The following is a 56,738-nucleotide window of genomic DNA, read 5'->3' on the forward strand; positions in this document are numbered from 1 at the left end:
TGTTGATCACCTTCCACGGCTTGGCGTTCCTGCGGGGTGGAATAACGGCGTGAGCGCCGCGTTCAGCGATGGCATCGTGGCACTTGCGGGTGTCGTAGGCACCGTCTGCCGTGACACTGCCGATCTCCTGGCCCTCCGGGATCTGGCTGAGAAGGTCGGGCAAGACCGGCGCATCGCCGATGTGGCTCCCGGTGATCTCAACGGCTCGAACCTCCAGCGTTTCCTCGTCGATCCCGAGGTGGATCTTGCGCCAGACGCGACGTTTCGGGGCACCATGCTTGCGGGCGTGCCATTCGCCTTCGCCCTCGACCTTGATGCCGGTGCTGTCCGCTGCCCGGCAGGGCATTGCGCAGCAATGTCCCAAGAGGGATCAGCAGGTGCAGCGGGCCTTTCGATCCACGGTAGGGAATGTTGACCGCCAGGGTCTTCTGGCGGCGCGACAGCGTGCTGAAGTCGGGCACGGCAGGAGGCCCCTCGCATGGTTCCGTGTGCAACACGGGTGACCTTGCTCTCCCTTTAAGTGCTCGCTTCTCAGCCATCGGGACTCGGGATTGTCTTCGTTGAAGTGAGACAATCGCGGATCAAGCCCCGGATAGAGATATTCAGCACTTCGAGGCCACATGGGAGCACCACCTTTCCATGAGTTCACGTCGTTTCTGGAGAAGGTCCGAGCGGGCGTATGCCCGCTCGACTTCGTTCCCGACCTTGTGGCCGAGGCTCATTTCTGCCACCTCACGAGGCACATTTGCCTCTTCAGAAGCCCAGTCCCTGAACGTCGAGCGAAAACCGTGGACGGTGATGTTGTCCGTCTGCATGCGCCGCAGCAGCATGAGCATCGACATGTTGGATAGCGGTTTGTGCCGCATCTGCCCTTCGAAGACGCAATCCGACCGCAGCGCCTTCAGTGGCTCCACAACCGCAATCATCTGCTCAGTCAGGGGAACCCGGTGCTCTGCCCCGGTCTTGGTCCGATCCTCCGGAATCGTCCAAACGAGCTGTTCGAAATCAAACTCCTCCCAAGTTGCCTGGAGAACCTCACTTGTCCGGCAGCCGGTCAAGCAGGTCATTGCCAAAGCCTTGGCGGCAGTACCTGGCTGTTGAGTGACCGCGGCAAAGAAGGGCGGTACGTCACGCCAGTGCATGGCACTGTGATGCTTCACTTTGGCTTTGACGCGAGGCAGCACACGGCCATCAATGACGACCGTCACAGGGTTCTCACCTTCCCGGTGGCCCCGTGAGCGGGCGACATCAAGAACAGCTTTCATCCGTTGCGCCACGCGCCGGGCGGTCTCATGCTTGGCGGTCCAGATAGGGGACAGCACCTGCAGGACTTCGGGTTGCCCGATGTCCGAAACCGGCATCCTCCCTATCTTCGGCAAAGCATACTCAGCCAGCGTATTGATCCACTGCTGGGCATGCTTGGAGTTCTTCCAAGTGGGGAGCCGCTCGACGTGAACGGTGCGAGCGACTTCTTCGAAGCACGGTACCACGACATCTTGGTTGAACTTGGGGTTCAGCCCTTGCCGTGCAAGCCTGCGATATTCGAGAGCTCGATCTCTGGCGACGTTCAGCGTGACGACATCCGCGCCGCCTAGTCCGAAGTCAGTGCGCATGGGCTTGCCCATGCGATTGCGTTGTCCCTTGACGGTTACGCGCACGATCCAACGTCGTGCGCCGGAAGGGTCAACGATTAGGTAGAGTCCATTGCCGTCACCATGACGGCCCGGACCAAGCGAGCGGACGAGATTCCTCGTCAGCCGGCCGGTGCTGTAGGCCATGCCTATACCTCGTTTTATACCACGGAATGAACAGCACCGAGCAAAAGCGAATTGAGGCGATCAGTATCGAAGCGAGGCGGGGTGGTGCGTAAGTTCAATACCTTAGAGGGTAGAACAGCACTGTATGCCAATCAACCAAAATGGTAGGTGGCGGAGACGAAGGGATTCGAACCCTCGAGACGGTTTCCCGCCTGCACCCTTAGCAGGGGTGTGCCTTCGACCACTCGGCCACGTCTCCGTCGACCCGTCTAACGGGGTTGCGAAGGGGTGACAAGACGAAATTTCCGCGGCTGGAGTTGCGGCGCAGCGGCTGTTCGAACCGGCATTTCGTTTGCATCGAAATCGGCACTCCGTTTGGTGGCTCAGGCGCTACGCCCTAGCCGTTTGATCCCACGCTTTGATGGTGCGATCCATTCGCTGGAATGGAAGGAGGCCCTGTGGGACAGATACTTCACGGCTGCGCCGGGCATTGTCACCCGGCAGTGGTTTGCGTGGCAAACCATGAGAGAGCACGCACGCCATCCGGGCAGCAATAAAGCGATCCACCGCCCGGCAGGGTCATGCGAAGAATGAGCCCGAGAGGGGCAAGCTTCGGCCGTGGCGCTGAGCCGGGACCTCGGGGGCAACCCGAAGACCGTCGCGAAGTGGCGTAAGCGCGAGACGGTGGGAGATCGCAAGACAGGGCCGAAGACGCAGCACAATCGCCAGGGCAAGGCCAACTGAACGGACTGAGGAGCAGGCGGCGCTGACATCATCCCCCTCACCGTCGCTCGGCAGCGGGCACATGAGCTCCGGCCCCGCGCCAAGCAGAAGCTGAACCCCAAATACCATCGCGACAAGGAGGTGCTGGGCGTCGAGGAGGTCGCACGGCAGCACTGTGTCGCGGGTCTGCCGATCCGGAAGAACCGGACACATGGCCAGCAGTGGATCAACATGCTCGGAGACTACGCTTACCGGATCGCAGGCAAAGGCCGCGAGCGGGCAGCCCTGCACCGAGAAGATGAAAGCCTTGCATGTCCTGGCTCCTCTCCCCGTGGAACCGTGAGCGTGCGGAAGGGTCGGATGCCTGAAGCGCCGGGATCTCCGTCTCGCGACTTCCATCGAAGCGCATCCGGGCGCTGGCAGTTCTCCGCCCTTCCGGATCAGCACACGGAAGGCAGCTCCGGCACCGGTGCGCCGCCATGTTGGTGGGTGGTTTCCTTTCGTTGAACGGCGAATGCGTCTCGGTCGTCGGATGCCGCGTCAGAGGCCGAACGTCTGGCGAGCGATGTTCAGGACCGGGTCCGGCCCGCTTCTGCTCTTTCCGTGTTTCATGGAACGGCGAGCCCACGCAGATCGACGAAGATCCGCAAGCTCTCAAACTGCAGGTTTGGTGTGCGCGGAATCCGGGCGTACGGAGGGTTCGTGTCTCAGGAAAATTGCCAGATCAGACCTGGAACCGCAGGATTTCCGCGAGGGCGTAAGGAAAAGTCCGCCTCAGGGCGCTTACAGGATACACCGAATTCAAGCGTTCTCGTTTTCGAACGGAAATCTCGGCAAATCCGGGCGTCTCGCGGCGCGCCACGGATATAGCGCCACTCGCGCCCCACGCCGCAACCCGGCGAAAAGCCACCCACGCGCCGCTACCGCGCCCCAGCGAGGATCAGATCGGCGCCGCGTTCGGCCAGCATGAACACCGCCGCCTGCGAGTTGCCTGAGACCTGCGTCGGCATCACCGAGGCGTCCACCACCCTCAACCCGTCGAGCCCGCGCAGGCGCAGCTCTGGGTCCACCACCGAGGCCGCGTCGCCGCCCATCCGGCAGGTGCCGGCGGCGTGGTAGATGGTCTGGCCGTTCGCCCGCGCGAAGGCCAGCCAGTCGCTGCGGCTGTCGCAGGCGGGCCCGGGCGACATCTCGTGATCGCGCCAGTCGTCCATCGGCGCCGCGCCGACGATCCTCCGCCCCGCGATCATGCCATCGATCATCGCGCGTCGGTCCTCCTCGGTGGCGAGGAAGTTCGGGCGGATCGCGGGCTGGTCGTCGATCCGGGGGGTCAGCGCGTGGATGCTGCCGCGGCTCTCGGGGCGCAGTTGGGTCACGCCGAGCGTCATGCCCGGCTGCCGTTCGAGCTTGCGTTCGGCGGCGTTGGCGTAGCTCGCGTGCATGAAGAAAAACTGCACGTCCGGCCCCGCCAGCCCCTCGCGGCTCCGGATGAAGCCATGCACCAGCCCGGTGCCGTAGGTCAGAATGCCCCGCCGCGCGAGCGCGTAGCGCAGCACTTCGCGCACGAGGCGCGGGCCGCGGCTGAGCTCGTTCAGCGTCTCGGGACGGCGCACGCGCCAGTTCATCCTGGTGCAGAAATGGTCCGAGTAGTTCTCGCCCACCTGCGGCGCGTCCACGACCGTGTCGATGCCCAGCCCCCGCAGGCGTTGCGGGTCGCCGATGCCCGAAAGCTCGAGCAGCTGCGGGCTCTGCACCGCGCCGGCGCTGAGGATCACCTCGCGCGCCGCCTCGATGACCCGCTCGCCCGCCCCGTCGCGGACCCTGACGCCGGTCGCCCTGCCCTCGGCCGTCTCGATCCGGGTGACGCGCAGCCCGGTACGGATGCAGAGGTTCGGGCGGTTGCGCACCGGGGCGAGATAGGCGGCATAGGCGCTGGCGCGGCGGCCGTTGCGCTGGTTCACCTGGTACCAGCCGACACCGTCCTGCACCGCGCCGTTGTAATCGGGATTGCGCCGGTGGCCAGAGGCCTCGGCGGCGGCAAGGAAGGCCTCGCCGATGGCGGGCCGTTCCTGCACTTCGCAGAGGTCCAGCGGGCCTGCGTGGCCGCGCGCGCCATCCGGGTCGGGGCCCGCGTAGTTCTCGAGGCGGCGGAACACCGGCTCCACCGCGTCCCAGCCCCACCCGGTGCAGCCGCTCTGGGCCCAGCCGTCGTAATCCTGCGGCTGGCCGCGCACGTAGATCATGCCGTTGATCAGGGTCGAGCCGCCAAGGCCCTTGCCGCGCGGAATGGCAATCTCGCGGTTGCCGGTGGCCTCCTCGGGGGTCGAAGTGAAGCGCCAGTTGAACTTCGGGTTGGTCAGGAGCTTGTAGAACCCCGCCGGGATCGGGATCCACGGGCTGAGCGGGCGCGGCCCCGCCTCGATCAGCAGCACCCGGTGGCGCGGGTCCTCGGACAGGCGGTTGGCCAGCACGCACCCCGCGGTGCCGCCCCCAACGATGATGAAGTCAAAGCGTTCGGACATGGCTCAGGCCGCAGCCCCTGCCAACGACCGTGCAAGATGACGGCCGCTCATGCGATGGCCCCCATGTGCCGGGCCATGAGCTCGATCTGGCAGCGCAGCATCGGCAGACCGGGATGCACCGTCGCGCCCCGCGCCCGCGCTTCGGCCAGAAGCGGCGTCTCGGCGGGCTCCATGATGGCCTCGGCCACCACCTGCCCCGCGTGCAGCGCCTCGACCGGCAGCGGCAACGGATCGCCCGCGCGCAGCCCCGCCGAGGTGGCGTTGGCTATGAGGTCGTAGCCGCCGACATCGCCCGCCGTGCCGGTGCCGCTTGTGGCGCAGGAGGGATAGGCCGCAGCCACGCGCGCCGCCAGATCCTCGGCCCTGGCTGCCGTGCGGTTGAGGATGGTGAGCGCCTCTGCCCCCGCTTCGGCCAGGGCGAAGGCGATGGCCGAGGCCGCCCCGCCCGCGCCCGCCAGCAGGATGCGACGGCCCGATGGCTCGATGCCCGCCTGCCGCAGCCCGGTCACGAAGCCGATGCCGTCGAGCATCGCGCCCACCATGCGGCCGTCCTCTTCGCGCCGCACGCAGTTCACCGCGCCGATGCGGGCGCCGTCGCCCTCGATGACGTCGCAGAGCCCCAGCATCGCGGGCTTGTGCGGCATGGTGGCGATGAAGCCGCCAAAGTTCTTCATCCGGCGCAGCCCGTCCACCACCTGCCGCAGCCCGTCGGGCGCGACCTGCATGGGGACCAGCACGCCGTCGACGCCGTGGCGGGCAAAGACCTCGGCCATCACCTGCGGCGTCTTCACCTGCGCGACGGGGTCGGCGAGGATGCCGTAAAGGCGGGTGTGTCCGGTGATCTCGGTCATGGGGGCTCTCGCTTCGGTCGGGGCGATGAGTGTCTCGGTATCCATATCGCGGCGCTCAGGTCATGCACAGGCCGCCGGCGACGTCGATGGTCTGGCCGGTGACGAAACTGGATTCAGGCGAGGTGAGCCAGAGCGCAGTGTCCGCGACTTCGGCAGGCTCGCCGAGCCGCCCGAGCGGGGTGCGGCGGACCTCGGCCTCGTTGAGCTCGGGCGCGACGCCCGCGACCATGGGGGTTGCGATCCGCCCCGGCGCCAGCGCGTTGACCCGGATGCCATGCGGGCCAAGCTCGCCCGCGAGATGCTTGGTGAAGCCGATGATGGCGGACTTGGTCGCGGCGTAGTGGCAGGCGACGATGGGGAAGAAGGTCTTGCCCGCCACCGACGAGGTGTTGACGATCCAGCCCTCGCCCGCGGCGACCATGGCGGGGGTCAGCGCCCGGATGCAGTTGAAGGAGCCGGTCAGGTTCACGTCCACCACCCGGCGCCATTCCTCCGGGTCGAGCTCCCAGACCTTGTGGGCGACGCCCTGGTGCTTGGGCGAGATCCCGGCGTTGTTGATGAGCGTGTCGAAGGCCCCGCCCATCTCGGCCTCCGCCGCCGCAATGGCCGCGCCGAGACTGGCGTAGTCGCTCACGTCGCCGGTCATGGCGACCCCGCTGCCCGGCAGCCCGGCCACCGCCGCGGCGACCTCGGCCGCGTCGATGTCGAGCACGCCCACCGTGGCGCCGCGCCGGGCGAAGGCCTCGGCCATGGCGAGCCCGATGCCCTTGGCGCCGCCGGTGACCAGCACCCGGCGGCCCGCGTGGCTGTCCCGCGTCTCGTGATGCGCGGGCGTCTTCTCTCTTGTCGTCATCGTCATATTCCCAGGTAGGCCTGCCGCACGTGGTCGTTCTGCAAGAGCGCCTCGGCATCGTCGCTCAGCACCATGCGGCCGTTTTCCAGAACGTAGCCGCGGTCGGCGGCCTTGAGCGTGTGGAAGACGTTCTGCTCGACGATCAGGACGGTGGTTCCCGTCGCCGCCACCTGCGCGATGACCTCGAACACCTGCGCCACGATGATCGGCGCGAGCCCCAGCGAGGGCTCGTCGAACATCAGGAGCTTCGGCCGCGCCATCATGCCCCGCGCGATGGCCACCATCTGCTGCTCGCCGCCCGAGAGCGACGAGGCGTGCTGGTCGAGCCGTTCGCGCAGTCGCGGGAAGAGCTCGAGCACCTGGTGCAGCGTGTCGTCCTGGTAGTCGCGGGCATGGCGGCTGTAGGCGCCCATCAACAGGTTGTCGCGGACGGTCATGTCCGGGAACAGCTGCCGCCCCTCGGGGATCAGGGTCACGCCCCGGTCCACGGTCTCGTGGGCGGCAAGCCTGGTGATGTCTCGACCCTCGAAGGTGATGGACCCGGTGCGCGGTGTCACCAGCCCCGAGATGGTGCGCAGGAGCGTGGTCTTGCCGGCCCCGTTCGCCCCCACGATGGTGACCACCTCGCCGGGTTCGACATGCAGCGACACGTCCTGCAGGATCACCGTCGAGCCGTAGCCCGCGTCGACGTTCTTCACCTCAAGCATGGGTGAAATCCTTTCCGAGATAGGCCTCGATCACGTGCGCGTCGCGGACCACGTCATGCGGGTCGCCCTGGGCGATGATCTGGCCGGAGTTGATGACGATGACCCGGTCCGACAGCGACATGACCGCCTGCATCACGTGCTCGATGGCGATGATGCTGACGCCGGTGTCGCGGATCGAGAGCATCAGGTCGACGGCGCGCCGCACGTCGGTCTGGTTGATCCCCGCCATGACCTCGTCGAGCAGCAGGATGCGCGGCTCCATGGCCATCACCCGCGCCACCTCGAGCCGCTTCAGCCCGCCGATGGTGAGACTCGACGCCTCGGCGTTGAGGTAGGGCCCGAGCCCCATGCGGTGCGCCGTCTCTCGGGCGGCCTCGCGCGCGTCGCCGACATGCGGGTGGCGGTGGAAGGCGCCGACCATGATGTTCTCTTCCACGGTCATCGCCGCGAAGGGCTGCACGATCTGGAAGGTGCGCCCGACACCGATGCTGGCGAAATCGCCCGGGGTCACCGGCTGCTGCCATTCGCCCGAGGGCGACAGCACCGAGACCTTGCCCTCGTCCGGTTTCAGGAAGCCCGAGAGCATGTTGAAGACGGTGGTCTTGCCTGCGCCGTTGGGCCCGATGACGCCGAGAATCTCGCCCTCGCGCAGGGTGAAGCCCACGTCGTTGGTCACGTGCAGACCGCCGAAATGCTTCTGCAGCCCTTCGACCCGCATCACCTCGCGTCCCGCCTCGCGCGGCTCGGCCGAGCGCGGTGCGGCGGCGACGGGGGCTGCCTGCTCGCCCACGGTCTTGCCGGGGGCCGCGGTGAAGCGGTGGACCAGCCCCATGATGCCGTTGGGCAGGAACAGCACCACCAGCATCAGCACCACGCCGTAGACGAAGCCGTGCAGGCCGATGGCCTCGGAGCCGAGCGCGCCGCGGGCGAATTCGGTGATCGGCACCAGCAGCATGGCGCCCAGAAGCGGGCCCCAGACGGTGCCGATACCGCCGATGAGGGCGAACATGGCGATCTGGATCGAGAACTGCAACGAGAACATCGACTCGGGCTCGATGAAGGTCAGGTACATGGCGTGGAAGGTGCCGACCATGGCCGAGAGCGCCGCCGAGACGGCCACCGCCATCAGCCGCACCTTGACGGTGCCCACGCCCGCCGCCTTCGCGGCGCTTTCACGCTCGCGGGTGGCGACGAGGTAGAAGCCCAGCCGGTGCGAGCGGATCGCCCAGGCCACGGCGAGGCAGACGAGCAACATCCCGAAGGCGATGAGCAGCGCGGGCAGACGCTCGCGGAAGACCATCCACTCCCAGCCGATCTTGAGCGGGATCATCAGGCCGGTGGCGCCGCCGGTGAGCTCGCGGAAATGCAGTGCAAGCACGCGGAACACCTCTAGAAAGGCGATGGTGGCCAGCGCGAAGAACGGGCCGTGCAGCCTGAAGCAGGGCCACGAGACGACGATGGCCGCGACGACCGCCACGGCGGCGCCGGCGAACATGCCGATCCAGGGCGAGATGCCGAGGTTCACGAGGATCACCCCCGCGTAGCCGCCAATGCCGTAGAAGATCGCATGCCCGAGCGAGAGCTGCCCGGCGTAGCCGCCGACGATGTTCCACGCGGTCGAGAGCGCCGCGAAGATGCAGATGGTGATGAAGATGTGATAGACGAACTGGTCCCCCACCGCGACGGGCACGGCGACGAGGCCCGCCAGCAGAACGGCGACGGCGATCAGCCCCAGCCGGTGCGCCGTCATCGGGGTGTCGGAGGCGCGGGTCATGGTGGTCTCGGTCATGGCGATACGTGGCTCAGGTTCATGCGGGTGCCGAACAGGCCCGACGGTTTCAGGATGAGGATGAGCAGGAAGATCGTGAACACCACGGCCTCGCGCAGGTCCGAGCCGATGTAGAAGCCCGAGAGCGCGTCAACGAGACCAATCACCAGTGCGCCGAAGAAGGCGCCGGGGATCGAGCCGAGCCCGCCGAGCACGACGCAGACGAAGGCGATGAGCACGAAGTAGGTGCCGATGGTGGGCGAGGTCGGATAGAGCGGCGCGATCAGCGACGAGCCGAGGCCCACGCAGGCGGCGCCGATGCCGAAGGTCAGGATGTAGATGAACTTGTCGTTGATCCCCATGAGCCGGGCGGCGGCCCGGTTCTGCGCGGTGGCCCGGATGGCGCGGCCGGTGCGGGTCTTCTTCATGAAGAGCTGCAGCCCGATCACCAGCGCCACGGCGGCAGCAAGGACCCAGAGCTGGCCGGTGAGGATGCGCACCTCGCCCAGCATCACCTGGCTGCGCACGCCGTGCGCGGGCGTGTTGGCGATGTCGGCGCCGAAGATCAGCAGCGCGAGGTTCATCAGCGCGGTCGACAGGCCCACGGTGGCGAAGATCTGCACGTGCTCGTCACGCGCCGACATCAGCGGCTGGATCAGCAACCGCTGGGTGAGCGCCCCCAGCACGAAGAGCGCGGGCGCCACGGCGGCGGCGGTCAGGTAGGGGTGCACGTCCAGCCCGGTGCTCAGCAGGAAGCTGAGATACATGCCGACCATGAGGAATTCGCCATGGGCGAAGTTGATCACCTTGACGATGCCGAAGATCAGGGTGAGCCCGACCGCCACGATGGCGAAGAGCCCGCCGAGCATCAGCCCGTTGGCGACAATCTGAAGAAAGGTGTCCATGTCTCGCGCGTCTCCGGTAAGGGGTCGCGCCGGGCCGCCCGGCGAGGTGCGGACGGCCCGGCTCGCTGGCGTCAGTCGCCGATCTGGAACTCGGCCACGGCGGCGTCACGCGGGTAGACGGTGACGAGCTTGCCGTCCTGCCACTGCATGCCCATCATCATCGCGCGGTCGTTCTGGTTGTGCTCGCCGAAGTGCACGCCATAGCCCGCGGCGGTCGCGCCCGAGGGAATGTCGATGGCCTTCGCCGCGGCGACGATCTGGTCAGGCTCGAAGCCCTCGCCCGCGCCGATGCCCTCGAGCACCGCCATCGCGCCCACGTAGTTGTTGAGTGAGTGGCCCGAGCGCGGATCCTCGCCGTACTTGGCCTGATAGGCGGCAAGGAAGTCCTCGAGCCCCGGGGTGAACTCGGTGTTGACCGCGTATTGGGTGAAGTCCACGTCGAGCACGCCGTCCATCTTGTCGCCCACCGCCTCGGCGGTCGCGGTCAGCGAGTAGCCGCCGCCGCCGCCGATGATCGCGTCGGGCTCGAAACCGGCCTCGGCGGACTGGTTCAGGAACAGCACGGAGTCGTTCTGGTACGAGGTCTGCAGCACGATGTTGACGCCGCGGTCCTTGAGGTCGAGCACCAGCGAGGACATGTCGACGGTCGAGGTCGGGTAGCCCTGCACGGTGGCGATGTTGAGCCCCTTCTCGGCGCCGTAGCGTTCCTGGTGACCGGCGACCGAGGTGCCATAGGCGCTGTCCTCGTGGATCACCCCGATCACGAGGTCCTCGGGCGCGACGCCGAGGCCGGGCGCGATCTCGTCGACGATCATGTCGATGGTCATGATCCCCATGGTCTCGGCGGTGGGGTTGGTGCGGAAGAGGTACTGCAGGTCACGCCCCGTCACCTCGTCGGCCACCGCGCCGAGCTCGAAATAGGGAATGCCGGACAGCTCGGCCACCTGGCTCGCCGCGATGGAGCGGGACGAGGAATAGGTGCCGAGGATCGCCTTCACGCCCTCGCGGCTGATCAGGCGGCGGGCCTCGCCGATGGCCTGGTTGTTGTCGACCGCATCGCCGCGGACGAGCTCGATCTGCTCGCCCTTGATGCCGCCCGCGGCGTTGATCTCGTCGACCGCGATCTCGACCCCGCGGAAGCTCTCCTCGCCCAGCAGGGCAAGCCCGCCCGAGAACGGGTAGAGCGCGCCGAACTTGACGTCCGCATGGGCGGCCCCCGCGAGCAGCGCGGCGGCGGCGGTGGCCGTGAGCAATGATTTCAGTTTCATATGGTCTTCCTCCCTTTGGTCGGGCCCTCCAGCCCGGTCAATGCGCTCAGTAGTCGAGCGCCTCCTTGCCTTGAAAAACGGTGACCGGCGGGTGCGCCCGCTCGTCCGTCACCACGTCGATGACGGTCACCTCGGCCTTGCCCATCGCCTCCTCCAGCGCGGGCAGGAACTGGTCGGGTGTCTCCACCCGGACGCCGTTGCAGCCCACGGCGCGGGCGATGGCGGCATGGTCGACGGCGGTGAAATGCACCACGTCGGTGTGGTCGCCGAAGAGGCTCAGCTCGGCGTGCTTCTGGTAGCCGAGGATCTGGTTGTTGAGCACGATCACCACCACCGGCAGCTTCATGCGCCGGGCGGTCTCGAGCTCGCCCCAGACATGGCCGAAGCCGCCGTCGCCGGTGAGGCAGACCACCGGGGCGTCGGGGCTCGCGGCCTTGGCGCCAAGCGCGAAGGGCAGCCCCCAGCCAAGCCCGGCAAGGCCCCGTGGCGTCAGGAAGCGCTGGCCGGCGCGGCGCGCGGTCAGGCCATTGGCGATCCAGATCGAGGAATAGCTCGCATCGGCCACGGTGATCGCGGTCTCGGGCAGCACGCCGTCGAGGTCGCGCATCAGCCGCTCGGGCCGGATCGGCGCCGCGTCCCAGTCGATCAGCGTCTCCATGTCGCGCTCATGCGCGGCGCGGCCCTCGGCGATGCGGGTCTCCAGCGCGGGCCTGCGGGTATGGATGGCGGAAAGGTCTGCGGCCTCGAGCGCTTCGCGAAGCTGGGTCAGCACCAGCCGCGCGTCGCCCTTGAGCCGCAGCGCCTCGTAGTTGCGGCCGATCTCGCTGCCGTCGATGTCGATGTGGATGTAACGCGCGCCCTTGGGGTAGAGCGACCAGCTGTCGGTGCCGTTCTGGTTGGTGCGGTTGCCGACCAGCAACACCACGTCGGCGTCGGTGACCAGCTCGCGCTGGTGCGAGGCCCGCCCGCCCGGCGCCATGAAGTAGCCGACGACACCCAGCGATAGCGGATGGGTCTCGGCGACCGTGCCCTTGCCCATGACCGTGGTGGCCACCGGCAGCCCCAGCTCCTGCAACCGGCCGAGCGCCTCGACCGCCTGCGAGCCATGCACGCCGCCGCCAGCGATCACCAGCGGGCGCTTCGCCCCGGCGATGAGTTTCGCCGCCTCGGCGACGCACGCGGGGTCCGCGCCCATCCGGTCGAGCGGCCAGACCCCGAGGTCGGCCTGCCGGCGCGGCGCATCGGCCGCCAGCTCGGGGCGTTCGTCCAGCACGTCGAGCGGCACCAACAGCACCGCGGGGCCCGGACGGCCCGAGGCGGCGGCGGTGAAGGCCATGTCGATGTAGTCGTCGATGCGGTCCACGTCCGCCACCCGGCGCACCCATTTCGACACGCCCCCGAAGAGCGCGAAATGGTCCATCTCCTGGAAGGCGTTCTTGTCGGTGAACTTGCGGTGCACGTCCTGCACGATCGCCACCACCGGCACCGAGGCCTTGAGCGCTTCGGCCAGCCCCGGCACCAGCAGCGTCGCCGCCGGGCCGTTCTGGGCGGTGACCACGGGCACGCGCCCCGAGATCCGCGCATAGGCGTCGGCCATGGCCGCGCCGCCGTTCTCGGTGCGGTAGCCGACCTGCCGGATGCCGTAATGCGGGGCCGCGAGGATCAGAGCCGAGGGCAGCGACTGCCCGAAGATCTCGGTGACGCCGTGGCGGGCAAGCGCCGCGGCCATGACATGGGCGCCGGTGGTGTTCGCGGTGGGGTGGTCCATGACGGTCATGGCTCAGGTCTCCGGTTTCATGAGAAGGACGATCTTGCCCACGTGCGACCCGCCATCCATGCGGGCGTGCGCGCGGGCCACGTCTTCGAGGGCAAATGTCGAGTCGATGGGCGGGCGGACGGCACCGCTGGCGAGCAGCGGCACCACGTGTTCGGTGAGCGCGCGGGCGAGCTTGGCCTTCATCTCCACCGGCCGCGCCCGCAGGGTCGAGGCGGTGATGGTGCCGCGCTTCATCAGCAGCGGCAGGAAGTCGACCTCGGCCTTGCTGCCCTGCTGGAAGGCGATCTGCGAGATCCGCCCGTCGGCGGCCAGCAGCTCGATGTTGCGCTGGATGTAGGAGCCGCCGACCATGTCGAGGATCACGTCCGGACCCCTGCCCCCGGTCAGCTCGCGCGCCACCTCGACGAAATCCTGCGTCCGGTAGTTGATGGCGTGATCCGCCCCCAGATCGCGCGCCGCCTGGCACTTGCCGTCGCTGCCGGCGGTGACGATCACCGTGGAGCCGAGCGCCTTGGCAAGCTGGATCGCGGTGGTGCCGATGCCCGAGGTGCCGCCGTGGACCAGCAGCGTCTCGCCCGGCTTCAGCGCCGCGCGTTCGAAGACGTTGGACCAGACCGTGAAGAAGGTCTCGGGCACCGCCCCCGCCTCGGCCAAGCTGAGACTGCGCGGCACCGGAATGGCGATGGGCGCGTCAAGCAGCGCCCAGTCGGCATAGGCGCCGGAATGCACGAGGCCCATCACCCGGTCGCCGATGGCAAAGCCTGTGACGCCCTCGCCAAGCCTTGCCACGACGCCCGCAAGCTCGAGCCCGAAGACCTCGGAGGCGCCCGGCGGCGGCGGGTAATTGCCCTGCCTCTGCATCACGTCGGGACGGTTGATCCCCGCCGCGTGCACCTCGATCAGCAACTGGCCGGGGCCGGGCTCGGGGCGTGTCGTTTCGATCACCCGCAGCACCTCGGGCCCGCCGGCGCCCTCGGCGATCACGGCTCGCGTCGTTTCGGTCATGTGGTCTGTCCTTCCAGGTCGTCGGGGTGCAGCAGCACCTTCATCGCGCCGCCCGAGCGGGCGAGGTCGAAGGCCTCGACCCCGCGGCTCAGCGGCAGGCGGTGGGTGATCAGGTGGGAGAGCGCCTCGCCGCGCCGTCCGAGCAGCGCGATGGCCTCGGCAAAGGCGGCCTCGGTGGTGTCATGGGCGCCGCGCAGCTGCTTCTTCTCGCGCACCAGCCGCGACAGGTCGATCTCGAACGGCCGGGCATGGATGCCGGCGGCAACGAAGACGCCCTCGGGGCGCAGTACCTCGAGCCCCTGCGCCACCGAAGCGGCGGCGCCCGTGGCCTCGATCACCCGGTCGCACCGCGTCCCAAAGCGGGCGCGGACCGCGGCATCGAGCGTCGTCCCGGAAAGGTCGCAGGTTGCGGCGATGCCCATGCGCGTGGCGATGGCCAGCCGTTCGGCATCGTCGAGACCCACGAGCAGCACCTCGGCGCCGCGCTCCTGCGCCACGAAGGCGATCGCCGCGCCGATCGGCCCCGGCCCCAGCACCACCACCCGGTCACCGGACTGCGTGCCCGACACGTCCACCGCGTTCACCGCGATGGCGAGCGGCTCGGACAGCGCCGCGAGATCGTCTTCCAGTGTTTCGGGAATGCGGTGCAGCACGCGCTCGGGCACCCGCACCCGCTCGGCAAAACCACCGTCGCGGTGCAGGCCCACGATACGCCGCGCCTCGCAGGCCGAGGGGCGCCCGGCCCGGCAACCGTCGCAGGTGCCGCAGGGCAGCGTCGGCCAGCACACCACCCGGTCGCCCGGGACCAGGGCGGTGACGCCCGCGCCCACGGCCACCACGCGGCCGGCAAACTCGTGCCCGATGGTCAGCGGCAGGAAGGGCTCCATGAAGCCGTAGCTCGGGTCCCATGCCACCGCGTGCAGGTCGCTGCCGCAGATCCCCGCGGCACGGATCGCCACCTCAACCTCGCCCTCGGCGGGCAGCGGTTCGGCATATCCGGTGGTGACGAGGTCCACACCTCGCCCGGCACGTGTCTTGCGTAGTGCAAGCATCGTCGGGTCTCTCCTCCCTTTGCCCGCGCTCTCCATTCGCGGGGTGGCCGGAATGATTTTCTGGCCAACGACTCGTTTATGTTTTATTTGTTATAACAAGTAAAGAGGAGGATCGCGCAGCATGTCCGGCAGCAAGGCAAAGTCTGGAAAAGTCTCTGACATTTCAGGGGACTGGATCACGCCCATCGAGCGCGAGAACCTTGGCGACCGCGCTTACACCACGATTCGGAACGCGCTGATGCGCGGCCAGCTGAAGCCCGGAGAGCGGCTGCGCCTGCGCCCGCTCTCCGAGCGGTTCGGGATTTCGCTCACACCGATGCGCGAGGCGCTGATGCGGCTGGTGTTCGAACGCGCCATGGTCTTCGACGAGCGCGGCACCGCGGTGGTGCCCGACCTGACGCTCGCCCAGCTGCAGGAGATCCGCAGCATCCGCATGGATCTCGAGGGCAAGGCCGCGGCCTCGGCTGCCACCCATGTCACCGCCGAGGAACTGCAAGAGCTGCGCGACATCCAGACCGGCATCGCCGACTGTCACGCCCGCAAGTCCTTTGCCGACGCGGTGCACCTCAACACCGAGTTCCACCTGCTGCTGTGCCGGGCGGGACGGCTGCCGATCACCTACGATCTGGTCGAGAAGCTCTGGGTGCGCTGCGGCCCGATCCTGTCGCATCTCTACGACGCGGGCGTGCCCGCCGACTGGGTGCCGCACCCGCACGAGCGCATCATCGACGCGCTCGAGACCGGCGACGCCACCGCCGCCGAGGCAGGCATCCGCTTCGACATCGAGATGGGCGGACAGGGCCTGCTGATCCACGTGGCCGAGCACGAATGACACCGGCCCGCCGGGCGGCAAGCCCGGCCGCAGGTCAGGACAGCACGAGGTTCCAGACCGGCGGGTGGGTCACCGTGAGGAAGAAATCCGCGTTCGTGCGCTTGCCGGCGGGATCGGCGATCTCGATGATGAATCCTTCCGGCGTCGGCTCCACCACCCGCGCGTACCGCGGCGCGCCCGAGGCCAGCGCCAGCACGTTGTAGACCCCGCCCGGCAGACTCATTGGCGCGCCGTCACGGTCGACGAAGGCGATCTCGTAGAGCCCGGTCTCGCCGGACGTCGCGCGGATCGTCACCGGCCCGCTGTGCCGCGGCGCCACGGCGTATTTCGCGCTCGCGTCGACCTTGGCCACGATCTCGTAGAGGAACGGGTCACGCGGCGGCTCGTTGGCGTACTGGCTCGACCAGCTTCCCCACGCGCCCTCGTGCGGCTCGGGCGCCAGCAGGTCGTAGACGTAGCGCAGCACGATGTCGGGCTGGCCGTCGCGGTCATAGGTGGTGCCGGGGTTCTCCTGCGCGCCCGCGATGCAGAGCACGCCGTTCTCCTGCACCACCATCGAACCCACGCCCACCGCGCTGGTGTCGCTGTTGACGAAAGTGTCGGCGGCCCAGTTGTCGGAGCCGATGTAGTAGCTCTCGGCGCTGTCGAAGCCCCCGGCCTCGAAGGCCTCGAAGCTCTCCCAGACAAAAGCATAAAGCCCGACCGCCCCGGCGGGTGTGCCGTCGCGGCTGCCGCGGGTGCCGTTGACGACACCCACAAGCTTGCCGTTCCACGCGTCGCCCGACATCACGCATTTCGAGGCGAAGCTCTCGTCGGCAAAGTCGTGCAGCGTCACGCCGCCCTTGGCCGGGTTGTAGCTGTAGATCCGCAGCGGATAGGCGGTCTCGGATTGCGAGCGGATGGCGCCGAAAACCCTTCCGTCGTCGGCAACATGCCAGATCGTCGGCTCGACGCCCTGCTCGCCGATCTGAACCGCCTCGGAGATGGTCGCACCAGCAAAGAGGTTGTCGACGCGGATGATCCAGACACCCTTGGCATTGCCCTTGCCGCCGTGCAGCCCGAACCAGAAGCTGTCCGAGCCCGGCACCCGGCCGAAGCTGTGCATCTCGGTCACCGGCGTCGGCCAGGCGGAGCCGTCGAAATCGCGCAGCGCCTCCGAGAGGCTCTTGGGCCCGCCGCCGCCATCGACGAGGATCTCGGCGAAGCGGTCCTCGCGGAAGACCAGCCGTGTCGGCGCCAGCGTGGCGCTGTCGCTGCCGGTGATGTCGTCCGCCGTCACCACCACGCTGTGCGCATCGACCACGGATTTCACCACGTACTCGCCCGAGATCGCGGTGCCGCCCACCCGCTGCTTGGCCACGCCCGAGACGCCGAAGCGGTCGCCGGGTTTCAGCCCGTGGGTGTCGTTGCCCGCCTCCCCCACGAAGGTCAGCCGCACGGTGCCGTCACCGGGCTCGGCGCTCACCTCGAGCTGCTGGTCGAGCCGCGCCTCGTGCAGGCGCCGGCCCCAGAGATGGTGGTCGCGGATGGTGCCCTCGACGTCCTTCTCGCGCTCGATCATCAGCATCTGCCCGTCCACCTCGCCCGCCGACCAGGTCGAGCCGCCGGTGCCCGCGCCCTCGTCGATGCGCTGGAAAAGGTGCTCGATGTCCGGGCCCAGCCGCTTGGGCGTGCCGCGGATCAGCGAGGTCGACATGTCGCGGTTGCCGTGGCCCGAGCCCTTGACCCAGGGCAGGAACAGCACCTGCTCGGAATTGGCGTTGTAGGGGCCCTTGGGCTTGAACAGGAAGCATTTGTCCTGCGGCCAGCTCTCGTAAAGCTCGCTGCGGGTGACCAGCACGGTGTTGACCTTGATGGTGTCGCGGGCGGCGACGCGGGCGGTAAGCCCGCCCTCGAAATTCTCGACCTCCCAGAAGACGTTGCGGTAGCGGTTGCCCTCGGGGATGCGGGTGACGGGGATGGTCTGCCCCTGCCCGTCCACCAGCGTCGAGCGGAAGCGCTTCTCGAAGGCGTCGAGCCGCGCGTCGTTCGCGGCCGCGCGGTTGCCCGGCAGCACGCCCGCAGACGACAGCCGCACCGCGCCGATGTTGGCCTCGGCCGTCGCCGCCGCCTCGGCGCTCATCGAGGCGCGGATCTCGGAGGCCTCTGCCGCCGCCGCCGCGGCCTGCGCGCGCTCGGCGGCGGAAAGGTCCGGGTCCGGGGTGCCACTTCCGCCGAGGGTCGATTGCGACGCCGCCGCCGGCGAGGCCAGGAACCAGCCCAGCAATCCGCGTCTCTCGATCATGGTCCGTCGCTCCTTCGCATGTCCTGTCCCGATCAGACCGGCGAAGGCAGGGTGCAGGCAAGCGTTTTCGGACCTGCCCGCGTCGGCTGCCGCCGGAATGAGGGCGGGCCCGGGCGTCGCCGCGTCCCGGGATGAGGGAATGAACCGCTGCCCGGCCCCCGCCTCCGCACAGATAGCGGCGACGCGGTCCGGGGAAAGGGCGTCAGCGCGCCGCCGGGTGGCCCTGTTCTGCGGCGCGGAGACCGGCGGCGGTGCGCAAGAGTTCCGCCTCTTCGTCAGCGGGGCGCACGAGCATCTCGAGACCAGCCCCCTCGGCCCCGGGCAGGAAGGCCAGACGCGCCATCACCGCCGCGCGGATGTCGGCGGCGTTCTCGCCGATGCCGCCGCTGAACACCACCGCGTCGAGCCCGCCCATGACGCCCGCGGCGCGGCAGATCTCCTCGACCGTGCGCTCGATGAAATAGGCGATGGCCTCCTCGGCGGCGACGCTTCCCGACCGGGCGAGATCGCGCATGTCGTTCGACAGCCCCGAGAGCCCCAGCAGGCCCGACTTGCGGTAGAGCAGCGCCTCGAGCGCGGTCACATCCATGCCGCCCCGCATCAGGTGCAGCAGCACGCCCGGGTCGAGGCGCCCGCAGCGGGTGCCCATGGCCAGCCCCTCGAGCGCCGAGAACCCCATGCTGTTCGACACCGACCGCCCGTGCCGCACCGCGGTGACCGAGCAGCCGTTGCCGAGATGGGCGATGGCGATCCTGCGCTCGGCGAGCGGATAGCCATCGGCCCCGAGCGCCCGGCAGATCGAGGCGCAGGCGAGCCCGTGGAACCCGTAGCGGCGGATCCCCTCGTCGTAGAAGCGCCGCGGCAGGGCGTAGGCGTCGTGCACCCATGGCTTGCCCGCGTGGAAGGCCGTGTCGAAGCAGGCGACGTGGCCCGCGTCGGGGAAGAGCTCGAGCGCGGTGCGGATCCCGCGCAGCCCGTGCGGCTGGTGCAGAGGCGCCAGCGGCACCAGCGCCTCGAGCGCCTCGAGAAGCGCGGGCGTGACCGGTTCGGGCGCGGTGAAGGCGCTGCCGCCGTGCACGATGCGATGCGCGACGGCGGTGACCCGCAGCCCCGGGCAGCGCGTCTCGATGGCCTCGAGCAGCGCCGCCAGCGCCGCACCGTGGTCGGGCGCGGCAAGCGGCGTGGTGGCGGCCCCGCCCTGCCCCTTGAGCGACAGGACACCCTCTTCGGTGCCGAGCCGGTCGACCACGCCCCAGAGCAGTGGCGTCCCGGGCGCCCCCGCATTGGCCAGCGCGAACTTGAACGACGAGCTGCCGGCGTTCAGGGCAAGCACGGCGCCGGTCATGGCGCCAGCTCGATGAAGCGCAGCCCGGTCAGCGCCAGCGCCGCGAGGAACAGCGTCTCGGCCACGATCAGCGCGATGGCACCGCCGCCCACCTTGATGATGTTGCGCAGGTCGGTCTTCATGCCCACCGCCGCGATCGCCGCGAGCAGCGCCCAGGACGACAGCTTGGCAAGGAAGGCGCCCAGCACCGGCGGGATCAGATCAAAGCTGTTGAGCCCGGCGAGCACGAGGAAGCCCAGCACGAAGCCCGGGATGATCGGCGGCCGCTTGCCCTCGGTCACCGCGCCGCCGCTGCGCTGCGACAGCAGGGTGATGACAACCACCACGGGGGCGAGGAAGGACACGCGGATGAGCTTGACCAGCGTCGAGGTCTCGCCCGCGGTCTCGGAGATCGAGAAGCCCGCGCCCACCACCTGCGCCACGTCATGCACGGTGGCCCCGATGAAGGCCCCGGCGGTGACGTCGTCGAACCCCATGGCCCGCGTCAGGATCGGGTAGAGGATCATCGCCACGGTCGAGAGCACCGTCACCCCCAGCACCGTGAAGAGCAGGTCACGTTCCGAGCGCTCGTCGCGCGGCAGCACCGCGGCGATGGCCATGGCCGCCGAGGCGCCGCAGATCGCCACCGCGCCCGCGGTCAGCACGGCAAAGCGGGTGCGCTGGCCGATGAGCCTTGCCAGCGCGAGGCCGAAGAAGATGGTGCAGACGGTCCCGGCCACCAGCAGGCCGATCATGCCGAGCCCCAGCGACAGCAGCATCTCGACGCTGATCCGCGCGCCGAGGATGGCCACGCCGATGCGCAGCACCGTGCGGGCGCTGAGCGCGATGCCGGGCGCCGTGGGGCCCTCGGCACCGAGGAAGTTGAGCGCGATGCCGAACAGAAGCGCCATCAGCATCGCGGGGGCACCGTAGTGCTCGGCCACGAACTGCGCGGCAAGCGCCACGAGGATCGAGACCATGGCACCGGGAAAATACTCCCGGATGCGTCCGGCCAGCAGATGGCCGGACGTCAGGGTGGCAAGGCTCTCGCGCATGGATCAGCCGGGCTGGTCCATCATGTCCGCGGGGTCGATCCCCGCGACGCTCACCGGCTTCTTCATGGCGTCGCGCCGGAAGGGCTCGCCCAGTTCCTGGTTGATCATCGCCTCGATGAGCGTGGTCTTGCCGTGTTCCATCTGGTCCTTGATCGCGGTGTTGAGCGCCTCGGTCAGCTCTTCCATGGTGCGCGCCACGACGCCCTTCAGGCCGCAGGCCTGCGCGATGCCGGCGTAGCTCACCTGCGTGTCGAGCTCGGTGCCGACGAAATTGTCGTCGAACCACAGCGTCGAATTCCGCTTCTCGGCGCCCCACTGGTAGTTGCGGAAGACGATCTGGGTGATCGCCGGCCACTCGCCGCGGCCGATGGCGGTCAGTTCGTTCACCGCGATGCCGAAGGCGCCGTCCCCGGCAAAGCCCACGACCGGCACGTCCGGGCAGCCGATCTTGGCGCCGACGATGGCGGGCAGACCGTAGCCGCAGGGGCCGAAGAGCCCGGGGGCGAGATACTTCCGCCCCGCCTCGAAGGCCGGGTAGGCGTTGCCGATGGCACAGTTGTTGCCGATGTCGGACGAGATGATCGCGTCCTTGGGCAGCGCCGACTGGATCGCGCGCCACGCCATGCGCGGGCTCATCCAGTCTGGCTTGTCGGCGCGGGCGCGCTCGTTCCAGGACGTGCCCGGATCGTCGTCCTCGTGATCCATCGACGACAGCTGCTGCGCCCACTTCGACTTGGTCTCGGCGATCCTGGCCTTGCGCGCGTCGCGGCCCTCGTCACCGGCCGAGGGCGAGAGCTGCGACAGGATCCCCTTCGCAACCCTCGCCGCGTCGCCGACGATGCCGACCGAGACTTTCTTGGTCAGCCCGATGCGGTCGGGGTTGATGTCGATCTGGATGATCTTGGCGTCCTTGGGCCAGTAGTCGATGCCGTAGCCCGGCAGGGTCGAGAACGGGTTGAGCCGGGTGCCGAGACACAGGACGACATCCGCCGCGGCGATCAGTTCCATCCCCGCCTTGCTGCCGTTGTAGCCCAGCGGACCGGCAAAGAGCGGGTGCGAGCCCGGGAAGGCATCGTTGTGCTGGTAGCCCACGCAGACAGGCGCATCGAGCCGCTCGGCCAGTGCCATCGAGGCCGCGATGCCGCCCTCGGACAGCACCACGCCGGCGCCGTTCAGGATCACCGGGTTCTTCGCGCCCGACAGCAGCTCGGCGGCGCGCGTGACCGAGTTCTCACCGCCCGAGGAGCGCTCGAACTCGATGGGATCGGGGATCGCGATGTCGACGATCTGGGTCCACATGTCGCGCGGGATGTTGAGCTGCGCCGGCGCCGACAGAAGCTTGGCCTTGGCGATGACGCGCGTCAGCACCTCGGCCACGCGGCTGGGGTCGCGCACCTCTTCCTGATAGGCGACCATGTCCTCGAACAGCTTCATCTGCTCGACCTCCTGAAAACCACCCTGCCCGATGGTCTTGTTGGCGGCCTGCGGCGTCACCAGCAGCAGCGGCGTGTGGTTCCAGTAGGCGGTCTTCACCGCGGTGACAAAGTTGGTGATGCCGGGGCCGTTCTGGGCGATCATCATCGACATCTTGCCGGTGGCGCGGGTGTAGCCGTCGGCCATCATCCCCGCCGAGCCCTCGTGGGCGCAATCCCAGAAGGTGATGCCCGCCTTGGGGAAAAGATCCGAGATCGGCATCATGGCCGAGCCGATGATCCCGAAGGCATGGCGGATGCCGTGGCGCTGCAGCACCTTCACGAAGGCTTCCTCGGTTGTCATCTTCATGCTGGTCCCTCCCTTGCTGGCCGGACGGCTTTCCGTCATCTGCTTGTCTAGCATCGTTTCTTTCCTCCCGAAAATTGATGATTTCAGGCGCTGCGCTGCAATGCGCCCGCCTTGCGATCCTCGAGGATCATGTCCGAGGCCTTTTCCCCGATCATGATCGCCGGCGCGTTGGTGTTGCCCGAGACGATCTCGGGCATGATCGAGCAATCGGCCACCCGCAGCCCCTGCACGCCCTTCACCCGCAGGCGCGCATCGACCACGGCGCCGGGCTCGGGGCCCATGCGGCAGGTGCCGGTGGGGTGGTAGATCGAACTTGAATGGTTGCGCGCCCAGTCGAGCGTCCCGTCGTAATCGTCGAGGTCGAGCGTGCGGTCGGGCCGGTATTCCTCGGAGATCTTCGAGGTCAGCGGCGCGTGGCGCGCGATGCGGCGGGCGATCTTCACCCCCTCGACGATGGTGCGGCAGTCGAGCTCGGTCGACAGGTAGCGCGGGATGATCGCCGGGTAGGCGCCGGCATCGGCCGAGCGCAGCCGGATCTCGCCGCGGCTTTCCGGGCGCAGCTGGCAGACCGACATGGTGAAGGCCGAGAACGGGTGAACCCCCTCGCCGGGGCTGTCCGCCGACCACGGCTGGACGTGAAACTGGATGTCCGGCGTCTCGAGATGCGGCGCGGTGCGCATGAAACCGGTGGCGAGGCTTGCCGCCATGGTCATCGGCCCGGCCCGGAACAGCGCGTATTTCAGCGCGATGCGGGCCTGGTTCACGAGGCTGCGCACCTCGTCGTTGAGCGTGGGTTCGTTGCATTTGAAGACCAGCCGCGCCTGGAGGTGATCCTGCAGGTTCTTGCCCACCGCCGGCATGTCGCGCAGCACCTCGATGCCGTGCTCGCGCAGCTGCGACGCCTCGCCGATGCCCGACAGCATCAGGAGCTGCGGCGAGCCGATGGCGCCCGAGGACAGGATAACCTCGCCCTTGGCCCGCACCGTGTGCAGCGCGCCCGCCTCGTCGCGGTAGACCACGCCCGAAGCCCGGCCGCCCTCGACCAGCACCTTCTGGGTGTGTGCGCGGGTGATGATCTGCAGGTTGGGCCGGCTGCGCGCCGGGTTCAGGAAGGCCACCGCCGCCGAACAGCGCCGGCCGTTGCGGGTGGTGAGCTGGAAGTAGCTCACCCCCTCCTGCACGGCGCCGTTGTAGTCGGGGTTGTAGGGATAGCCCGCCGCCTGCGCCGCGGCGATCCAGGCATCGCAGATCGGGCGTTGGAGCCGCATGTTGCTGACCGAGAGCGGGCCGTCGGTGCCGTGGTACTCGTCGGCGCCGCGCTCCTGGCATTCCGAGCGCTTGAAGAGCGGCAGCACCTCGTCCCAGCCCCAGCCCGGATTGCCCATCTGGCGCCAGCGCATGTAGTCCTGCGGCTGGCCCCGCACGTAGAGCAGACCGTTGAGCGACGACGACCCGCCCAGCACCTTGCCGCGCGGCCAGTCGATGCTGCGCCCGTTCAGGCCGGGGTCGGGCTCGGTCTTGTAGCACCAGTCCACGGACGGGTTGTGCATGGTCTTGAAGTAACCCACCGGGATATGGATCCACGGGTTCCAGTCACGCCCCCCGGCCTCGAGCAGCACCACACGGATCGCGGGATCGGCAGAGAGCCGATTCGCCAGTACGCAGCCCGCAGAGCCCGCTCCAACGATCACGTAATCCGCCGTGATATCAGCCATTTCCGTCTCCTCCCATCGAAGCCTTGGGCGCTTCGTGAATTTCTTCTTGCCTGATCAGACATAAATCTTCAAATATTGATACTGCAAGTCTCATTTTTGACTGCAAGGGAGGAAAACATGAAAGTCTCAAAAGCCCTCAGCGCGATCTCGCGCCGGGATCTGTTCCGCTTGTCCGGGCAGTTCGGCCTGTCGTCGGTGGTGCTTGGCGCTGGTGCCTTCGCGGGTGCCGCCACGCTGCCCGAGGTCGTCCGCGCCGCGCAGACCACCTACGAGAAACGCTTCGCCAAGGAGCCCAAGCACACGCTCAAGATGGGCGCGTCGGGCTTCAATGCGCAGAACCTGCTGATCGAGCGCATGGGAGCGCTGGAATTCGCCCGGGACCTGGAGGAGAGGACCGAGGGCGAGATCCGCGTGGAATTCATCGGCGACAACCAGATCTGCGGTCAGCTCAACTGCGTCGAGAAGACCCAGATCGGCGTCGTGGACATGTATGCCGCCTCAACCCAGAACTCCGCCGGCGGCGCGCCCTACCTGAACGTGCTCGACTACGCCTACATGTTCCCGAGCCGCGCCGCGCAGTACCACTTCCTCTACAGCCCCGAGAGCCAGAAACTCCTGCGCGAGCCACTGGAAAAGCGCCACGGGCTGAAATTCCTGTTCTCGCATTGCGAACTGCGCGGGCTGCAGATGGGCAAGACCTTCGCCGACAAGCCGACGGTGTCGAAGCTCGAAGAGCTGTTCGGCACCAAGAACCGGGTGACCGGCACCCAGCTTGGCCGTATCGCCATGCAGCTTCTGAACCTCAACCCGGTGCCGGTGGCCTGGGAAGAGACCCTCGACGGCCTCAAGCAGGGCCTCATCGACGGCGCCGAGACCTGGGCCTCGGCCGTGGCCTACGCCAACATGTCGCCGGTGGTCAGCCAGTCGGTGGACCTGAAGTTCTTCTGCGGCACCGAGCACACCTCGATGTCGGCCAAGGTCTTCGACAGCATGGAAGGCCACCTGCAGGACGCCATCATGGAGTCGGCCTACCTCGCGCAGGTGCATGTGCAGGCGGCGAACGAGGCGGCGCTGGTCAAGACCGTGGGCTTCTCGGACCCGCAGCTTCCCGGCACGCTCTTCGTCGAGCACGGAGTGCGACCGGCCTTCCTGCCCGACGACCAGATCCAGATGGCCGAGGAGATGTGCTCGCCCGAGTACAACCCCGACCCCTGGGCGCAGTGGCGCGACCGTCTCGACAACTGGGCGGGCGGCATCGACACCTACAAGTCGATCTACGAGGTTGCGCGGCAGATCCCCAAGGACACCCTGCCCGAGAACGTCGAGCCGCGGCGCTGGTGGCGCTCGGCCTGACATCGGAAGACCTCGGGGTGCGCGCGGCTGGGAGGAGACGCGCGCACCCCGTCACGACGCGCCGCGTGAAAGACGGCGACGGGACATTGCGGCGAACCCAAGGGAGGACAGGGTATGACCGGCTGGTTTCAAGGGACTGGAGAGATCTTCAGCGCGATCGCGGCGGGCGATTCATGGATGCTTAGCGAGGCGCTGGGCCAACCCGCCGTCTGGCCGCTGGGCCTGATCGGCCTCATGGCCGGGGCGTCGCTGGTGCTGATGCTCTACAAGCTGATCCCGGTGCTCGACCGGCATTTCGAAGCGACGGTGATGGTGATCAGCTATCTCGCCATCGGCGGCATCATCTGCGTCGAGGTGTTCCGGCGCTTCGTGCTGCAGCAGCAGGCGCCGTGGTCGACAACCCTGCCCCCGTTCCTGTTCCTCATCATGACGTGGTTCGGCTGCAGCCATAACGTCAAGCTGCGGACCCACCTCGCCTTCGCCGAGCTGCGCAACGCCCTGCCGCGCGCCGGACAGATGGGCTGCCTGATCCTCGACGCCGCGCTCTGGTTCGGCTTCTGCTGGGTCGTCGTGGTGACCTCGACCCGGGTGGCGGTGAACTCAGCCTCGAACTTCCAGATCATGCTGGGCACCGACAACGTTATGCAATGGTGGTTCCTCGTCTCGGTGCCGCTCGCGTTCACGCTGCTGGCCGCCCGCGCGCTCGAGAACCTGCTCGAGGACTTCCACGCATACCGCTCCGAGGCGACGCTCATCGAGCCCGCCGTGATCGGAGGCGAATGACATGAGCGACGGAACCCTCATCACCCTCATCTCGCTGGGCGTGACCATGCTCTTCATGTTCGGCGTCCCCGTCTTCCTCGTGATCGGCTACTGGGTCATCGGCATGTCCTTCGTGCTGGAGCTTCCGCTCGACAACATCGGGGCGGCGCTGGCGGACGTGTTCACCGACGGCTTCGCGCTGCTCGCCATGCCGCTCTTCATCCTGACCGGCGACCTGATCAACCGCTCCGGCATCGCAAGGCGCCTGTCGGACTTCGCCTATTCCTGCCTTGGCTGGATCCGCGGCGGGCTCGGCATGGCCTCGCTCGGGGCCTGCGGGCTCTTCGCGGCGATCTCGGGCTCGAACTCGGCCACCACCGCCACCATCGGCTCAATGCTGCACCCCGAGATGGTCAAGGGCGGCTACGACGCTCGCTTCTCGGCGGCGACGGCCGCGGCGGGCGGCACCGTGGGCATCATCATCCCGCCGTCGATCATCTTCATTGTCTACGGCTTCATGATGAACCTGCCGATCTCCGACCTGTTCATGGCGGGCATCATCCCCGGCATTCTCATGGTGCTCGCGATGATGCTGGTCTGCTTCCTGATCTGCTGGCGCCACGGCTGGGGCTACCTCATCGCCCTGTCGCTCAGCCGCGTGGTCAAGACCGGCATCGGCGCCTGGCTCGGCTTCTTCGCCATCGGGCTGGTGCTCTGGGGCATCTATACCGGCAAGTTCTCTCCCACCGAGGCCGCGGGCGTCACCGTGGGCTTCTGCGTGGTGGTGGGCTTTCTCTGCCTGCCTCTTCACAGGCTCATCAACCGCGGCCGAGACGAGCGCCCGGACGTGTCCGAGCGCAGCTACGGCGAGATGCTGGTGGTGCGCGGCTTCGGCCCCATCGAGCTGCCCTCGATCACCATGCGCTCGGCGCAGATCACCGGCATCCTCGCGCCGCTGATCGCGGTGTCGGTGGTGATGCAGCAGATCCTCTCGGTGCTGGGCGCGCAGGAGAGCATCACCGCCTTCGTGACCGGCATGGGCGGCTACTACCCGACGCTGTTTACCGCCATGGCCATCGTCTTCGTGGCGGGCATGGTGCTCGAGAGCCTGCCGGTGACCATCATCCTCGCCCCGATCCTCGCGCCCATCGCGGCCTCGATCGGCGTGGATCCGATTCAGTTCGCGGTGGTCTTCCTCGTCGGCGCGTCGATCGGCTTCATCACCCCGCCCTACGGCCTGAACCTCTACGTGGCCTCGGGCGTGACCGGCGTTCCATACTTCCGCCTGCTCCGCTATACCGTTCCCTACCTCGCCGCACTGATTACGGTGTGGTTGCTGGTGGCGCTGGTGCCCGAGCTTTCGACGGCACTGCTGCCGTAGACGTGGAAAGTGAAGGAAGGAACGCGATGGACGCCGGCAAGAGCGACACGATACCCACCAACCTGCGGCTGCTGACGGTGCTCGAGGAAGTCGCGCGCGCCGGTGTCCCGGTGACCCCCACCGCCGTCAACGACGTGCTGGGGCTGCCCAAGCCCACCATCCACCGGCTGTTCGCGACCCTCGAGGACGAGGGCTTCCTGCAGCGCGACATGGACGGGCGGACCTATTCGCCCGGCCCGCGCCTGCGGCAGCTCGCGGGCGGCATCATCTCGTCCCGCCGCATCCGCACCGCACGGCAGGCGATTCTGCGCAAGCTCTCGGCGCAGGTGGGCGAGACCTGCAACATCGCCATGCCCGAGCGCAACGCGATGACCTACCTCGAACGGGTCGAGACCGAGTGGCCGCTGCGCATCCAGCTGCCCATCGGCACTTCGGTGCCGTTCTACTGCACCGCCTCGGGCAAGATGTACCTGAGCTCGCTGGCATCGAACCACCTCGAGCGCTACCTCGACGCCACCGACCTCGTGGCCCATACGCCGAACACGCTGACCACCCCCGAGGCGATCCTGCGCGAGCTCGAGGAGGTGCGGAGCAACGGCTACGCGCTCGACCGCGAGGAGTTCATGGTCGACATGATCGCGCTGGCGGTGCCCATCGCCGACGTCAACGGGCGGCTGATGGCGACGCTGTCGTTCCACGCGCCGACCCAGCGCTTCGACATCGACCATGCGCTCGAGTTCCTCGCCCCCCTGCGTGCCGCCGCCGACGACCTGTCGAAGCTGCTGGCGGGCGAGGACGAGCCCGTCTGAACGCAAAGGGCCGGCGCCCGCGCGCCGACCCCTATTCCATCGCGGGGACCTCAGGCGAAGCTCAGGTCGTCCACCATGTCCTGCCGGTCGGCCATGTTCTCGACCACCACGACGAGCCCGGAACCGAAGTCGAACACCGTGTCGCCAGAGGTATCGACGGCGAAGGTGTCCACCACCTCCTGCGCCGTGAGCCCCCCACCCCAGATCGCCTGCTCGAGCCGCAGCGTGTCGATGTCGTCCTGGAAATCCAGGATGGTGTCGGTCTCGGAGGTCAGCCCGAAGATGAAGGTGTCGAACCCGGTGCCGCCGTTTAGGATGTCATCGCCCGCATTGCCACGGATCAGGTCGTTGCCGGTACCGCCGTCGATGGTGTCGTCCCCTCCCGCGCCCGCAAGCACGTCGTTGCCGGCATCGCCCACGATGATGTCGCGCACGCTCGACGAGGACGGGTCCGCGCCGGAATAGCCAGTGATCGTATCGTTGCCGCCCCCGCCGCGCAGGCTCTGGAAATTGCCGCCGCCGATGATCCGGTCGTTGCCCGCGCCGCCCTCGATGGTGGCGGCGTTGACGTTGTTGGCGGCGATGGTGTCGTCGAAGTCCGACCCCACGACGCGCTCGAACCCTTCGAGGATGTCGCCCGCAGCATGGCCACCGCTGTTGCTGGCGCTGTTGAGCAGCACGTTCACCCCGGCGTCCGAGTTGGCGTAGGTCACCGTGTCCTTGCCGTTGTTCCCGACGAGGCTGTCGTCGTTCGCATTGCCCGCGATGATGTCGTTGCCGAAGCCTCCGATGATCGTGTCCGCGCCCGCAGAGCCCGCAAGGATGTCATTGCCGAAGCCGCCGTCGATGACGTCTCCGATGCCGGACTGGTTGATGTTCGGCCCACCGTAGCCGGTGATGGTGTCGTTGCCGGCCTCGCCCCGCAGAACCTGAGCGTTCAGGCCGCCATAGAGCCGGTCGTTCCCGTCCCCGCCCTCCAGCGTCGTGCCGGCAAGGTCCATGGCGCGCATCACGTCGTTGAAGTCCGATCCCACGACGCGCTCGAAGCTGGTGATGATGTCCCCCTCAGCGTCGCCACCGGTGTTGTTCGAGGACCCGAGCCGGATGTTCACCGCGGCGCCCGAGGCGGCGTAGGTAAGCGCGTCGCGGCCCGCCCCACCGTCCATGTCGTCGGCGCCGATGCCGCCCGCGACGATGTCGTTCCCCAACCCGGCGTCGATGCTGTCATTGCCCGTCCCGCCGCTGATGGTGTCGTGGCCACGCCGCCCGAAGATGGTGTCGTTGCCCGCGAGCCCGACCAGGACGTTGGCGATGGCGTTGCCGCTGAGCGTGTCGCCCGCGGCGCCGCCGGTGGCGTTCTCGATCACCGTACCGTTGGCGATGGTGAACCCGCCCGCGATGCCGTCGATGGCCGAGGCGAAGCCGCCGCCGCCCGCCTCGAAGAGCAGGGAGGCGGCGCGCAGGTCGATGGTGGCCGCGGTGTTGCTGTCGTTGACGATGGTGTCGGTGCCGCCGACGTCGTAGATCGCCAGCCAGTACGAGGTGTCGTCATCGAGCGTGTAGACCGAGTTGCCGCTGCCGGTGTTGGGATTGGCACCGTATTTCTGCTGCAGGAGCGCGATATCGAAGGCCATGAACGAGCCCATCGAACCGGAATTGGTGTCCGGCGCCGGGGTGCCGACCGGCCCCTCCACGAAGCTCGAGTTGTAGGACATCACCGTGAAAATGCCCTGGTTCAGCGAGAAGGTGCCGGTGTCCGACGACCCGTCCACCCCGGTCATCACCTCCGAGGTGCCGCCGGTGTCGTGCGGATGCGCCAGCCCCAGCCCGTGGCCGAGCTCGTGGATCACAGTGAAAAATCCGTCGCCGCCCAGATCGAGCGAGCCGCCGGCGCTGCGGTCCCAGTTGTTGCCGTTGAAGACACCGACCCCCGGGTTGGGCTCACCCGGCGGGTTCATGTAGCCGTAGAGGTTGCTCGGCAGCTCGTTGGTGTCGAGCACGAAGGTGAAATCCGCAGCCGCCGCCGAGTTGACCTCGGTGAAGGTCAGGTTGGTGTAGGTCGCGATCATCGCGAAGGCGGCCTCGAACCGCGCCATCTCGTAGGCGTTGTAGCCCTCCGAGGTCACGCCGTCCGCGGTGACGCCGTTGGGCGCGAAATAGTAGGTCACCTCGTTGTCGGAAAGCTGGGTGCCCCAGTCGATGGCGTCGAGCGGATCGGGGGGCGGCGCCACCGCAGTCTCGAGCGTGTAGCTGCCGCTGCCATCGTCCGACCAGGAGGCGACCTCGATGTAATAGGTCTCGGTGCTCTCGACCGCGAGGGTCAGGAAGGAGTCGAGCCCCTCGCCGAAATCGTCGTTGTAATCGACGAGCGCGCCCGTGCTGTCGTAGATCCGCAGGTAGGGATCCGAGAGCGACCCGCCGGTCAAGGTGAAACTGACGAGATCGCCTTGCACGAGATCTATGGCGATCCAGTCGCGTTCGCCCGTCGGGCTCAGCGTGCCCTGAAAGCTGTCGCCGACGACGATCTCGTACGGGGTGGTGTCATTTTCCGGGGCATCCGTGGTCTCGGTCACAACGGCCATGTTCAACGTCCTGATCTAATGAAATTTTCCCTCAGGGCTGCGCCCGAAGGACCTGTCTGAAAGCGTTTGTTTCCAATCGAAGGCCGATACCGGCCGGACACTCTTCAAAGGGCTGCGAGCCGAAAACACGGCCTTGAACCTTCCTCGAACACAATCGCTACCAAACTTATGAGTGGCTCTCGGCCCGGCACGGGCCGTAAGCTCACTTTGAAGGCCATACGTCGAAAAGCAACGAAAATTTCAACCTAAGGTAAGGTTAACGCCTGACCGAAATGTCGCGTGCCGGCGCCTGCAGCGACGTTGCCGCCGTACCGGACAGCAACAGACCCAGACACAGCCCCGAGACGGGCGAACGCGGCCCGTGATCTTCGCCTGCGACGGGATTGCGCCTTGACCATTCCGGCATTCGCTGAAACCTGTAGCCCGTCCCGGCCCAAATCGGGAGACTCGGAGTCATGCCACTTTCACCGGACCAACCCGGGCGGGTCGCGGCCATCCGCGGCGCCGTCGTAGACATCGCCTTCACCGAAGGCGCCCTGCCCGCGATCAACGACGCGCTGGCGCTCGAGCCCCCCGGCCTGCCGCCGGTGCTGGTCGAGGTGCAGGCCCATCTCGACACCGCCACCGTGCGCGCCATTGCGCTGCAGGCCACCACCGGGCTGCGCCGCGGCATCCCCGCCCGCCCGCTCGGCGGCCCGCTGACAGCGCCGGTGGGGGACGCGGTCCTGGGGCGGCTGCTCGACGTCACCGGCGCCACCGGTGACGGCCGCGGCGCCCTGCCCGACGACACGCCCCGTCGCCCGATCCACGCGCCCCCTCCGCCGCTTGGCGCACAGGGCGCGGGGTCCGAGATCTTCTACACCGGGATCAAGGTCATCGACCTGCTGGCCCCGCTCGCGCAGGGCGGCAAGGCGGCGATGTTCGGCGGTGCGGGGGTCGGCAAGACCGTTCTGGTGATGGAGCTGATCAACGCCATGGTGGCGCGCTACGAGGGCATCTCGGTGTTCTCGGGCGTGGGCGAGCGCTCACGAGAGGGGCACGAGATGCTCTCGGACATGACCGCCGCCGGGGTGCTCGACCGCACGGTGCTGGTCTACGGCCAGATGAACGAGCCGCCGGGCGCGCGCTGGCGGGTGCCGATGACCGCGCTGGCCATCGCGGAGCATTTCCGCGACGCCGAGGCGCGCAACGTGCTGCTGCTCATGGACAACGTGTTCCGCTTCGTGCAGGCGGGCTCCGAGGTCTCGGGCCTGCTCGGGCGCATGGCGAGCCGGGTCGGCTATCAGCCGACGCTGGCCACCGAGGTCGCCGAGCTGCAGGAACGTATCGCTGCCTCGGAGAGCGCCGCGATCACCGCCATCGAGGCGGTCTACGTGCCCGCCGACGATTTCACCGACCCCGCAGTCACCACCATCGCCACCCATGTCGACAGCACCGTGGTGCTGAGCCGCGCCATGGCCGCCGACGGCATGTACCCGGCGGTTGATCCCATCGCCTCGGGCTCGATCCTTCTCGACCCGCTGATCCTCGGGGACGAGCACGTGAGCGTGGCCAACCAGGTGCGCCGGGCCATCGAGCACTACCGCGAGCTGCAGGACGTGATTTCGCTGCTGGGCATGGAGGAACTCGGCCGCGAGGACCGTCACATCGTCGAGCGTGCCCGCCGCCTGCAACGCTTCCTGACCCAGCCCTTCACCGTCACCGAGGCCTTCACCGGCCTGCCCGGACGCTCCGTCTCCATCGAGGACACCATCGCCGGTTGCAAGGCGATCCTCGCGGGTGAGACCGACGACTGGGACGAAAGCTCGCTCTACCTCGTGGGCGATCTCGCCGAGGCGCGGGCCAAGGAAGAGGCGGCGCAGCGCGCGGAGGACGCCGCCGCATGAGCGCCGGGCTGCACCTGAAGGTGACCACGCCGATGGAGGTGCTGGTGGACGCGTCCGACGTCCGGTCGGTGCGGGCCGAGGACGCCAGCGGCGCCTTCGGCATCCTGCCCGGCCGCGCCGATTTCCTGACCTCGCTGCCCGCCTCGGTGCTGCGCTGGCGCGACGCGGAAGGTGCGCTGCACTTCTGCGCCCTGCGCGCGGGTCTGCTGACGGTGCGCGACGGAACCCATGTCGCCGTGGCCTGTCGCGAGGGCATTCTCGGCGACGATCTCGCGGCGCTGACGGCCAAGGTCGCGAGCCTGCGCAGCGACGAGGCCGACGCCGACCGCCGCGCGCGGGTCGAGCAGATGCGGTTGCATTCGCAGGCAGTGCGCCAGCTCATGCGCTACCTGCGTCCGGGGCAGTCGAACGGCTTCGCGCATCCGCCCAAGCTCGACGCCGGACCGGGAGCCGAGGGCCGATGAGCCGCCGCCACGATCCCCGCGACGACACTGCCGATGCCGCCCGCCGCGAGGCGGCGCGCGAGACGCTCGCCCATGACGACCCCGAACCCTCGCTCGGCGCGCGTCTCGGGCAGATCGGTATCCTCGGCTGGGCCATCGTGGTGCCGACGCTGCTGGGCGTGCTGCTGGGCCGGCTTGCCGACCGGACCTTCGACACGGGCGTGTTCTTCACCGCCCCCGCGATCATGATCGGCGCGGCCATCGGCCTGCACGCCGCCTGGAGATGGATGCACCGCCAATGACCGAGGCCCTGTCGCAGATCCCGCTCCTGCAGCTGTTCGCGGGGCTCGCCGCCGGGCTGGCGCTCGGGCTCTTCCATTTCGCCACCCTGCACCGGGTCGCGGCGCTCTATGTCGGGGGCGGTTCGGCGCCGAAGGCGCTGGCGCTGCAGCTCGGCCGCTTCGCGCTGCTGGTGGCTGGGCTGGTGCTGCTGGCGCTCTGGGGGGCCACGGCGCTGCTCGCGGGCGCCGCCGGGGTGATGATCGGCCGCGCCGTGGTGCTGCGCCGCAACCGGAGCGCCGCCTGATGGAGAACCCGCTCTCGATCGAGCCGCTCTTCCACCTCGGGCCGGTGCCGGTCACCGCGCCGGTGGTGGTGACGTGGGTCATCATGGCGGTGCTCGCGGCGCTGGCCTGGGCCACGACCCGGCGCCTGACGCTGCGCCCCGGCAAGGCCCAGACCGTGCTCGAGCTCATGGTGACCACCATCGACGCGCAGGTCGCCGACACCATGCGCCGCGACCCGGCGCCGTTCCGGGCACTCATCGGCACCATCTTCCTGTTCGTGCTAGCGGCCAACTGGTCGTCGCTGATCCCCGGCGTCGAGCCGCCCACCGCCCATGTCGAGACCGACGCGGCGCTGGCGCTCATCGTCTTCGCCGCAACCATCGCATACGGCATCCGGGCACGCGGCATGAGCGGCTATCTCGCCACCTTCGCCGAACCCTCGTGGGTGATGATCCCGCTCAACGTGATCGAGCAGATCACCCGCACCTTCTCGCTCATCGTGCGCCTCTTCGGCAACGTCATGAGCGGGGTCTTCGTGGTCGGCATCGTGCTGTCGCTGGCGGGACTGCTGGTGCCGATCCCGCTGATGGCGCTCGACCTGCTGACCGGCGCCGTGCAGGCCTACATCTTCGCGGTGCTCGCCACCGTCTTCATCGGCGCGGCCGTGGGCGAGACCCGCGACCCCGCCGCAAACGACCGGAAGGACCCATCCGATGACTGACAACCTCGTGGAGATCGTCTCGATCCTCGCCGCCGCGCTCGCGGTCGGCATGGGCGCCATCGGCCCCGCGCTCGGCGAAGGCCGTGCCGTGGCGGCCGCGATGGACGCCATCGCCCGGCAGCCCGAGGCCGCAGGCACCATCAGCCGGACGCTCTTCGTCGGGCTTGCCATGATCGAGACCATGGCGATCTACACCCTCGTCATCGCCCTGCTGGTGCTCTTCGCCAACCCCTTCGTCTGAGGGGCCACCCGCCATGAGCATCGACTGGTGGACCCTTGGTCTGCAGACCGTCAACGCGCTGGTCCTGATCTGGATCCTCGCCCGCTTCCTGTTCCGCCCGGTGAGCCGCATCCTCACCGAACGGCAGGAGGCCGCCCATGCCGAGCTCGACGCGGCGCAGGCGGCCCGGGCCGAGGCGGAGGCCGCGCGCGAGGCCGCGAAGGCCGAGACCGCCTCGCTCGCGGCCACCCGCAGCGACGCGCTGGCCCGGGCACAGGCCGAGGCCGCCGAGGAGCGCGACCGACTGATCACCGACGCCCGTGCCGAGGCCGCGACCCTGCGCGACAGCGCCGGGCACGAGCTGGCCCGCGAGCGCGACCGCCAGCGGCACGCGCTTTCGCAAGAGGCCGGAGAGCTTGCCGCCGACATCGCCGCGCGGCTCATGGCGCGCCTGCCCGAGACCACCCGCGTCGCGGGGTTCACCGAGGGGCTGGCCGAGGCCGTGGCCGGGCTGCCCGAGGCGACCCGCGCCCGCATCGGCAGCGAGGGCCCCGTCATCCTGCGCGCCGTGCGGCCGCTCGAGCCCGCCGAGAGCGCAGAGCTGAGCGCCGCGCTGGCCCGGGTTCTGGGCACCGCGCCCGCGCTCACGGTCGAGACCGACCCCGCGCTCATCGCCGGGCTCGAGCTCGAGACCCCGCACGCCATCGTGCGCAATCATCTCCGGGCCGACCTCGACCGGATCCGGGCGGAGCTGACCCATGACTGACGATCCCAAGCTCTCCGGCTGGCTCGACCATGGCCGCGACGCGGTGCGCCGGGTGCCGCTTGCCCCCGAGGCCGAGGCCATCGGCCGCGTCACCCGCATCGCCGACGGCATCGCGCAGGTCTCGGGCCTGCCCGACGCGCCGCTGGGCGCGCTGCTGCGGTTCGAGGGCGGCCAGTACGGCTTCGCCCACAGCCTCGGCGCCGAGGAGATCGACGTTGTCGTGCTTGACGAGACCTCTGCCATCGAGGCCGGCGCCCGCGTCGCCGACACCGGCGAAGTCCTGCGCGTCCCGGTGGGCGAGGCGCTTCTGGGCCGGGTCGTGGACCCGCTCGGTCGCCCGCTCGACGGCAGCCCCGCCCCCGACTGCGCCGAGAGCCACCCGGTCGAACGCCCCGCACCCGCCATCATCGAACGCGACGCAGTGGCCGCCCCGCTCGAGACCGGGGTGCTGGTGGTCGACAGCCTCTTCGCGCTCGGCCGCGGCCAGCGCGAGCTGATCGTCGGCGACCGCGCCACGGGCAAGACCTCGCTCGCGGTCGATGCCATGGTGAACCAGAAGGGCAAGGACGTGATCTGCGTCTACGTCGCCGTCGGCCAGCGCGCCACCGCGGTGCAGCGGGTGATCGCGGCGGTGCGCGAGCATGGCGATCTCTCGCGCTGCATCTTCGTGGTCGGCGGCGCCTCTGCCGCGCCCGGGCTGCAGTGGATCGCGCCCTTCGCCGGCATGACCATGGCCGAGTATTTCCGCGACCGCGGCCAGCACGCGCTGGTGATCATCGACGACCTCACCCGCCACGCCGCCACCCACCGCGAGCTGGCGCTGCTCACCCGCGAGCCGCCGGGGCGCGAGGCCTATCCCGGCGACATCTTCTACCTGCACGCCCGCCTGCTGGAACGCGCCGCCAAGCTCTCGGCCGAGCGCGGCGGCGGCTCGCTCACAGCGCTGCCCATCGCCGAGACCGACGCGGGCAACCTCTCGGCCTATATCCCCACCAACCTGATCTCGATCACCGACGGGCAGATCGTGCTCGACAGCCACCTCTTCGCCTCGAACCAGCGGCCGGCGGTGGACGTCGGGCTTTCGGTGAGCCGGGTCGGCGGCAAGGCCCAGCTCGAGGCGCTGCGCAAGGTCTCGGGTCGGGTGCGGCTGGATTATGCGCAGTTCCAGGAACTCGAGATGTTCACCCGTTTCGGCGGCATCTCGAACCCGAGGGTGCGCGGCCAGATCGCCCGCGGCGAACGCATCCGCGCGCTGCTCGCGCAGCCGCGTTTCGCGGGGCTGCGGACGATCGACCAGGTGGCGCTGCTGGCGGCGCTGGCGGATGGCGCGCTCGACGCGCTCGCCCCGGCAAGCTTCCCCGTTCTGCGGACGCGGCTTGGCGCCTGGCTCGACGGTCATGCAGCACAGGCGGTGACATCGGTGCGCGACAGCGGCAAGCTCGACGACGACAGCCGTCGGGCGCTGGTCGCCGCCGTGGCCGAGCTGGCCGCCAGCCTCGCGCCGGAGGAGGCCCCGGAATGACCGGCCGGCTCGCCGAGGTCGAGGCCCGTATCGGCACGGTGCACAAGCTCGCCTCGGTGATCTCGGCGATGCGCGGCATCGCCGCCGCCCGGGTGCAGGAGGCGCAGCGCCACGCCGAGGGCATCCGCACCTACGCCGACACCATCGGCGCCGCCATCGGCGAGGCGATGCCGCTCCTTCCCGACCGCGACCCGCCGCCGCGCGGCACCGGGGCGGACGGGCGCGAGGGGCGCCGCGCGGTGATCCTGCTGGCCGCCGAGCAGGGCTTTGCCGGCACCTACAACGAACAGGTCTTCGACGCCGCGACCCCGCTGCTGGACGGGCCCCACGATCTCTACATCGCCGGTGACCGCGGCCTGCTGGTGGCCTCGGAGCGCGGCCTGCCGGTGGCCTGGTCCGGCGCCATGATCGCCCACCCGGCGCAGGCGGCGACGCTGGCCACCCGGCTGGCGGATGTGGTCTTCGAGGCGCTGGCCCGGGCGCAGGTCACCGCCGTCTCGGTGGTGCACGCAGCGCCGGGCACCGCGGGCGGCGCCATGCAGGTGCTGGTGCGCAGCCTCGTGCCCTTCGACTACGACCGCTTCCCGCCGCCGCCGAACGCCGCTCCGCCCGAGACCACGCTGCCCGCCGCCGACCTGCTGTCGCGGCTCGCCGAGGAATACGTCTTCGCCGAGCTGACCGAGGCCGCGATGCTGTCCTTCGCAGCCGAGAACGCCGCCCGGATGCGCGCCATGATCGCCGCCCACGACAACGTCACGGGCTCGCTCGAGAGCCTCGGTTCCGAGGCCCGCCGACTGCGTCAGGAGGGCATCACCGACGAGATCATCGAGCTTGCGACCGGCCGGCAGGCGACGCGCTAGTGCGTCGCCGTGGCGCAAAGGAATAAGCTGTCTTCCCGCGCATGATCCTGTAAACTCCCCTAGGGAGGACGACATGCCATACACTTTCAAAAGGGGCCCCAGCGCCTTCGAGCCGCCAAGCCTTCACGAGATCCATCTCGAACAGGAAAACAGGCGCTTGCAAGCCGATCTTCGTGCGTTCGTCGCGATCGCCGTGCAGCACGGGCTGCGCAACTATTGCGAGAATCGCCATCCTGATCTTCTGCAGGAACTTGAAGATGGAATCGAACGCTCGGAGGAGCGGACAGAGATCAAATATGCGCGAATTCTTGCTGCCCTCACCAAGGTGCCGGGGCTGCATGCAGTGCGCGGCGACACCGAGGAACGCACCTACTACATGACCGCCGAGGAGAACGTCGCCTATGTCGAGCATTCGCTCAAGAACCGGCGTTTCATCCTGAGCGGGATCTGGGTGGCCCCCGCATGGCGCGGACAGGGCATTGCCCACCGCATCCTGCGGCGCCTGCTCGACGCCGCCGATGACGCCGAGATCGGCGTCGCGCTCTATCACGAACCCTTCGGCGAGCCCGGGCTGCAGAAGGACGAGCTCGAGGCGTTCTACAGCCGCCACGGCTTCCACCGCCATGCCTCGGCCCCGGACGGTCTCTACCGTTACCCGGGCAGTCCGCTCGACATGCACCTGCGCCCCGACTGATCCCACGATCCCGAACCGATCCCGCCGCGACGTCTCAGACCTAAGTCCATGGCGCCGCGGCAACGGAGCCGTGCTATACTGACCGGCCCAATTGTCAGGACAGGGAGCGGAAGGTCCATGTGCCAAGTCTTCGCCGGGCAGGATCCGGCCCGTTACGCCAGCACCACGCGCCGCCTGCGCCTCAACGGCCAGAGCACCAGCATCCGGCTCGAGAACGCCTTCTGGCACATCCTCGACCAGATCGCGGCGACCGATGGCGTATCGACGCCCGCGTTCATCTCGAAACTCCATTCCGAAGTGCTCGAGACGCGCGGCGAGCCGGTGAACTTTACCTCGTTGCTACGCACCGCCTGCCTGATCCACGCCGGCCAGGCCGGGGTCGCCGACCACCAGGACGGCACCCTCGCCGTGGCCGCCGAGTAAGCGAAAACGGTCACATAACGGGCATGTAGTAAACCCCTACTACCCGCGCCGCCCGCGCCCCTGCCAACCTGACCGGACCAGGAACGATCCGACGCAGGAGGCTTACAGTGGCGAAGGCCATTCACAGCATGATCCGCGTGCTCGACGAGGCACGCTCTCTCGAATTCTATCGCCGCGCCTTCGGGCTCGAGGTCGCCGACAGGCTCGACTTCCCCGATTTCACGCTCGTCTACCTCAGCAATGACGAGAGCGGCTTCGAACTCGAACTCACCGTCAACAAGGACCGCACCGAGCCCTACGATCTGGGCGACGGCTACGGCCACCTCGCCGTTTCGGTCGGGGACCTTGCCGCCGAACACGCCCGCTTCGAGGCCGAGGGGCTGAACCCGCGCAAGCTGGTGGAATTCGCCCCCGCCGGCGAGGTGGTGGCGAAGTTCTTCTTCGTCGCGGATCCGGACGGTTACCAGATCGAGGTGCTGCAGCGCGCAGGGCGCTTCCAGTAACTCGCACCCGGCGCCTTGGGAGGGACGCCGGTTTGTCTTGAAAGGGAGGACACCATGACCAAGACAGCCACGCGCGGGATGACCCGCCGCCAACTGCTGACCCGTGCGAGCGCGGTCGGGGCGGGCTTCGTCGCAGGCTCGGGCTTCATCGCCGCGCCGGACGCCGCCTGGGCCTATGAGACGGGCAGCATCGAGCCCGCGGCCTTTGCGACGCTGGTGCAGATGGCCCGCGATATCTACCCCCACGACCGCATTCCCGACGAGAACTACGTCCTTGCCGTCAAGGGCTACGACACCCCCGAGGCCGCGCCCGCGATCATGGCCGGCATCGCCGCGCTGGATGCCGCGGCGCAGGGCCACGGCTTTGCCTCCTACATCGAGACCGGCTGGGAACGGGATCGCGTCGACATCCTGCGCGCCATGGAGGACAGCGTCTTCTTCCAGCAGATCCGCGGCGGACTCGTGACCGGGCTCTACAACCAGAAAGCGGTCTGGCCGATCTTCGGCTACGAGGGCGAGAGCTACTCCCAAGGCGGCTACATCGACCGCGGTTTCAACGACATCAACTGGCTCTGAGCCGGCGCAGGGGAGGATAGATCATGGCTGCACCTTTTGACATGGACGACGACAGCGTCGTCGTCATCATCGGTACCGGCGCCGGCGGCGGCGTGCTCGCGAACGAACTGGCCCAGAAGGGCGTGAGCGTCGTGGCGCTCGAGGCGGGCGGGCGGTACCTGCCCGAGGACTACATCAACGACGAGTGGGAGAGCTTCGGCCAGCTGGCCTGGACCGACCCGCGCACCACATCCGGCGACTGGCGCGTCGCCAAGGACTTCAGCGGGCTGCCCGCGTGGATCGTCAAGGCGGTGGGCGGCACCACCACGCACTGGGCCGGCGCCTCGCTGCGCTTCCAGGAACACGAGTGGAAGGCGCGCACCACCTACGGCGCGGTGCAGGGCGCGAACCTGCTCGACTGGCCCATCGACGCCGCGGAAATGGAGCCGTGGTACGCGCTGGCCGAGACCAAGCTCGGCGTGACCCGTACCGAGGGCCGCCCCGGTCTGCCCGGCAACAACAACTACCTCGTGTTCGAGAAGGGCGCCAAGGCGCTCGGCTACACCGAGGTGCACACCGGTCGGATGGCGATCAACTCGCAGGACTACGACGACCGCATGGCCTGCCAGCAGACCGGCTTCTGCTTCCAGGGCTGCAAGTGGGGCGCCAAGTGGTCGTCGGCCTACACCGACATCCCGCGCGGCGAGGCCACAGGCAACCTCGAGGTGCGCGACCGCAGCCACGTGGCGCGTATCCTGCACGACGACAGCGGCAAGGCCACGGGGGTCGAATACTACGACGCCGACGGCACCCTGCAGATGCAGAAGGCGCGCATCGTCTGCGTCGCCGGCAACTCGTTCGAGAGCCCGCGGCTGCTGCTCAACTCGGCCTCGTCGATGTTCCCGGACGGGCTGGCCAACAGCTCGGGACAGGTCGGGCGCAACTACATGCGGCACATGACCGGCTCGGTCTACGCGACCTTCGACAAGCCGGTGCGCATGTGGCGCGGGACGACCATGGCCGGGATCATCCAGGACGAGGCCAGGCACGATCCGTCGCGCGGCTTCGTCGGCGGCTACGAGATGGAGACGCTGAGCCTCGGCATCCCGTTCATGGCGGCCTTCCTCGATCCGGGCGGCTGGGGACGCGAGTTCACCACCGCGCTCGACGCCTACGAGAACATGGCCGGCATGTGGCTGGTGGGCGAGGACATGGCGCAGGAGACCAACCGCGTCACCCTCAACCACGACGTCACCGACCAGCACGGGCTGCCCGTGGCGAACGTGCATTTCGACGACCACCCCAATGACCGCGCCATGCGTGCCCATGCCTACAAGCAGGGCATCGCGATCTACGAGGCGGTGGGTGCCACGCGCACCTTCCCGACGCCGCCCTACCCGTCAACCCACAACCTCGGCACCAACCGGATGTCCGAGAACCCGCGGGACGGCGTGGTGAACCGCTGGGGTCAGACCCACGACGTGCCGAACCTCTTCGTGTCGGACGGCTCGCAGTTCACCTCGGGCGCGGCCGAGAACCCGACGCTGACCATCGTGGCGCTGGCTATCCGGCAGGCCGACCACATCGCGGGCGAGATGTCGAAGCAGAACATCTGACCTCTGCGCCTGCCTGAAATCCCGGGGCCCCCGCCGTCGTAGCGGGGGCCCCATCCGTTTCCGGCACTCCATGGCGATTGTCAGACCGGCGGAAACCACGCATCCTGTGACGGCACCGCAAGGCCGTTCCATCACGGGAGGAGGAACCCACGATGTCCGACGTCTTCCACGCAATCCGCCGTGCCGCCCTTGCCGGGGCGCTGGCGCTCATGGCAACGACCGCCCTCGCGCAGGAGCAGGTGACGGTCCGCTTCCCGCCCGGCAGTTCCGGCACCACGATCAACGGCACCATCACCGGCCGCGAGTACATCGACTACGTGCTCGACGTGGGCGCGGGCCAGACCATGATCGCGACGCTGCGGGTCACCGGCACCAACGGTCACGGCTCGGCCTTCTTCAACGTCCTGCCCGCCGGCAAGGATTACGACGGTCTCTACGTGGGCTCGATGGACGACGACAGCACCGCCGAGGTGACATTCCCCACTGCCGGCAAATGGGCGATCCGGGTCTACCTGATGGGCAACGACAAGGACGCGGGCAAGACCGTGGGCTATGCCATCGACGTACGCATCCCGCCGGGCAAGTCCGGCGCCGCAGGACAGGCGCCCGAGGCGCCCGTCGCGCGGGTGGCGGGGGTCGCGGCCAACGACCTGCTCAACGTGCGCAGCGGGCCGGGCACCGAACACGGCGTCATCGGCGCGCTGGCGAATGGCGATCAGGTGAAGCGGCTGGGCTGCGAGAACCACGGCGGCTCGGAGTGGTGCATGATCGAGATGATGACCGACATGCACGAACGCGGCTGGGTGAACCGCCGCTACCTGCAGTAGCGGCGCCCTGCCCCGGACGTTTCAGACCTGCGGGTCAGCCCGCGGTCCGGCGCAGCTCCTGCCGCAACACCAGCCCGTAGGCGCCCGCGACCATCAGCGCCAGCGCGAACCATGTCAGCGCGTAGCTCAGGTGCGAGTTGCGGAAGGACACCACCGTGCGCCCGCCGCTCGGCCAGCTCCCCGGCGCGGTGGCTTCCTCGTCGACGAAATAGGGCGCCGCGTCACCGTAGCCGCGGGCCGAGGTGATCGAGCCGATGTCGCGGCGGTACCAGAGCCCGTTCTCGGGATCGTTGTCGCGCGAGAAGAGCCAGCCCTCGGATTCCGAGATCCGCAGCAGCCCGGTCACGGTGGTCTCGCCTTCGATGTGGTCGAAGTCGCCCTCGCCCGCCGCCACCAGCGGCACCAGCCCGCGGTTGACCATGACGATGGTGCCGTCGTCGCGCCGCAGCGGCGTCAGCACCCAATTGGCCGGGCCGATGTCGGAGGGCGTGTAGATCAGCACCTCGTCGTCGTTGAGGTATTCGCCCGTCAGGGTAACGCGGGTGTATTCGTCCTTGTCCCTTGTGATGGCGTCCCAGGCCTCGGGGCCCGGCGCGGGCACCGGCTCGGCGTGGATGCGGCTGTCGACGCGCTCGATCAGGTCGAGCTTCCACGACAGGCGCTTCACCTGCCAGACGCCGAGGCTGCCGAAGCCCGCGATGCCGATCGCGGCGATGAGTGTGACGATGATCAGGCGGGGCCAGCGGATGCTGCGGGACATGTGTCTTGACCTTTGGAAACGCGCCGGGGCCCCGCAGGGCCCCGACCGTAGTACTGCTGAGGCGGTGCTCAGCCCTGCTGGGACTGAAGGCTCCGCATCTGCTCCATATGACGGTCCATGTCGGGCATGGGCATCATGTTTTCGTTCATGTTGTGCATGACCCAGAGCGAGCCGGCCAGAACGATGACGAGGATGACCACCGAGAACACGCTGGCCAAGAGGGTCCAGCCTTCCTCGGAGGAGGAGTTGAGATGCAGGAAGTACACCAGGTGCACGATGATCTGCACGGCGCCCAGCCCCATGATGATGCCGACCAGAGCGGTACGGCTGAGGCCGGTGTCGACCATCACAAGGAAGAACGGGATGATGGTCAGGATCGCGGCAAGCGCGAAGCCGATCATCAGCTGGCCCATGGTGCCGTGACCGTGGCTTTCGGAGTGGCTGTGTGCGGACATCAGATGAGCCTCACGAGATAGACAAAGGAAAAGACACCGATCCAGACCAGATCGAGGAAGTGCCAGAACATCGAGAGCGTGCCGAGACGGCGCATGTTCTCGCCGATCAGCCCGTGCATGCGGATCTGGACCATGAGCGTGACCAGCCAGATCAGGCCACCGGTGACGTGCAGGCCGTGGGTGCCGACGAGCGCGAAGAACGAAGACAGGAAGGCCGACCGGTCGGGACCGGCACCGATGTGGATCAGGTGGTTGAACTCGTAGATCTCCATGGCGATGAAGCCCGCGCCGAAGACCGCGGTCACGGCCAGCCACTTGAGCACGCCGTCACGGTCATCCTTGTCGGCACGCAGCATCGCCAGACCGAAGGTGATCGACGAGAACAGCAGCAGCGCTGTCTCGATCGCCACGAAGCCGGGCTCGAACAGGTCCTTCGGGGCGGGCCCGCCGGCATAGTTGCCGCCAAGCACCGCGTAGGTCGCGAACAGCGCCCCGAAGATGATGCAGTCGCTCATCAGGTAGATCCAGAACCCGATGGGAGTCGGGCTGGAGTGGGCGTGGGCGTCGTGATGCGCGTCGTTGTTGCGGGCGTGATGCATCGGTTCGTCCGCGAGCGGTTCGACGATCGACTTGTCCGCAGAGGAGGTCACGGTGCTCATGCGGTGGCTCCTTTGGCTTCCGTGGCGGTCACGACATCCGAGGGGATGTAGTAGTCGCGGTTGTAGTTGAAGGTGTGGCCGATGCCGATCGCCAGCATGCCCACGAAGGACAGGATGGCGAGCCACCAGATGTACCAGACCATGGCGAAGCCGAAGACGAGCGCCACCGCCGAGATCAGCACACCGGTCGCGGTGCCCTTCGGCATGTGGATGGGCGCGTACTTGCCCGACCATTTGAAGCCGGTCTTCTTCATGTGCCAGAACGCTTCGCGACCCACGACCTCGATGTCCTCGGGGAAGTTGTAGGGGGCCGGCGGCGACTGGGTGGCCCACTCGAGCGTGCGTGCATCCCACGGGTCACTGCCCACGGCCAGCGCCTTGCGGTCGCGGATCGAGACGTAGAACCCGATGAAGGTGCTGGCGATGCCGAGCGCGATCAGCACGGCGCCGAAGGCGGCGACGATGAAGTAGGGCTGCCATGCGGCGTCGGGGTACATGTTCATGCGGCGGGTGACGCCCATGAGACCCAGCGCGTAGAGCGGCATGAAGGCGAAGTAGAAGCCGACGAACCAGAACCAGAAGCTGCGCTTGCCCCAGGTGTCGTTCAGCTTGAAGCCGAAGACCTTGGGCCACCAGTAGGTAACGCCCGCGTAGATCGCGAAGACCACGCCGCCGATGATGACGTTATGGAAGTGGGCGATCAGGAACAGCGTGTTGTGCAGCTGGAAGTCGACCGGCGGAACCGCGAGCAGGACGCCCGTCATGCCACCGATGGTGAAAGTCACCAGGAAGCCGATGGTCCAGAGCATCGGCACCTCGAAGCGCACCCGGCCCTTGTACATGGTGAAGAGCCAGTTGAAGATCTTCACGCCCGTGGGGACCGCGATGATCATCGTGGCGATGCCGAAGAACGTGTTCACGTCCGCACCCGAGCCCATGGTGAAGAAGTGGTGCAGCCACACGATGAAGCTCAGGACCATGATGCAGGCGGTGGCCATGACCATGGTGCGGTAGCCGAAGATCGGCTTGCCCGAGAAGGTCGACACGATTTCCGAGATGATGCCGAAGCAGGGGATGATGAGGATGTAGACCTCGGGATGGCCCCAGATCCAGATCAGGTTCACGTACATCATGGCGTTGCCGCCGAAGTCGTTGGTGAAGAACCGGAAGTCCAGGTAGCGGTCGAGGGTCAGCAGCGCGAGGGTGGCCGTCAGCACCGGGAAGGCCGCGACGATCAGCACGTTGGTGATCAGCGAGGTCCACGAGAAGATCGGCATGTCCATGAGCTTCATGCCCGGGGCGCGCATCTTGAGCATCGTCGCGATCAGGTTGATGCCCGACAGCGTGGTGCCGACACCGGCGATCTGCAGCGCCCAGAGATAGTAGTCCATCCCCGGTCCGTGGCTGTAGTTCGCCCCCGACAGCGGCGGGAAGGCCAGCCAGCCGACGCGTGCGAATTCACCGATGAACAGCGAGATATTCACCAGCAGCGCGCCGGACACGGTCATCCAGAAGCTGAAGTTGTTGAGGAACGGGAAGGCCACGTCGCGGGCGCCGATCTGCAGCGGCATGACATAGTTCATCACGCCGGTGACGAAGGGCATCGCCACGAAGAAGATCATGATGACCCCGTGCGCGGTGAAGACCTGGTCGTAGTGGTGCGGCGGCAGGTAGCCCTCGGACCCGCCGGCGGCCATGGCCTGCTGGGCGCGCATCATCAGCGCGTCGGCAAAGCCGCGCACCATCATGATGAAGCCCAGGATCATGTACATGATGCCGATCTTCTTGTGGTCGACCGAGGTGACCCAGTCGTTCCAGAGCGGCGCCCAGAGCTTGAAGTAGGTCATCAGCGCCAGCACGGCGATGCCGCCCAGCACGATGGCCGAGAAGGTGCCGACCAGGATCGGCTCGTGGTAGGGGATCCAGTCGAGCGTCAGCCGGCCGAAGATCGGAGAGATCGTCTCGACGATCTGAGTGGTGGGTTCGCTTGCCATCAGTTCATGTCCTTGTCTTCCGCCGCCCCATGCGCGTGCGGCAGCGTGGCCGGAGCGGTCAGACGGGCATCGTCATGGGAGCCGTGGTCGTGCATGTCGTGCATATCTTGGGCTTCGTGGCCGTCATGGCCGCCGTGGCCCTCTTCGCCCGCGTCGTCGCCGTGGCCGCCATGCCATTCCACTTCGGGAAGGTCGATCGAGCGGCCGAAACCGTCGATTGCACGCTCGCGGTCGTAGCTGTAGGCCGCGCCGTCGGCGATGCCTGCGAGGCCGCCGCCGCCGTGCATGTCGCTCATCATCATGTCGGACATGCAGACCTTGCCCTCGGCGACGCAGAGACCGACGATGCGATCGAAGAGACCGTCCTCGACGCTGCTGTAGTAGCTCACCGGGTCGTTCATCGTGGGCGCTTCCAGCGCGAGGTAGCTTTCCGCGGTCAGCGGCTGGCCCTCGGCGCGGAGGTTCTCGACCCACCCGTTGAACTCGTCTTCGTTCATCGACATGGTCTCGAAGACCATGCCCGCGAAGCCCGGGCCCGAGTAATGCGCCGAACGGCCTTCGTAGGTGCCTTCACTGTCTGCGATAAGGTGCAGCTTGGTCTCCATGCCGGCCATGGAATAGACCATGCCGCCAAGCGCGGGGATCGAGAGCGTGTTCATCACGGTCGACGAGGTCAGGCTGAAGTTCACCGGACGGCCCGCCGGGATCGCCAGCTCGTTGACCGAGGCGACGCCGAGTTCGGGGTAGATGAACAGCCATTTCCAGTCGAGCGACACGGCCTGCACCTCGATCGGCTCGCCGGCATCGAGATAGTCGAGCGGGCGGTACGGATCAAGCCGGTGCGTATAGACGGCGGTGTAGTAGCCGAGGACGACGATGATCAGGATCGGCACACCCCACACCACGGCCTCGAGCTTGTTGGAGTGCTCGAACTCGGGATCGTAATCCGAGGTGTTCTCACGGTCGGCACGGTACTTCAGGGGGAAGTACACCGACATGAAAAGCACCGGAACGATGACGATGAGCATCAGAAGGGTGGAGAGGATCAGCAGGTCCCGCTGCTGCTCGCCGACCCAGCCCTGCGGTGACAGGACATTGTACTGGCAACCGGTGAGCAACAGGGCTCCGGCCGCTGCCAGGAGCGGTTTTCTTATTGTGAACAATTGTCTGCCTCTTCTGTGTCCGACGCCCTGTCGACAGGGGGGAGACGTCGACAGACCGGATCGCAAGTGGTGGGGCACGGACTAACTTCCGCACCGCAGCATTTCTCTGCGACGGATCGCCGCGACATCGGGTAAACACTGGTTTTTCACACAGGATTGAAGCCTGTTCACCGGGTCGTGTTTCTGCGCCGCCGAAAAACCCGTCAATTCCACATATCTTTCCGACCGATCTTCAACCGCAGGGTCAGCGGCACCCTGCCCGCGCCTCGGAACCGGTCGTGCGATTGTGCCGATTCACCCGATTCTTAGCGGTTTGTGCCGGATTCCGGCCCCGTCGTACGCCCTGCCCCCGGGCGCCCTTCCAATGCAGTGCCTCCACCCCATGGTCCGCGATCGCCGTGGAACCAAACCCGGCCATGCCGCGTTACGCACGAAACAAGGCACAGGTGCCAAGCGCCATGCCGCACTGCGGCACAGCCAGCGAACGGGGACGCATTTGACGGACATCAAGGACACGGCCGGAGCAATCCGCAAAGGGCCGCGCGCCTGCGGGACGAGTCACCGGCAGACCCCGCGACAGGCCCCCCCGTCGCGGGCCTCCCAGACGGCACCGCGCGCGTGAGCGCCGCCCGTCCCGGCCTTCTCTGCGCCGCGCTGCTGCTTTCGGCCTGCAGCGGAGAGCAATCCGTCCTCGCCCCCGCCGGCCGTGATGCCGAGGTGCTCGCCACGCTCTTCTGGTGGATGCTGGGCGGCGCGGTGGTGCTCTGGCTGTTGATGAACGGCCTCTTCTTCTACGTGACCCGCATCAGGCCGCAGGCGCTGTCGCCCCGCGCCGCCGAGGCGCTGATCATCGGCGGCGGCATCGTCTTCCCCACCGTCGTGCTTGCCGCGCTGCTGAGCTTCGCGCTGTCCGAGATGCCGAAGCAGCGCGAACCGGGCGAGAACCTCACCGTGCGCATCACCGGTGAGTCGTGGTGGTGGCGGGTCGACTACCTGCCCGAGGGCAGCGACACGCCCATCGCCTCGGCCAACGAATTGCGCCTGCCCACCGGGCAACGCAGCGAGCTGAAGCTGAACGCGAGCGAAGTGATCCATTCCTTCTGGATCCCCGCGCTTGGCGGCAAGACCGACATGATCCCCGGGCGCGAGACCCGCATGTCGCTCGAACCCACGGTGCCCGGCGACTACCGCGGCCAGTGCGCCGAATTCTGCGGCGAGAGCCACGCCCTCATGGCACTGGCGGGCGTGGTGATGACACCCGGGGATTTCGCCGCCTGGCTCGAGAAGGAGGCCGCCCCCGCCGCCATTCCCACCAGCGCCGAGGCGCTGCGCGGTCTCGCGGTCTTCAACGCCGAGGGCTGCGGCGGCTGCCACGCGGTGCGCGGCACCGAGGCCGCCGGCACCGTCGGCCCCGACCTCACCCACCTCGGCGGGCGCGTCACCCTTGCCGCCGGCATCCTGCCGATGGAGCGCGATGCCCTGATCCGCTGGATCCGCGACCCCGAGGCGCTGAAACCCGGCGCCCGGATGCCCGGCTACGACCACCTGAGCGACGCGGAGCTCTCCGCCCTCGCCACCTATCTGGAGGGTCTCGAGTGACCGACTTCGCCGACACCTTCCCGCCGCGCGGCACCCGCAGCAACGCCGAGCCCGCCGATCCGCAGCCGCAGGGCATCTACCCGCCGACCGAGGAGATGCTGAACGAACCCGTGGATCCCGCCATCGCCAGGGCGCAGGAGAACCGGCTTCGCGCCGTGTGGCAGCAGCCGCAGGGCTGGCGCTACTGGTCGGCGGTCAACAATTCCGAGGTGGGCGCGTGGTACTCGCTCACCGCCTTTGCCTTCATGCTGGCCGCGGGCGTGCTGGCGCTGCTGATGCGGGTGCAGCTGGCGGTGCCCGACAACGACTTCATCTCCGCCGACCGCTTCAACCAGTTCTTCACCATGCACGGCTCGGCGATGATGTTCCTCTTCGCCGTGCCGATGTTCGAGGCGATTTCGATTCTGCTGCTGCCCGCCTTCCTTGGCGCGCGTGACATGCCCTTCCCCCGGCTCTCGGCCTACGGCTACTGGTCCTTCCTGATCGGCGGCATCTTCGTGCTGGGCTCGGTGCTTTTCGACGTGGCGCCGAATTCGGGCTGGTTCATGTACCCGCCGCTCGCCACCGAGGCCGAGGGACCGGGCTCGGACATCTGGCTGCTGGGCCTCAGCTTCATCGAGGTCGCCTCCATCGCCGCCGCGGTCGAGCTCATCGTGGGCGTCATCAAGTGCCGCCCGCCGGGGATGCGCATCAACCTGATGCCGCTCTACGCGTGGTACGTGCTCGTGGTGGGCGGCATGATCCTGTTCGCCTTCCCGCCGCTGATCGCGGGCGACTTCCTCTTCGAGATGCAGCGCAGCTTCGACTGGCCGTTCTTCGACCCCGAGCGCGGCGGCGACCCGATGCTGTGGCAGCACCTGTTCTGGATCTTCGGCCACCCCGAGGTCTACATCATCTTCCTGCCCTCCATCGCCATCGCCGCCATGGTGGTCCCCACCGCCGCGCGCCGCCCGATCACCGGCTACTCGTGGATCGTGCTCTCGGCCGTGGGCACCGGCTTCCTGAGCTTCGGGCTCTGGGTGCACCACATGTTCACCACCGGGCTGCCGTCGCTGTCGCTGGGCTTCTTCTCGGCCGCGTCCGAGGCGGTGGTGATCCCCACGGGGGTGCAGCTCTTCGCCTTCGTCGCCACGCTGATGGTGGGCCGGGTGAAGATGATCCTGCCGATGCTCTGGATCGCGGGGGCGCTGGCGATCTTCACCGCGGGCGGGCTCACCGGCATCATGGTGGCCGTCGCGCCCTTCGACTGGCAGGTTCACGACACCTACTTCATCGTGGCGCACCTGCATTACACGCTCTTTGGCGGAATGATCTTCCCGATCATCGGCGGGGTCTATTACTTCTACCCGTTCATCACCAAGAAGAAGATGTCCGACCGGCTCGGCCGCTGGGCCTTCTGGCTGATGTTCACCGGCTTCAACCTCTGCTTCCTGCCGATGCACGTCACCGGCCTGCAGGGCATGCCGCGCCGGGTCTTCACCTACCCCGAGGAGCTGGGCTGGAACGCGCTCAACATGGTCTCGACCATCGGCGCCTTCGTCACCGCCGCCGGTGTGCTGGTCTTCGCCTGGGACCTGCTGCGCCCGAAATCGCGCCAGCCGCTGACCGAGCGCAACCCGTGGGGCGGCGGCACGCTGGAATGGGCGCATGACGTCCCCGATCCCGGCTGGGGCGCGCGGTCGGTGCCCTACATCACCTCGCGCTACCCGCTCTGGGACGAGCCCGAGCTGGTCGGGCGCATGGACGCGGGCCGCTTCTACATCCCCGACGCGCCCGAGGGCAAACGCGAGACCATCGTGACCTCGGCCGTGGACGCGGTGCCGCAGCACGTGGCGCGGGTCACCGGCCCTGCGTGGTGCACCATCGTCGCCGCGGTCTTCACCGGGGGCGCGTTCATCTTCCCGACCTTCCACTGGTACCCGCCCGCCATCGTCTGCGGCGTGCTGGCCATCGCCACGGTGCTCTACTGGCTCTGGACCTCAACCGCGCAGATTCCCGAGGCGCCGATGAAGGACGCAGGGCTCGGCCTGCGCCTGCCCACCTATGTCTCGGGCGCGAAGGCGCCGGGCTGGTGGGCCGTGTTCATCACCATGCTGGGCGACAGCACCGCCTTCGCGAGCCTCGTCTTCGGCGTGTTCTTCTACTGGACCGCCCGGCCCGACTTCCCGCCCGAGGGCGCGGACCACGCCAATCTCGCGCTGGCCGCGCTCGCCGCCGCGCTCATCGCCGCAAGCTGGGGAGCGACCCGCATCGCGCGCAGCCAGAACCGTCGCGGCAACGTGGCCCGCACCCGGATCCTGCTTGCCGCAGCCCCGGTGCTGGCGCTGGCCTCGGCCACGTCGCTGGTGGGCGCGGTCTGGCTGCCCGACATGGACCCGGTGAGCCACGTCTACCCGGCGATGATGTGGGCGCTGGTGGTCTGGTTCTGCGCCCACACGCTGCTCGGCGTGATCATGCAGGGCTACTGCCTCGCGGGGTCGGTCTTCGGCAAGCTCACACCGCGCTACGACGCCGACCTGTGGAACACCGCGCTGTTCTGGCACTTCAAGCTGGTCATGGGTCTCGTCGGAATCGCCGTCATCGCCCTTTTGCCGAGGATGCTCTGATGCTCGGACACCGACATTCCAGCCTCTGGCACATGATCCTCGCGCCCACGGTCTGGGCGGTGCATTTCTGCGTCGTCTACGGCTGGACCGCTGTGCAATGCGCCCGTGCAGGCGGGCCGGACGCGGCGCGCACGGGCGTCCTCATCGCGACCGCGGTGGCGCTGATGGCGATCGTCGTGCTTGGCTGGAAGGCGTGGAGGCAGTGGGACTACCTCGACGATTTCGACTACGTGCACGACCAGCCCACCACCGAACACCGGCGCGAGTTCCTCGGCCACGCGGGCTGGCTGCTGGCCATTGTCTCGGCCATCGGCGTCGGCTTCAACGCCCTGCCCGCCGTCTTCATCCGGAGCTGCCTGTGATCCGCGGGCGGTGGCTTCTCGCCGCGCTCGCGGTGCTGGCGCTGGCCTGGGGGCCGGAATGGGACCGCATCCTCGATCCCTTCCCCGGCCACATGCTGCGCCACATGCTGCTGGTGGCGGTGGTGGCGCCGCTGCTGGCGCTCGGCCTGCCGGTGCTGGGACGCTTCGCGCCGCCGGTGACGCTGGCCGCGGCACTGGAATTCCTCGTGGTCTGGGCCTTCCACCTGCCGGCGCTGCACGTGCCCGCCCAGCTCATGCCCGGCGCCTTCGCGCTGGAACAGGCCGCCTTCCTGCTGGCGGGCATCGCCGTCTGGTCGAGCGCCCTGCCGCCCACGCATCCGCTCGCCGGGGCCGGAGGACTGCTGCTCACGTCGATGCACATGACCTTCCTCGGCGCGCTGCTGATCTTCGCGCCCGAGCCGCTCTACCCGCCCGAGATCTGCGGCCCTGATCCGGTCGCGGGCCAGCAGGCGGGCGGCATCCTGATGCTCGTGATCGGCACCCCGATCTACCTTGTCGGCGGGCTCATCCTCACCGCCAGAACCCTGAGGGAGCAGCCCGCATGAGCCTCAAAGACCTGATCCGCAAGCTTCGGCCCGACGAGATCCACTGGCCCACGGTGGGCCGGACGCTGGGTGTGCTCGCGCTGCTGGGCGGGCTCGGCGGCGGCGCGGTGGTGGCGTTCGGGCTCTTCAACGTCTCGGCCCGCGCAGGCCACCTGCCGGGCGTGTCGTGGGTGCTGCACACCACCTTCCGCAACTCGGTGGCGTTTCGGGCCCATGCCGAGCCGCCCGAGACCCTCGACGACGCCGGGATGGTCGCGCTGGGGGCCCGGCACTACGACAGCGCCTGCCGCCATTGCCACGCCGCCCCGGGCGCCGAGCGCAGCGCCACGGTGCGGTCGATGAACCCCGAGCCGCCGCACATCACCGAGGCCGTGCAGCACTGGGAGCCCGACGAATTCCACTGGATCGTCAAGGAAGGCGTGAAGATGAGCGGCATGCCGCACTGGCCCGCGACCCGCGACGACGACGTCTGGCCGGTGGTGGCCTTCCTCACCCGCGTCGGAGAGATGAGCGGCGACGACTACGCCCGGCTCACCGAGAAGCCCGACGGGCGCTATTGCGCCATGTGCCACGGCGCCGAGGGCGTCTCGGGCAACCCCAACATTCCCCGGCTCGACATCCTGTCCGAGACCTACATCCGCGACACGCTGCACGCCTACCGCGAGGGGCGGCGGGACAGCGGCATCATGGCCGAGGCGATGTCGCAGGTCCCTGCCGAGGCCATCGACCGACTCGCGGCGGGGCTGGCCGAGTCCGCGCCGTCGGGTGAGCAGGCCCCGTCCGATGACCTGGCCCAACGCGGCCGCGCGCTCGCCGCTGCCGGTGGCGACACCGAGGTGCCCGCCTGCCGCGCCTGCCACGGGCCGTGGTCCGAGCCGCTGAACCCGGCCTTCCCGTCGCTTTCCGGGCAATACGCCCCCTACCTCGAGCAGCAGCTCCGGCTGTGGCGCGACGGAAACCGGGGCGGAACAGAGGTTTCCGAGCTGATGCACCACGCGGCTCGCGCGCTCGACGACGACGAGATCGCAGCGCTGGCCAGCTACTATGCTGGGCTCGCCCCCGCCGAGCTCGACGACACAAGCGACTGACGGCGGCGCTCCGCCCACCGGCCTGCGCGGATCCACCGCATTTGATCCATCTCAAGGGCGACGTCCTGCCGGCGATGATAACGATTTAACGCGTTCATCGTCCAAAGGACTTCAGCCATGACCAGACGCGGCCGACAGATGGCGCTCCAGCGGCTGACCACCCTTTTCGCGGGAACAGCCTTCGTGATCACCCTCGGAACGGTCTCCATGGCGGTGTCTCTGCTGCTTGTCGTGGGCGCCGCCGTCATCTACCTGCGCTGGCCCCGCCCCGAGGCCCCGCCCGGCGCGCAGCGCTACCAGTGGTTCCCGACGGTCATGGTAGCCGACGTGATCGCCCTCGTGCTGGTGCCGCTGCTCTTCGGGGCGCCGCTGCTGCTGACCGAAACCGGACGCGCCCCGCACGGTTCGGCGATCCTGTTCTGGCCGCTGGGCGCACTTGCCGGCGCGCTGCTGGTCACCGGCTGGAAGCGCAGCGTCTTCACCCTCAGCATCGACACCGACGGGCTTCTGCTCGACGACGGGCTGCGCGAGACCTTCCTGCCCTACCGCGAGATCGTCTCGATCGAGCCGTGGGAGCGGGATGTGCTCCGGCTGCTGCTTCCGATCGTGAGATGGCTGGAAACGCTAAGGGAACCGCCCCCGCAGGGGCCGCCGCGCCTGTCTCAGGAGAGCCGCGGGCTGGCCCTTCAGTTGCGGGACGGAGCCTCCGTCATCATCCCCGGCGCCGCCTTCGACAACGGCACCCGGCAGATCATCCGCGCCTGCGTGGCGCGGGGCGTGCCCTTCGGCCGCAGCGCGGCGCGGACGGTGCAGGTCGGATCCTCGGGCCCGGACAGACAGACCTGAACCCGGAGACCCGAACCGGGCCCGAAGGCGCCGGGCGAAACCGCCTTACTCGGTGGTCTCGACGATCAGCAGTTCGCGCTCGGAGGCATCGCGCGCATGGCTCAGCGCCTCCTGGTACTCGGGTGAGTGATAGCAGGCCTCGGCGGCCTCGACGCTGTCGAACATCGCGACCACGTTGCGCGGACGCTCCTTGCCCTCGAGCTGAACGTAGCGCCCCGCCCGCGCGAGGAACCGACCGCCATGTTTGGCAATGGCGGGGCCGGCGAGCTTGGCATACTTGCCGTAGGCCTCCTCGTCGGTGACGGTCACGTGCGCGATCCAAAGTGCGGGCATGGTCAGACTCCCTCGATGATGACGACATCCCGGCGCGACGCGGCTTTGGCGATCGGCAGGATGCGTTGGTATTCCGGCGACTCGAACCAGCGTTCCGCCGCCGTCCGGCTGGAGAACTCGACGATCACGTGCCGCGACGGCGCATCCCCCTCGATCACCACCTGCGGGCCGCCCTTCACGAGGAAGCGGCCGCCGTACTTCTCGGCGAGCGCGACGGTCTGGCCCGCGTAGACCGCGTATTGCTCGGGGTCGGTCACGTCGATGCGGGCGACAACATAAGCGGTCATGCGATCACCCCGCCAGAACCGCTTCCGCGGCCCTGATCGCGGCATCCGCCGCCGAGGCATCCTTGGCCCCGCCCTGCGCGAGGTCCGGACGGCCACCGCCGCCCTTGCCGCCAAGCGCCTCGACCGCGGCCTTCACGAGATCCACTGCCGAGACATTGCCCGTCAGGTCCTCGGTCACGCCCGCCGCCACGGCGACCTTGCCGCCGGTGTCGGCGATCAGCAGTACCGCGCCCGAGCCCAGCCGCGCCTTGTGCTCGTCGATGAGCGGCGGCAGGTCCTTGCCCTGCACACCTGACAGCACCTGTGCCACGAAGGGCACGCCACCGACGTCGCGCAGCTCGGGGCCCTCGCCGGGGCCACCCGCCATGGCGAGATCGCGGCGCAGCTGCGCCACCTCGTTGTCGAGCCGGCGCCGCTCGTCGAGCAGGGCCGCCACCCGCGCCACCGCATCGGGACCGTGCGCCTTGAGCAGGCCCTCGATCCGCGACAACGCATGGTCACGGCCACGCAGCTCGGCCATCGCGGCCTCGCCGGTCAGCGCCTCGATCCGGCGCACGCCGGCGGCGGAGGCGCTTTCCGAGGTCAGCGCGAAGGTGCCGATGTCGCCGGTCTGGCGCACGTGGGTGCCGCCGCAGAGCTCGAGCGAATAGGTCTTGCCGTCGGCGCCCTTGCCCGAGCCCGCGAGCTCGCCCATGGACACGACGCGCACCTCGTCGCCGTATTTCTCACCGAAGAGCGCCTGCGCACCGATGGCCCGCGCGTCGTCCGGCGTCATGATCCGCGTCGTCACCGGCGCGTTCTGACGGATGAAGGCGTTCACCTCGGTCTCGACCTGCGCGATCTCCTCCGCGGTCAGCGCCTTGGCGTGGCTGAAGTCGAAGCGCAGTCGGTCCGGCGCGTTCAGCGACCCGCGCTGCGCGACATGCGGCCCGAGCGCGCGGCGCAGCGCCTCGTGCAACAGGTGCGTGGCCGAGTGGTTGGCACGGATCATGCCACGCCGCTTGTGATCGACCTCGAGCGCCACCGCATCGCCCTTGACGAACCGGCCCTGCCGGACGGTGACCTGATGCGCGGTGATCTTGCCGCCGCCCATCTTCTGGGTGTCCGTGACCTCGGCCATGTCATGCTCGTCCTCGAGCCGACGCAGGAACCCGGTGTCCCCGACCTGGCCGCCGCTCTCGCCGTAGAAGGGCGTCTGGTTCAGCACCACCCAGCCGGTCTCGCCCGCCTCGAGCGCCTCGACCTCGACACCGTCCTTCACGAGCGTCAGCATCTGGCCCTCGGCGGTCTCGGTGTCGTAGCCGAGGAAATCGGTGGCGCCGTGCTGGTCCGCGATCTCGAACCAGATGGC

51 protein-coding genes, 1 tRNA gene and 2 pseudogenes (1 of these 54 running past the window's edge) are annotated in these 56,738 nt (G+C 68.4%); 27 read left to right on the top strand and 27 right to left on the bottom strand.

Features of this window, described 5'->3' with window-relative positions; genetic code table 11:
• The 3 genes and pseudogenes from BLQ77_RS21830 to BLQ77_RS21840 all read right to left on the bottom strand — a co-directional run.
• Positions 1-464, bottom strand: a pseudogene (locus BLQ77_RS21830) (IS5 family transposase); the annotation flags it as partial.
• A gap of 138 nt (positions 465-602) precedes the next feature.
• Positions 603-1,778: a tyrosine-type recombinase/integrase gene (locus tag BLQ77_RS21835; protein ID WP_089962859.1), complete on the bottom strand. Its 1,176-nt coding sequence runs from the start codon at positions 1,776-1,778 to the stop codon at positions 603-605.
• Between the two features lie 148 nt (positions 1,779-1,926).
• Positions 1,927-2,016, bottom strand: a tRNA-Ser gene (locus BLQ77_RS21840).
• A 338-nt stretch (positions 2,017-2,354) separates the two neighbouring features.
• On the opposite strand from BLQ77_RS21840, the pseudogene BLQ77_RS29970 reads away from it, so the two are divergent.
• A pseudogene (locus tag BLQ77_RS29970) lies at positions 2,355-2,468 on the top strand (IS481 family transposase); the annotation flags it as partial.
• A 932-nt stretch (positions 2,469-3,400) separates the two neighbouring features.
• Here the strand turns inward: BLQ77_RS29970 and BLQ77_RS21845 are convergent.
• The 10 genes from BLQ77_RS21845 to BLQ77_RS21890 all read right to left on the bottom strand — a co-directional run bounded on the left by BLQ77_RS21845 (position 3,401) and on the right by BLQ77_RS21890 (position 15,188).
• On the bottom strand, positions 3,401-5,002 hold the full coding sequence (locus BLQ77_RS21845) for a GMC family oxidoreductase (RefSeq protein WP_089962861.1): 1,602 nt from the start codon (positions 5,000-5,002) through the stop codon (positions 3,401-3,403).
• Between the two features lie 47 nt (positions 5,003-5,049).
• A complete protein-coding gene (locus BLQ77_RS21850) occupies positions 5,050-5,853 on the bottom strand; it encodes a shikimate dehydrogenase family protein (protein ID WP_165617175.1) in 804 nt (267 codons plus the stop codon).
• A 55-nt stretch (positions 5,854-5,908) separates the two neighbouring features.
• Positions 5,909-6,706 (bottom strand): 3-oxoacyl-ACP reductase FabG, encoded by a 798-nt coding sequence (gene fabG / locus BLQ77_RS21855; protein ID WP_089962864.1) that lies wholly within the window; start codon positions 6,704-6,706, stop codon positions 5,909-5,911.
• Positions 6,707-6,708: 2 nt separating this feature from the next.
• On the bottom strand, positions 6,709-7,413 hold the full coding sequence (locus BLQ77_RS21860; protein WP_089962865.1) for an ABC transporter ATP-binding protein: 705 nt from the start codon (positions 7,411-7,413) through the stop codon (positions 6,709-6,711).
• Entirely contained in the window at positions 7,406-9,202 is a 1,797-nt protein-coding gene (locus BLQ77_RS21865) for a branched-chain amino acid ABC transporter ATP-binding protein/permease (RefSeq protein ID WP_089962867.1), read from the bottom strand. The genes BLQ77_RS21860 and BLQ77_RS21865 overlap by 8 nt, the downstream gene beginning before the upstream one ends.
• Complete coding sequence (locus tag BLQ77_RS21870; protein WP_008886203.1) at positions 9,199-10,086, bottom strand: branched-chain amino acid ABC transporter permease; 888 nt, start codon at positions 10,084-10,086, stop codon at positions 9,199-9,201. Before BLQ77_RS21870 ends, BLQ77_RS21865 begins: the two co-directional genes overlap by 4 nt.
• A 71-nt stretch (positions 10,087-10,157) precedes the next feature.
• Positions 10,158-11,354, bottom strand: coding sequence for an ABC transporter substrate-binding protein (locus BLQ77_RS21875; protein WP_008885571.1), 1,197 nt, complete (start codon positions 11,352-11,354; stop codon positions 10,158-10,160).
• Positions 11,355-11,400: 46 nt separating this feature from the next.
• Positions 11,401-13,131 (bottom strand): acetolactate synthase catalytic subunit, encoded by a 1,731-nt coding sequence (locus BLQ77_RS21880; RefSeq protein WP_089962868.1) that lies wholly within the window; start codon positions 13,129-13,131, stop codon positions 11,401-11,403.
• 3 nt (positions 13,132-13,134) lie between these two features.
• Entirely contained in the window at positions 13,135-14,136 is a 1,002-nt protein-coding gene (locus tag BLQ77_RS21885; protein WP_089962870.1) for an NAD(P)H-quinone oxidoreductase, read from the bottom strand.
• The gene (locus BLQ77_RS21890) at positions 14,133-15,188 is read right to left on the bottom strand and encodes a zinc-dependent alcohol dehydrogenase (RefSeq protein WP_089962871.1); all 1,056 of its coding nucleotides are present in this window, start codon (positions 15,186-15,188) and stop codon (positions 14,133-14,135) included. Before BLQ77_RS21890 ends, BLQ77_RS21885 begins: the two co-directional genes overlap by 4 nt.
• Positions 15,189-15,309: 121 nt before the next feature.
• On the opposite strand from BLQ77_RS21890, the gene BLQ77_RS21895 reads away from it, so the two are divergent.
• On the top strand, positions 15,310-16,020 hold the full coding sequence (locus BLQ77_RS21895) for a GntR family transcriptional regulator (protein ID WP_089962873.1): 711 nt from the start codon (positions 15,310-15,312) through the stop codon (positions 16,018-16,020).
• A 34-nt stretch (positions 16,021-16,054) separates the two neighbouring features.
• On the opposite strand, the gene BLQ77_RS21900 is transcribed toward BLQ77_RS21895, so the two are convergent.
• The 5 genes from BLQ77_RS21900 to BLQ77_RS21920 form a co-directional block, all read right to left on the bottom strand.
• On the bottom strand, positions 16,055-18,304 hold the full coding sequence (locus BLQ77_RS21900; protein ID WP_089962875.1) for a hypothetical protein: 2,250 nt from the start codon (positions 18,302-18,304) through the stop codon (positions 16,055-16,057).
• Positions 18,305-18,506: 202 nt separating this feature from the next.
• On the bottom strand, positions 18,507-19,649 hold the full coding sequence (locus BLQ77_RS21905) for an acetate/propionate family kinase (protein ID WP_089962877.1): 1,143 nt from the start codon (positions 19,647-19,649) through the stop codon (positions 18,507-18,509).
• Positions 19,646-20,683 (bottom strand): YeiH family protein, encoded by a 1,038-nt coding sequence (locus BLQ77_RS21910; protein ID WP_089962878.1) that lies wholly within the window; start codon positions 20,681-20,683, stop codon positions 19,646-19,648. The genes BLQ77_RS21905 and BLQ77_RS21910 overlap by 4 nt, the downstream gene beginning before the upstream one ends.
• A 3-nt stretch (positions 20,684-20,686) precedes the next feature.
• Entirely contained in the window at positions 20,687-22,465 is a 1,779-nt protein-coding gene (gene xsc / locus BLQ77_RS21915; protein WP_089962982.1) for a sulfoacetaldehyde acetyltransferase, read from the bottom strand.
• An 83-nt stretch (positions 22,466-22,548) separates the two neighbouring features.
• Complete coding sequence (locus BLQ77_RS21920; RefSeq protein WP_089962880.1) at positions 22,549-24,180, bottom strand: GMC family oxidoreductase; 1,632 nt, start codon at positions 24,178-24,180, stop codon at positions 22,549-22,551.
• Between the two features lie 117 nt (positions 24,181-24,297).
• Between BLQ77_RS21920 and BLQ77_RS21925 the strand changes: the two genes are divergently transcribed.
• From BLQ77_RS21925 to BLQ77_RS21940, 4 genes are all read left to right on the top strand, one after another.
• Entirely contained in the window at positions 24,298-25,533 is a 1,236-nt protein-coding gene (locus tag BLQ77_RS21925; RefSeq protein ID WP_089962881.1) for a TRAP transporter substrate-binding protein, read from the top strand.
• A 114-nt stretch (positions 25,534-25,647) separates the two neighbouring features.
• A complete protein-coding gene (locus BLQ77_RS21930) occupies positions 25,648-26,316 on the top strand; it encodes a TRAP transporter small permease (protein WP_008884090.1) in 669 nt (222 codons plus the stop codon).
• 1 nt (position 26,317) lies between these two features.
• Positions 26,318-27,676 carry a TRAP transporter large permease gene (locus BLQ77_RS21935; RefSeq protein WP_089962883.1) on the top strand — a complete coding sequence of 453 codons (1,359 nt, stop codon included), beginning with the start codon at positions 26,318-26,320 and terminating at the stop codon, positions 27,674-27,676.
• A 26-nt stretch (positions 27,677-27,702) separates the two neighbouring features.
• A complete protein-coding gene (locus BLQ77_RS21940; protein ID WP_089962885.1) occupies positions 27,703-28,485 on the top strand; it encodes an IclR family transcriptional regulator in 783 nt (260 codons plus the stop codon).
• 50 nt (positions 28,486-28,535) lie between these two features.
• On the opposite strand, the gene BLQ77_RS21945 is transcribed toward BLQ77_RS21940, so the two are convergent.
• Positions 28,536-31,067: a M10 family metallopeptidase C-terminal domain-containing protein gene (locus BLQ77_RS21945; RefSeq protein ID WP_089962886.1), complete on the bottom strand. Its 2,532-nt coding sequence runs from the start codon at positions 31,065-31,067 to the stop codon at positions 28,536-28,538.
• 455 nt (positions 31,068-31,522) lie between these two features.
• On the opposite strand from BLQ77_RS21945, the gene atpD reads away from it, so the two are divergent.
• From atpD to BLQ77_RS22020, 15 genes are all read left to right on the top strand, one after another.
• A complete protein-coding gene (atpD, locus tag BLQ77_RS21950) occupies positions 31,523-32,953 on the top strand; it encodes a F0F1 ATP synthase subunit beta (protein ID WP_089962888.1) in 1,431 nt (476 codons plus the stop codon).
• Positions 32,950-33,417, top strand: a complete 468-nt coding sequence (locus BLQ77_RS21955; protein ID WP_089962890.1) for a F0F1 ATP synthase subunit epsilon — start codon at positions 32,950-32,952, stop codon at positions 33,415-33,417. Before atpD ends, BLQ77_RS21955 begins: the two co-directional genes overlap by 4 nt.
• Positions 33,414-33,698, top strand: coding sequence for an AtpZ/AtpI family protein (locus BLQ77_RS21960; protein WP_008885712.1), 285 nt, complete (start codon positions 33,414-33,416; stop codon positions 33,696-33,698). The genes BLQ77_RS21955 and BLQ77_RS21960 overlap by 4 nt, the downstream gene beginning before the upstream one ends.
• On the top strand, positions 33,695-33,982 hold the full coding sequence (locus tag BLQ77_RS21965; RefSeq protein ID WP_008885028.1) for an N-ATPase subunit AtpR: 288 nt from the start codon (positions 33,695-33,697) through the stop codon (positions 33,980-33,982). Before BLQ77_RS21960 ends, BLQ77_RS21965 begins: the two co-directional genes overlap by 4 nt.
• Positions 33,979-34,683 carry a F0F1 ATP synthase subunit A gene (locus BLQ77_RS21970; protein ID WP_207545875.1) on the top strand — a complete coding sequence of 235 codons (705 nt, stop codon included), beginning with the start codon at positions 33,979-33,981 and terminating at the stop codon, positions 34,681-34,683. The genes BLQ77_RS21965 and BLQ77_RS21970 overlap by 4 nt, the downstream gene beginning before the upstream one ends.
• The gene (locus BLQ77_RS21975) at positions 34,676-34,924 is read left to right on the top strand and encodes a F0F1 ATP synthase subunit C (RefSeq protein WP_008885869.1); all 249 of its coding nucleotides are present in this window, start codon (positions 34,676-34,678) and stop codon (positions 34,922-34,924) included. The genes BLQ77_RS21970 and BLQ77_RS21975 overlap by 8 nt, the downstream gene beginning before the upstream one ends.
• Before the next feature lie 13 nt (positions 34,925-34,937).
• The gene (locus tag BLQ77_RS21980; RefSeq protein WP_089962893.1) at positions 34,938-35,669 is read left to right on the top strand and encodes a F0F1 ATP synthase subunit delta; all 732 of its coding nucleotides are present in this window, start codon (positions 34,938-34,940) and stop codon (positions 35,667-35,669) included.
• Positions 35,662-37,191 carry a F0F1 ATP synthase subunit alpha gene (locus tag BLQ77_RS21985; protein ID WP_089962895.1) on the top strand — a complete coding sequence of 510 codons (1,530 nt, stop codon included), beginning with the start codon at positions 35,662-35,664 and terminating at the stop codon, positions 37,189-37,191. The genes BLQ77_RS21980 and BLQ77_RS21985 overlap by 8 nt, the downstream gene beginning before the upstream one ends.
• The gene (locus BLQ77_RS21990; protein ID WP_089962896.1) at positions 37,188-38,051 is read left to right on the top strand and encodes a F0F1 ATP synthase subunit gamma; all 864 of its coding nucleotides are present in this window, start codon (positions 37,188-37,190) and stop codon (positions 38,049-38,051) included. Before BLQ77_RS21985 ends, BLQ77_RS21990 begins: the two co-directional genes overlap by 4 nt.
• 157 nt (positions 38,052-38,208) lie before the next feature.
• Positions 38,209-38,745: a GNAT family N-acetyltransferase gene (locus BLQ77_RS21995; RefSeq protein ID WP_242661816.1), complete on the top strand. Its 537-nt coding sequence runs from the start codon at positions 38,209-38,211 to the stop codon at positions 38,743-38,745.
• A 117-nt stretch (positions 38,746-38,862) separates the two neighbouring features.
• Entirely contained in the window at positions 38,863-39,168 is a 306-nt protein-coding gene (locus BLQ77_RS22000; RefSeq protein ID WP_089962898.1) for a ribbon-helix-helix domain-containing protein, read from the top strand.
• Between the two features lie 107 nt (positions 39,169-39,275).
• Positions 39,276-39,671: a VOC family protein gene (locus tag BLQ77_RS22005; RefSeq protein ID WP_008883624.1), complete on the top strand. Its 396-nt coding sequence runs from the start codon at positions 39,276-39,278 to the stop codon at positions 39,669-39,671.
• 54 nt (positions 39,672-39,725) lie between these two features.
• Positions 39,726-40,247 carry a Twin-arginine translocation pathway signal gene (locus BLQ77_RS22010; protein ID WP_089962900.1) on the top strand — a complete coding sequence of 174 codons (522 nt, stop codon included), beginning with the start codon at positions 39,726-39,728 and terminating at the stop codon, positions 40,245-40,247.
• 23 nt (positions 40,248-40,270) lie between these two features.
• Positions 40,271-41,842, top strand: coding sequence for a GMC family oxidoreductase (locus BLQ77_RS22015; RefSeq protein WP_008885179.1), 1,572 nt, complete (start codon positions 40,271-40,273; stop codon positions 41,840-41,842).
• Positions 41,843-41,994: 152 nt separating this feature from the next.
• Complete coding sequence (locus tag BLQ77_RS22020; RefSeq protein ID WP_089962902.1) at positions 41,995-42,669, top strand: SH3 domain-containing protein; 675 nt, start codon at positions 41,995-41,997, stop codon at positions 42,667-42,669.
• Positions 42,670-42,703: 34 nt separating this feature from the next.
• Here the strand turns inward: BLQ77_RS22020 and BLQ77_RS22025 are convergent, their stop codons facing one another.
• The 5 genes from BLQ77_RS22025 to cyoA all read right to left on the bottom strand — a co-directional run bounded on the left by BLQ77_RS22025 (position 42,704) and on the right by cyoA (position 47,778).
• On the bottom strand, positions 42,704-43,429 hold the full coding sequence (locus BLQ77_RS22025; RefSeq protein WP_089962904.1) for an SURF1 family protein: 726 nt from the start codon (positions 43,427-43,429) through the stop codon (positions 42,704-42,706).
• Positions 43,430-43,497: 68 nt separating this feature from the next.
• Positions 43,498-43,884, bottom strand: a complete 387-nt coding sequence (gene cyoD / locus BLQ77_RS22030; RefSeq protein ID WP_089962905.1) for a cytochrome o ubiquinol oxidase subunit IV — start codon at positions 43,882-43,884, stop codon at positions 43,498-43,500.
• Entirely contained in the window at positions 43,884-44,543 is a 660-nt protein-coding gene (gene cyoC, locus BLQ77_RS22035) for a cytochrome o ubiquinol oxidase subunit III (protein WP_008884496.1), read from the bottom strand. The genes cyoD and cyoC overlap by 1 nt, the downstream gene beginning before the upstream one ends.
• Complete coding sequence (gene cyoB / locus BLQ77_RS22040) at positions 44,540-46,537, bottom strand: cytochrome o ubiquinol oxidase subunit I (RefSeq protein ID WP_089962906.1); 1,998 nt, start codon at positions 46,535-46,537, stop codon at positions 44,540-44,542. The genes cyoC and cyoB overlap by 4 nt, the downstream gene beginning before the upstream one ends.
• Entirely contained in the window at positions 46,537-47,778 is a 1,242-nt protein-coding gene (cyoA, locus tag BLQ77_RS22045; RefSeq protein WP_089962908.1) for a ubiquinol oxidase subunit II, read from the bottom strand. Before cyoA ends, cyoB begins: the two co-directional genes overlap by 1 nt.
• 540 nt (positions 47,779-48,318) lie before the next feature.
• Between cyoA and BLQ77_RS22050 the strand changes: the two genes are divergently transcribed.
• The 6 genes from BLQ77_RS22050 to BLQ77_RS22075 all read left to right on the top strand — a co-directional run bounded on the left by BLQ77_RS22050 (position 48,319) and on the right by BLQ77_RS22075 (position 54,767).
• Complete coding sequence (locus BLQ77_RS22050) at positions 48,319-49,299, top strand: cytochrome c oxidase subunit II (RefSeq protein WP_089962909.1); 981 nt, start codon at positions 48,319-48,321, stop codon at positions 49,297-49,299.
• Between the two features lie 95 nt (positions 49,300-49,394).
• Positions 49,395-51,905: a cytochrome c oxidase subunit I gene (gene ctaD, locus BLQ77_RS22055; RefSeq protein WP_165617177.1), complete on the top strand. Its 2,511-nt coding sequence runs from the start codon at positions 49,395-49,397 to the stop codon at positions 51,903-51,905.
• Complete coding sequence (locus BLQ77_RS22060) at positions 51,905-52,267, top strand: hypothetical protein (protein WP_089962911.1); 363 nt, start codon at positions 51,905-51,907, stop codon at positions 52,265-52,267. Before ctaD ends, BLQ77_RS22060 begins: the two co-directional genes overlap by 1 nt.
• Positions 52,264-52,833 carry a cytochrome c oxidase assembly protein gene (locus tag BLQ77_RS22065; RefSeq protein WP_242661818.1) on the top strand — a complete coding sequence of 190 codons (570 nt, stop codon included), beginning with the start codon at positions 52,264-52,266 and terminating at the stop codon, positions 52,831-52,833. The genes BLQ77_RS22060 and BLQ77_RS22065 overlap by 4 nt, the downstream gene beginning before the upstream one ends.
• Positions 52,830-53,921 (top strand): c-type cytochrome, encoded by a 1,092-nt coding sequence (locus tag BLQ77_RS22070; protein WP_089962912.1) that lies wholly within the window; start codon positions 52,830-52,832, stop codon positions 53,919-53,921. The genes BLQ77_RS22065 and BLQ77_RS22070 overlap by 4 nt, the downstream gene beginning before the upstream one ends.
• 117 nt (positions 53,922-54,038) lie before the next feature.
• Entirely contained in the window at positions 54,039-54,767 is a 729-nt protein-coding gene (locus tag BLQ77_RS22075; protein ID WP_131822048.1) for a hypothetical protein, read from the top strand.
• Between the two features lie 45 nt (positions 54,768-54,812).
• On the opposite strand, the gene BLQ77_RS22080 is transcribed toward BLQ77_RS22075, so the two are convergent.
• The 3 genes in view from BLQ77_RS22080 to alaS are tightly spaced (at most 4 nt apart) and all read right to left on the bottom strand, a layout consistent with a single transcriptional unit that may run on beyond the window.
• Positions 54,813-55,100, bottom strand: a complete 288-nt coding sequence (locus BLQ77_RS22080) for a DUF1330 domain-containing protein (RefSeq protein ID WP_089962915.1) — start codon at positions 55,098-55,100, stop codon at positions 54,813-54,815.
• Between the two features lie 2 nt (positions 55,101-55,102).
• The gene (locus tag BLQ77_RS22085) at positions 55,103-55,387 is read right to left on the bottom strand and encodes a DUF1330 domain-containing protein (RefSeq protein ID WP_008884733.1); all 285 of its coding nucleotides are present in this window, start codon (positions 55,385-55,387) and stop codon (positions 55,103-55,105) included.
• A gap of 4 nt (positions 55,388-55,391) precedes the next feature.
• On the bottom strand, positions 55,392-56,738 hold the 3' portion of the coding sequence (gene alaS / locus BLQ77_RS22090; protein ID WP_089962916.1) for an alanine--tRNA ligase. It continues 1,323 nt past the right edge of the window; the window shows 1,347 of its 2,670 coding nt (coding positions 1,324-2,670); its start codon lies beyond the right edge, outside the window; it ends in the stop codon at positions 55,392-55,394.

The sequence above is a fragment of the Salipiger thiooxidans genome, assembly GCF_900102075.1.
Classification (GTDB): domain Bacteria; phylum Pseudomonadota; class Alphaproteobacteria; order Rhodobacterales; family Rhodobacteraceae; genus Salipiger; species Salipiger thiooxidans.

Bases quoted from the DNA above. Each gene is read 5' to 3' on its own strand.
- BLQ77_RS21835 (WP_089962859.1), bottom strand. From the start codon at position 1,778: ATGGCCTACAGCACCGGCCGGCTGACGAGGAATCTCGTCCGCTCGCTT.
- BLQ77_RS21845 (WP_089962861.1), bottom strand. From the start codon at position 5,002: ATGTCCGAACGCTTTGACTTCATCATCGTTGGGGGCGGCACCGCGGGG.
- BLQ77_RS21850 (WP_165617175.1), bottom strand. From the start codon at position 5,853: ATGACCGAGATCACCGGACACACCCGCCTTTACGGCATCCTCGCCGAC.
- fabG (WP_089962864.1), bottom strand. From the start codon at position 6,706: ATGACGACAAGAGAGAAGACGCCCGCGCATCACGAGACGCGGGACAGC.
- BLQ77_RS21860 (WP_089962865.1), bottom strand. From the start codon at position 7,413: ATGCTTGAGGTGAAGAACGTCGACGCGGGCTACGGCTCGACGGTGATC.
- BLQ77_RS21865 (WP_089962867.1), bottom strand. From the start codon at position 9,202: ATGACCGAGACCACCATGACCCGCGCCTCCGACACCCCGATGACGGCG.
- BLQ77_RS21870 (WP_008886203.1), bottom strand. From the start codon at position 10,086: ATGGACACCTTTCTTCAGATTGTCGCCAACGGGCTGATGCTCGGCGGG.
- BLQ77_RS21875 (WP_008885571.1), bottom strand. From the start codon at position 11,354: ATGAAACTGAAATCATTGCTCACGGCCACCGCCGCCGCCGCGCTGCTC.
- BLQ77_RS21880 (WP_089962868.1), bottom strand. From the start codon at position 13,131: ATGACCGTCATGGACCACCCCACCGCGAACACCACCGGCGCCCATGTC.
- BLQ77_RS21885 (WP_089962870.1), bottom strand. From the start codon at position 14,136: ATGACCGAAACGACGCGAGCCGTGATCGCCGAGGGCGCCGGCGGGCCC.
- BLQ77_RS21890 (WP_089962871.1), bottom strand. From the start codon at position 15,188: ATGCTTGCACTACGCAAGACACGTGCCGGGCGAGGTGTGGACCTCGTC.
- BLQ77_RS21895 (WP_089962873.1), top strand. From the start codon at position 15,310: ATGTCCGGCAGCAAGGCAAAGTCTGGAAAAGTCTCTGACATTTCAGGG.
- BLQ77_RS21900 (WP_089962875.1), bottom strand. From the start codon at position 18,304: ATGATCGAGAGACGCGGATTGCTGGGCTGGTTCCTGGCCTCGCCGGCG.
- BLQ77_RS21905 (WP_089962877.1), bottom strand. From the start codon at position 19,649: ATGACCGGCGCCGTGCTTGCCCTGAACGCCGGCAGCTCGTCGTTCAAG.
- BLQ77_RS21910 (WP_089962878.1), bottom strand. From the start codon at position 20,683: ATGCGCGAGAGCCTTGCCACCCTGACGTCCGGCCATCTGCTGGCCGGA.
- xsc (WP_089962982.1), bottom strand. From the start codon at position 22,465: ATGAAGATGACAACCGAGGAAGCCTTCGTGAAGGTGCTGCAGCGCCAC.
- BLQ77_RS21920 (WP_089962880.1), bottom strand. From the start codon at position 24,180: ATGGCTGATATCACGGCGGATTACGTGATCGTTGGAGCGGGCTCTGCG.
- BLQ77_RS21925 (WP_089962881.1), top strand. From the start codon at position 24,298: ATGAAAGTCTCAAAAGCCCTCAGCGCGATCTCGCGCCGGGATCTGTTC.
- BLQ77_RS21930 (WP_008884090.1), top strand. From the start codon at position 25,648: ATGACCGGCTGGTTTCAAGGGACTGGAGAGATCTTCAGCGCGATCGCG.
- BLQ77_RS21935 (WP_089962883.1), top strand. From the start codon at position 26,318: ATGAGCGACGGAACCCTCATCACCCTCATCTCGCTGGGCGTGACCATG.
- BLQ77_RS21940 (WP_089962885.1), top strand. From the start codon at position 27,703: ATGGACGCCGGCAAGAGCGACACGATACCCACCAACCTGCGGCTGCTG.
- BLQ77_RS21945 (WP_089962886.1), bottom strand. From the start codon at position 31,067: ATGGCCGTTGTGACCGAGACCACGGATGCCCCGGAAAATGACACCACC.
- atpD (WP_089962888.1), top strand. From the start codon at position 31,523: ATGCCACTTTCACCGGACCAACCCGGGCGGGTCGCGGCCATCCGCGGC.
- BLQ77_RS21955 (WP_089962890.1), top strand. From the start codon at position 32,950: ATGAGCGCCGGGCTGCACCTGAAGGTGACCACGCCGATGGAGGTGCTG.
- BLQ77_RS21960 (WP_008885712.1), top strand. From the start codon at position 33,414: ATGAGCCGCCGCCACGATCCCCGCGACGACACTGCCGATGCCGCCCGC.
- BLQ77_RS21965 (WP_008885028.1), top strand. From the start codon at position 33,695: ATGACCGAGGCCCTGTCGCAGATCCCGCTCCTGCAGCTGTTCGCGGGG.
- BLQ77_RS21975 (WP_008885869.1), top strand. From the start codon at position 34,676: ATGACTGACAACCTCGTGGAGATCGTCTCGATCCTCGCCGCCGCGCTC.
- BLQ77_RS21980 (WP_089962893.1), top strand. From the start codon at position 34,938: ATGAGCATCGACTGGTGGACCCTTGGTCTGCAGACCGTCAACGCGCTG.
- BLQ77_RS21985 (WP_089962895.1), top strand. From the start codon at position 35,662: ATGACTGACGATCCCAAGCTCTCCGGCTGGCTCGACCATGGCCGCGAC.
- BLQ77_RS21990 (WP_089962896.1), top strand. From the start codon at position 37,188: ATGACCGGCCGGCTCGCCGAGGTCGAGGCCCGTATCGGCACGGTGCAC.
- BLQ77_RS22000 (WP_089962898.1), top strand. From the start codon at position 38,863: ATGTGCCAAGTCTTCGCCGGGCAGGATCCGGCCCGTTACGCCAGCACC.
- BLQ77_RS22010 (WP_089962900.1), top strand. From the start codon at position 39,726: ATGACCAAGACAGCCACGCGCGGGATGACCCGCCGCCAACTGCTGACC.
- BLQ77_RS22015 (WP_008885179.1), top strand. From the start codon at position 40,271: ATGGCTGCACCTTTTGACATGGACGACGACAGCGTCGTCGTCATCATC.
- BLQ77_RS22020 (WP_089962902.1), top strand. From the start codon at position 41,995: ATGTCCGACGTCTTCCACGCAATCCGCCGTGCCGCCCTTGCCGGGGCG.
- BLQ77_RS22025 (WP_089962904.1), bottom strand. From the start codon at position 43,429: ATGTCCCGCAGCATCCGCTGGCCCCGCCTGATCATCGTCACACTCATC.
- cyoD (WP_089962905.1), bottom strand. From the start codon at position 43,884: ATGTCCGCACACAGCCACTCCGAAAGCCACGGTCACGGCACCATGGGC.
- cyoC (WP_008884496.1), bottom strand. From the start codon at position 44,543: ATGAGCACCGTGACCTCCTCTGCGGACAAGTCGATCGTCGAACCGCTC.
- cyoB (WP_089962906.1), bottom strand. From the start codon at position 46,537: ATGGCAAGCGAACCCACCACTCAGATCGTCGAGACGATCTCTCCGATC.
- ctaD (WP_165617177.1), top strand. From the start codon at position 49,395: ATGCTGAACGAACCCGTGGATCCCGCCATCGCCAGGGCGCAGGAGAAC.
- BLQ77_RS22060 (WP_089962911.1), top strand. From the start codon at position 51,905: ATGCTCGGACACCGACATTCCAGCCTCTGGCACATGATCCTCGCGCCC.
- BLQ77_RS22070 (WP_089962912.1), top strand. From the start codon at position 52,830: ATGAGCCTCAAAGACCTGATCCGCAAGCTTCGGCCCGACGAGATCCAC.
- BLQ77_RS22075 (WP_131822048.1), top strand. From the start codon at position 54,039: ATGACCAGACGCGGCCGACAGATGGCGCTCCAGCGGCTGACCACCCTT.
- BLQ77_RS22080 (WP_089962915.1), bottom strand. From the start codon at position 55,100: ATGCCCGCACTTTGGATCGCGCACGTGACCGTCACCGACGAGGAGGCC.
- BLQ77_RS22085 (WP_008884733.1), bottom strand. From the start codon at position 55,387: ATGACCGCTTATGTTGTCGCCCGCATCGACGTGACCGACCCCGAGCAA.